Here is a 55,116-nt window from a genome sequence, read left to right as displayed (position 1 = left end):
CAGGCCGGCCAGATCGCGGTCGCCGGCGCGGTGCGCGAGCTGCTGGCGGGCAGCGAGATCGTCGACTCGCACCGCGAGTGCGGCCGCGTGCAGGACCCGTATTCGATCCGCTGCCAGCCGCAGGTGATGGGCGCCTGCCTGGACAACCTGCGCCACGCGGCGCGCGTGCTGCAGATCGAGGCCAATGCCGCGTCGGACAACCCGCTGGTGTTTTCCGAGCAGGGCGACGTGGTGTCCGGCGGCAACTTCCACGCCGAGCCGGTGGCGTTCGCCGCCGACATCATCGCGCTGGCGCTGGCCGAGATCGGCGCGATTTCCGAGCGGCGCCTGGCGCTGCTGCTCGACACCGGCCTGTCGGGCCTGCCGCCGTTCCTGGTGCGCGACGGCGGCCTGCATTCGGGCTTCATGATCGCGCAGGTCACCGCCGCCGCGCTGGCCTCCGAGAACAAGTCGCTGGCCCATCCGTCCAGCGTCGACAGCCTGCCGACCTCGGCCAACCAGGAGGATCACGTGTCGATGGCCACTTACGGCGCGCGCCGGCTCGGCGACATGGCGGAGAACACCGCCGTCGTGGTCGGCATCGAGGCGATGGCAGCCGCGCAAGGCATCGAATTCCACCGGCCGCTGAAGTCCTCGCCGCTGATCGAGACCGAACTGGCCCGCATCCGCGAGCGCGTCGATTTCGTCGAGGTGGACCGCTATCTGGCGCCCGATATCGAGGCGATGAAGCAATGGGTGCTGCAGGGCGACGCGGGCGCGGGCTGGCCGCAGGCGGTGCGTGCCGTGCTGCCGGCGCAGGGCGAAGCGGGCTGACGCGGGCGCCCGCAAACCGAGGCCGCCCGACACCACCGAACGAAACACCACCGAACGAGACACCAGCAAAGCAGGAGAACCGAACATGAACGCCAACGAACAGCAATTCCTCGCACGCGGCCAGCGCGAAATCCGCGCGCCGCGCGGCACCGAGCTGCACTGCAAGAACTGGCTGATCGAAGCCGCCTATCGCATGATCCAGAACAACCTGGACCCGGACGTCGCCGAGCGGCCGCAGGACCTGGTCGTCTACGGCGGCATCGGCAAGGCCGCGCGCAACTGGGAATGCTTCGACGCGATCCTCGACAGCCTGCGCCGCCTGGGCGAGGACGAATCGCTGCTGGTGCAGTCCGGCAAGCCGGTCGGCGTGTTCCGCACGCATGCCGATGCACCGCGCGTGCTGATCGCCAACTCGAACCTGGTGCCGCACTGGGCCAACTGGGACAAGTTCAACGAGCTCGATCGCGCCGGCCTGATGATGTACGGCCAGATGACCGCCGGCTCGTGGATCTACATCGGCACGCAAGGCATCGTGCAGGGCACCTATGAAACCTTCGTCGAGGCGGGCCGCCAGCACTACGGCGGCGACCTGTCCGGCAAGTGGATCCTGACCGCGGGCCTGGGCGGCATGGGCGGCGCGCAGCCGCTGGCCGGCGTGCTGGCCGGCGCTTGCGTGCTGGCGATCGAATGCCAGGAGTCGCGCATCGATTTCCGCATCCGGACGCGCTATCTGGACAAGAAGGCCACCACGCTGGACGAGGCGCTGGCGATGATCGCCGAGGCCACCGCCAGCAAGCAGGCGATCTCGGTGGGCCTGCTCGGCAATGCCGCCGAGATCGTGCCCGAGCTGGTCAAGCGCGCGCAGGCCGGCGGCATGCGGCCCGATATCGTCACCGACCAGACCTCGGCGCACGACCTCGTCAACGGCTATCTGCCGGCCGGCTGGACCGTCGAGCAATGGGAAGCCGCGCGCAAGGCCGATCCGAAGGCGGTGGAAGCCGCGGCGCGCCCGTCGATCGTCGAGCACGTCAAGGCGATGCTCGCCTTCCAGCAGATGGGCGTGCCGACGCTGGACTACGGCAACAACATCCGCCAGGTCGCCTTCGACGAGGGCGTCAAGAACGCCTTCGACTTCCCGGGCTTCGTGCCGGCCTATATCCGTCCGCTGTTCTGCCGCGGCAAGGGCCCGTTCCGCTGGGTCGCGCTGTCCGGCGATCCGGAGGACATTTACAAGACCGACGCCAAGATGAAGGAGCTGTTCCCCGAGGACAAGCACCTGCACCGCTGGCTCGACATGGCGCGCGAGCGCATCGCCTTCCAGGGCCTGCCGGCGCGCATCTGCTGGGTCGGCCTGGACGAGCGCCATCGCGCGGGCCTGGCCTTCAACGAGATGGTCAAGTCCGGCGAGCTGAAGGCGCCGGTGGTGATCGGCCGCGACCATCTGGACTGCGGCTCGGTGGCCTCGCCCAACCGCGAGACCGAGGCGATGAAGGACGGCTCGGATGCCGTCTCCGACTGGCCGCTGCTCAACGCGCTGCTCAATACCGCGGGCGGTGCGACATGGGTCAGCCTGCACCACGGCGGCGGCGTCGGCATGGGCTTCTCGCAGCATAGCGGCGTGGTGATCGTCTGCGACGGCACCGATGCCGCCGCCCGCCGCATCGAGCGCGTGCTGTGGAACGACCCCGCCACCGGCGTGATGCGCCACGCCGACGCGGGCTACGACATCGCGATCGACTGCGCGCGCGAGAAGGGCCTGAACCTGCCGATGGTCAACCGCGGATGAGCGCGACGCCGTCGCAACCACCGCAACCGGGGCGGCCACGGCGCTTTGCGCTGGCCGAGCTGACGCCGATGCCGTGGAAGAACGGCGGCGGTACCACGCGCGAGATCGCCGCGTGGCCGCCCGCCGCCGGGCTCGACGCGTTCGACTGGCGCCTGAGCATCGCCGATATCGCGGCCGATGGCCCGTTCTCGGCGTTCCCCGGCATCGACCGCCAGATCGTGCTGCTCGATGGCGCCGGCGTGCGCCTGCAAGCGCGCGATGGCAGCTTCGATCATCGTCTGGTGGCGGTCGGCGAGCCGTTCGCCTTTGCCGGCGAAGCGACCGTCGATGCCACGCTGCTGGGCGGACCGACGTGCGACTTCAATGTGATGACGCGGCGCGGCCGCTGCCGCGCGCGTGTGCAGTGCACCGGCGCGGCCATCGACAGCGCCGAGGTCCAGGCAGATACGACGGTCGTGCTCTATGTGCTGGCCGGCCGCTGGCGAAGCGATCACGCGCGAAGTGCCGACGCCGATGTGCTGCCGGTGGGCAGCGGCTTGTTGCTGCCACCCGGCAGCGCCTTCCGCTGGCTGCCCGAAGATCAGGGCGCCCGCTGCCTCGTCGTCAGGCTGCAATCGACGCAGCCATCCTCCGATAGGGAAACCCAGTCATGACGCAGTCCGCTGAAGAATTCGCTGTCGATGCCGGCGTATCGCGTGCGCCATCGGCCGACGGCGTCTGGCATCGCTGCCATCTGCTGCCGGATGCCGACCCTGCCAACGCCATCCGCGATGCCGCGCTGGTCGTCGAGCAGGGTCGTATTGCTTGGCTCGGCAAGCAGGCCGAGTTGCCCGAGGCCTACCGCAGCCTGCCGCACCACGATGCCAACGGCGCGTGGATCACGCCCGGCCTGATCGATTGCCACACGCATCTGGTCTATGGCGGCCAGCGCGCCGACGAATTCGCGATGCGGCTCGCCGGCGCCAGCTACGAGGACATCGCCCGCGCCGGCGGCGGCATCGTCTCGACCGTGCGTGCCACGCGCGCCGCCGGCGAAGATGCGCTGTTCGCGCAGGCCGCGACGCGGCTGGCGCCGCTGCTGGCCGAGGGCGTCACCGCGATCGAGATCAAGTCGGGCTATGGACTGGACCTCGCCACCGAGCGCAAGCAGTTGCGCGTCGCGCGGCGGCTCGGCCAGGCGTTCGGCGTGGCGGTGCATACGACCTTCCTCGGCGCGCATGCCCTGCCGCCCGAATACGCCAATCGCGCCGACGACTACATCGCGCTGGTCTGCGACACGATGCTGCCGGCGCTGGCGCAGGAAGGACTGGTCGATGCGGTCGACGCCTTCTGCGAGGGCATCGGCTTCTCGCCGGCGCAGACCGAGCGCGTGTTCGAGGCCGCGCACCGGCATGGGCTGCCGGCCAAGCTGCATGCCGAACAGCTGAGCAATCTCGGCGGCGCCGCGCTGGCGGCCCGCTATCGCGCCTTGTCGGCCGACCATCTGGAACATCTGGACGAGGCCGGCGTCGCGGCGATGGCCGAGGCGGGGACCGTCGCCGTGCTGCTGCCCGGCGCCTACTATTTCCTGCGCGACACGCATCTTCCGCCGATCGCGCTGCTGCGCCAGTACGGCGTGCCGATCGCGCTGTCGACCGACCATAACCCCGGCACGTCGCCGGTGACCTCGCTGCTGCTGATGCTCAATATGGCCTGCACGCTGTTCCGCATGACGGTGCCCGAGGTGCTCGCCGGCGTCACCACGCACGCCGCGCGCGCGCTCGGCGCCAGCGATCGGCATGGCCTGCTGGCACCGGGACGCGGCGCGGATTTTGCGCTGTGGCGCGTCGATTCGCCGGCCGAGCTGGCCTACTGGTTCGGCCGCAATCCGCTGGCCGCCGTGGTGCGCCAGGGGCGCGTGTTTGCCGGACCCGCAGGAGTGTCGAGATGAGTCCAGTCCCCGATCGAACGCTGTTCGCCGCCGAGGCGCTGCTGCCCGATGGCTGGGCCAGCAACGTGCTGCTGAGCTGGGACGCCGACGGCAAGCTGACCGCCGTGACGCCCAACGCCGCGCCCGCCGCCGGCACGCCGCGCGCCGCAGGGCCGGTGCTCCCCGGCATGACCAATCTGCATTCGCACGCCTTCCAGCGCGGCTTCGCCGGCCTGACCGAGTTCCGCTCGGCCGCCGACGATTCGTTCTGGAGCTGGCGCGAGCTGATGTACCGCTTTGCGCTGCGGCTGGCGCCCGAGACGCTGGAGGCGATCGCCACGCAGCTCTATATCGAGATGCTGCGCGCCGGCTATACCAGCGTCTGCGAATTCCACTATGTCCATCACCAGGCCGACGGCACGCCGTACGCCGATCCGGCCGAGATGTCGCTGCGCCTGCTGCGCGCCGCGGAGCGCGCGGGCATCGGCATCACGCTGCTGCCGGTGCTGTACCAGAGCGCGGGCTTCGGCCCCAAGCCTCCGCTGGCCGAACAACGCCGCTTCCTGCACGAGACCGACGCGATGCTGGCGCTGTTGCAGCGGCTGGCACCGGCTTGCACGGGAGCGGCGCGGCTTGGTCTCGCGCCACACTCGCTGCGCGCGGTGCCGCCCGACAGCCTGCGTGCCGCGGTGGCCGGGCTGCATGCGATGGACCCGACCGCGCCGGTGCACATCCATATCGCCGAGCAGCAACGCGAGGTCGACGAATGCCTGGCGTGGTGCGGCACGCGGCCGGTGGACTGGCTGCTGGACCATGCGCCGGTCGACGCGCGCTGGTGCCTGGTGCATGCGACCCATCTGGACTGGGACGAGCGCCGGCGCCTGGCGAACAGCGGCGCGGTGGCCGGCATCTGTCCGACCACCGAAGCCAATCTCGGCGATGGCGTGTTCGATGCCGCGCCCTATCTGGAGCAGGGCGGCGCATGGGGCATCGGCTCGGACAGCCATGCGAGCGTCAGCGTCAGCGAGGAGCTGCGGCTGTTCGAATACGGGCAGCGGCTCGCGCTGCAGAAGCGCAACGTGCTTGCTTCGAGCCGCCATCCGCAGGTGGCCGATCGGCTCTATCTCGATGCGGCGGCCGGCGGTGCGCGGGCGGCGGGACGTGCGGTGGGCGGGCTGGCGGCCGGACAGCAGGCGGACTTCGTCGTGCTGGACGGCAATCATCCGACGCTGGCCGGCCTGCGCGGCGAGCAGGCGCTGGCCGTCCACGTGTTCGCCAATCACGGACATGAGACACTAGCGGAAGTCCGCAGCGCGGGACGCCGCCGCGTGCAGGGCGGCGTCCATGCCTTGCAGGCCGAAGCGGGCGCGGCCTTCGCCAGCGCGCGTGCCAGCCTGCTGGCGCCATGACGGTGACCGTCGACGGCGACTATGCCGCAGCCCCGGACCGCATTCCAGACGAACCCTGATCTTGCCACCGGCAACGCCGCACCGGCTCGCGGCCGGCGGCGATGCCACTCGTAGCAGCAATATGACTTCCTTCTCCACCGATACCCCGGCCTTCACGCTGCAGCGCGGCACGCGCCCGCTGCTGATCTCGATGCCCCATGTGGGTACCTATCTGCCGCCGTCGGTCGCCGACCGGCTGACCGATGAGGCGCGCACCGTGCCGGATACCGACTGGCACATGGACCGGCTCTATGGCTTCGCGCGTGAACTCGGCGCGTCGGTCCTGATGGCGACGCACTCGCGCTATGTGGTCGACCTGAACCGCCCGCCCGACAACGCCAACCTGTATCCGGGCCAGGACACCACCGGGCTCTGTCCGGTCGATACCTTCGACAAGACGCCGCTGTATGCGAACGGCGTGGGTCCCGACGAAACCGAGATCTTCGCGCGCCGTGACGCGGTCTGGCGTCCCTATCACGATGCGCTGGCCGGCGAACTGGCGCGGCTGCGCGCGGAGCACGGCACGATCGCGCTGTGGGACGCGCATTCGATCCGCTCGGTGCTGCCGCGCTTCTTCGACGGCAAGCTGCCCGACTTCAATCTGGGCACCGCCAACGGCGCCAGCTGCGATGCGGCGCTGGCCGACCAGGTCGCGAAGATCGCCGGCGAAGCGCAGGGCTATACGTCGGTGCTGAACGGACGCTTCAAGGGCGGCTATATCACCCGCCAGTACGGGCAGCCCGCGCAGGGCGTGCATGCGATCCAGCTCGAGCTGTCGCAATGCACCTATATGAGTGAGCAATATCCGTTTGACTACGACGAAGCGCTGGCGGGCAAGCTGCAGCCGACGCTGCGGCGGATGCTCGAGGCCGTGCTGGCCTTCGTCGAGGCGCGCTGATGGCGCGTTGATGGCGCGCTGATGGCGTGCCGATGGCGTGCCGATGGCGTGCTGGCATCGGCAAACAGAGACGGCGCATGCCGTCTCTGTTCTCGCGCCAACGTCATTTCCCGCTGCGCAGCCGCTCCTCGATATGCTGGGCGCGCTGCAGCGAACCGGGGTGCGTGCTCAGCATGCTCGATTGCCCGCCGTCGAGCGCCGCCATCTTGCGGAAGGCGGTCACCAGGGCCTCCCGATTGGACTTGTTCTTCGTCAGCAGATCGAAGGAATAGTCGTCCGCCGCGGTTTCCTGCCGCTGCGAGAACTGCGAGTTGACCAGCGTCTCGGCCAGCTCGCCCAACTGCGACGACGACAGCGCGTTTAGCGTCGCGCTGCCCGCGGCGCCCAGCACGCCGCGCGCGGCAGCGGTCGCGTAGGCCACCTGCATCGCCGCCTTGGTATGGCCGAGCGCCACGTGGCCGATCTCGTGCCCGACCACGCCGCGTACTTCGTCATCGGTCATCATGTCCATCAGCCCGCTGTAGATCCGCACGCAGCCGTTGGCCATCGCCCAGGCATTCACTTCCTTGGTCTCGTAGACCTTGGCGTCGAGCGGCAGGCCGGTGTTCTGCAGGCCCGCCATGATCTTGGTCAGGCGCTGCCCATAGGTGCTCGTCGGCGCGGCGATCTTGTTCTTCTTGTCCATCTCGGCGCACGACTGGTCCGACAGCGTCTTGATATTGGCGTCGGACAGCGTCGCGGCGGTGAACAGGCTGCCGCCGGCCTGCGTCAGGCCCTGCATGTCGGCGCCGGCGCATCCGGCGAGCAGGGCGGCCGCGAGGGTCGCGAGCAGGGGGGCCTTGGCGCGCAAGGCGGTGCGGCGTGGCATGGCTGGGGTCATGGCGGATCCTCTTGATGCTGGAGAATCCAGCAGCATACGCAGCCCAGCCGCGACCCGGTAGCGGGCGATGTCCGACGTAGCGAAGATCACTCGTCTCGGCAATGGGGCGTCATGTCGCCGCGTACGGCATTTTGGCGGCATGTCGGCGGCATGACCCCATGGCGTTACAGGTACCGAACCACGGTCTCCGCCGGCAAACGGGACTTCGGCAGCGCCGCATTGAAGTCGCTGTCCGCGCGATAGCCAAGGCCGACCAGCACCACGCTGGTGTACCCGGCCTCGCGCAGGTTCAGTTCGTCGTCGAGCGCGCCTGCGTCGAATCCTTCCATCGGCGTCGCGTCGATGCCCAGCGTGGCGGCGCCCAGCAGCAGCGTGCCGAGCGCCAGATAGACCTGCTTCTCCATCCAGTGCTGCAGGTCCTTTTGCGTATAGCGATGCAGATCGACGAAGCCTTGCCGGGTCTTGCGCTGGTTCCCGCGCGCCTCGGGCGTCTGGAAGCGGCCGTCGCGCTCCTCCTGGTCGAGGATGACGTCCAGCTGCGCGTCCGGCAGGCCGGTGCGCGCGCACAGCACGATCACGTGCGACGCGTTCTCGATCTTCGGCGCGTTGTAGGCGTAAGGCCCTTGCGCGCCGGCCTTGGCGATGCGCGCCTTCGCCGCGGCGCTGCCCGCGACCACGAAGTGCCACGGCTGCGAGTTGACGGACGAGGGGCTGTAGCGCAGCAGCGTGATCAGCTCCTGCAGATCGCTGTCGGATACCTTGCCGGCAGGATCGAATGCCTTGGTGGTATAGCGGGTGCGGGCGAGATCGGAAAGGGACATGGGCATGCTCTTGATATTGGTATGTCGTGTGCGTCTGTTGTCGGGATGAGGAGGCGCCGGTGCTCAGAATCCTTCGAGCACGACCTTGCCGCGCGCGCGGCCGCTTTCGATCAGCGCATGGGCGCGGCGCAGGTTGGCGGCGTTGATCGTGCCGAAGTGTTCGCCGAGCGTGGTGCGGATCGTGCCGGCGTCGATCAGCTGCGCGACGCGGGTCAGCAGTTCGTGCTGGCGGATCATGTCCGGCGTCTCGAACATCGGCCGCGCAAACATGAATTCCCAATGCAGCGACAGCGACTTGCGCTTCATCGGCATCACGTCGAGCGTGGCGGGATCGTCGATCACCGCGAGCTGACCCTGCGGCGCCAGCACGTCGATCAATTGCAGGTAGTGTTGTTCGGTATGGGTCAGACTGGCCACATGCTCGACCTGCGGCACGCCGATGCGCTCCAGTTCTTCACGCAAGGGCCTGGTGTGGTCGATCACGTGATGGGCGCCGAGCGACATCACCCAGTCGCGCGTCTCCGGACGCGATGCCGTGCCGATCACGGTCAGGCCGGTCAGCTGGCGCGCGAGCTGGGTCAGGATCGAGCCGACGCCGCCGCCGGCGCCGACGATCAGCAGGTGCTGGCCCGCGCCGCCGTGCTCGGGAACGCGCAGCCGGTCGAACAGCAGTTCCCACGCGGTGATCGTCGTCAGCGGCAATGCCGCGGCTTCGGCGTCCGACAGCGAGGCCGGCTTGCGCGCGGCGATGCGTTCGTCGACGAGGCAGTACTCCGCATTGCTGCCGGCACGCGTGATCGAGCCGGCGAAGTAGACGTCGTCACCCGGCGCGAACAGCGTGACCGCGCTGCCGACGCGGACGACCTTGCCGACCGCGTCCCAGCCCAGCACGCGCATGGCCGCGACCGCGGACGATGCCCGGACCTTGGTATCGACCGGGTTGACTGCGATGGCGCGCACCTGCACCAGCAGGTCGCGCGGACCGGGTTCGGGCGTCGGCAGATCGATGTCGATCAGCGCGGCCGGGTCGTCGATCGGCAGGCCGTGCTGGAGGTAGGCGATGGCTTTCATGTGGGCTCCGTGACTTGAGGAGAGGGTTTGCCTGGTCGGTGCCGCTATCTTGCGCCGTCGCCGCCTATCCGGTAAGCGGTAAAATCCACCAGCACTTTCTCTCGTGGAGTGAAGATGATCCGCCTCGAAGACCTGACCCTGTTCGTGCGCAGCGCCGCCCTCGGCAGCTTTTCCAGCGCCGCGCGCGAGGCCGATCTGCTGCCGGGACAGGTCAGCGCCGCCGTCAAGCGGCTGGAGCGCGATCTCGATATCCGGCTGTTCGCCCGTTCCACGCGCAGCCTGCGCCTGACCGCCGAGGGCGAGCGCTATCTGCCCTACGCGCAGGAAGTGCTGGCCACGCTGAACGAGGGCCGCGACCGGCTGCGCGGCGATGGCGCCGCACTCAGCGGGCTGCTGCGCGTCACGGCGCCGTCCGACCTCGGCCGCAATGTGCTGCTGCCCTGGATCACCGAATTCCGCCGCGCCCATCCCGACCTGACGCTGCGGCTCTATCTGTCCGACCATGTGACCGACGTCTTCCGCGATCCGATCGATGTCGCGATCCGCTACGGGCGCATCGAGGAGGCCAGCTATGTAGCCTTGCCGCTGGCGCCGGAAAACCGCCGCGTGCTGATCGCCTCGCCGGCCTATCTGGCCCGGCATGGCCGCCCGCAATCGCTTGATGAACTGGCCGCGCATCGCTGCCTGCTGTACCACCTGAGCGGCCGCGTCTACGACAAATGGCCGTTCGAAACCGCGCGGGGCCGACGCCTGGTCGAGGTCAAGGGCAGCCTGTACACCGACGACGCCGACGTGGTCCGCCGCTGGGCGGTGCAGGGCGAGGGCATCGCCTACAAGTCATGGCTCGACGTCTGCGGCGACGTGCAGGCCGGCCGCCTGACCGTGCTGCTGCCGCACGAGCCGGGCGAAAGCACGCCGCTGCAACTGGTCTGCCCGCACCGCAAGCAGTTCTCGCCGGCCGTGCGGCAATTGCAGGCGCTGCTGAAGGAGCGGTGCGCGGCGTTGACTGCGCTGTATGCGGCGGCGGTGGCTTGAGCCGCTTGTCGCTGCCGCGATCGAAAACCGTCGCGTCAGGTCTCTGCCGGCGCGGCTAGCTCGTAGCTCGTGCTGCGGCCACCAGCCGCTGACTTCTGCAGCACGCCGTGTTGCACCACCTCATTGATGTCGCGCAGCGCCGTATCGTTCGAACATTTGCCGATGGCGGCCCATTTCGCGCTCGTCAGCTTGCCCTCGAAGCCGTCCAGCAAGCGGTTCAGCACCTTGATTTGCCGCTCGTTCATCGGCACCGTCGCGGCCCGCTGCCAGAAGCGCGCCTTGAGCAGCACCCGATCCAGTGTCTTGTTGGCCTGCAACACGGCCGCGTGCAACGTCGCGAGAAACCAGGCAAGCCACTGCGTGATATCGAGAGTGCCTTTCTGGGTCCGCTCAAGGATTTCGTAGTAGGCCTTGCGCTCTCGCTGGATTTGCGCGGAGAGGCTATAGAAGCGCGCTGCGGCGTGCCGTCGGCGCGCGCAAGCAGCAGGTCGCCAATCGCGCGCGCGATGTCTTCACGACGTCTTCGGTCAGGACCGCGAGGCACGCTTCGTTTCTGAAGCCCATGCCGAGATCGGCCAGTCGGCCAAGCAGACGGCCCTGAGCGCGGGTGGTCTCCGCCATGGGGGTCGCCAGGGCGGCCAGGTCGTACTGCCACCGCGGCCAGTGCGGAGATTGCCAGACGTATTCCCCGTAATTCATGCGGAGATGATGGGTCGTATTCCCTGCACGGTTAAATTTATGACCTAAAAAAGCACATAAAAAGCGAGCTACGCGGCCTTTCCAATGTTTCCGAGCGACCGTCGCGGCGTCGCCGGTGGGCTCATCACCGCCGACGGCATCAGGTCGGCGATGACCTGCCGCAGCCAGGCATTGGCCGGATCGCGGTGGTAGCGCACGTGCCAATGCTGCTTGACCTCGTAGCGCGGGATCTCGTACGGCAGGGCGAGCAGCCGGATGGGCTCGCGCGACTGCATCACGGCAGCGTAGTGCCGAGGCACCGTGGCGAGCAGTTCGGTCTCGCCGACGATCTGGGCCAGGGCCAGGAAGCTGGGCACGTGCAGGGCGACGCGCGGTGACGCGCCATGACGGGCGAGGGCCTTGTCCAGGATGACGGTGTGGCCAGTGCCCGTGGCGGCCACCGTTGCATGCCGCTCGCGCCGATAGACCGCCTTAGACAGTGTCTTGCCGATGCGAGGATGCGAGCGGCTGGCGATGCAGACAAAGTCCTGCTCGAACAGGGCGCGCTGATAAAAGCCCGCCTCCAGCTGCGGCATGTAGCCGACCGCGACATCGACCGCGCCTTCCTCGAGCCGCCGCGCGCTGTCGGCGGTGATGCGTTCCGCATCGATGTCGATGCCCGGCGCATGGCGCTGCAGGTAATTGAGCAGCCGCGGCAGCAAGGCGATTTCTCCCAGATCCGTCATGCAGATCCGGAACGAACGCTTCGCCTTGGCGGGATCGAAGGCCGACGCGGTGCGGGCCTGTTCGAGCATCGCGCGGACCTCGCGCAGCACCTTGTGCAGGGCGTCGGCCCGGGGCGTCGGCAATACCCCGCGCGCGGTGCGCGTGAACAGCGGATCGCCATAGTAGGCACGCAAGCGGTTCAGCGCCGTGCTCGCCGCGCCTTGCGTCATGCCGAGCTTGTCCGCCGCGCGCGACACGCTGCCGGCCTTGTAGACCTCGTCGAATACCGCAATCCACTCCAGGTCCAGCGACGCCATCGGATGTCTCCGCACAGGGATATCGAAAAATTGGATAGATGGTATCCCGCGGCGCTGTTGCTGGCGAGGCTGGCCGGCACAAGAATGGGTTGCATCGAACCGGGGAGGAGACAGCGATGATTCCCAGCACCAGAGTTCCGCCTACCAGAGGCCCCGCAGTGTGCTCGACCAACACCAAGGCATCCATGCGGCGCGCGTGGAACGTCCTTGTCCTCGAAGGCATCGCGGCGACGCTGCTGGCAGTCGCCTTGCTGACGCCGGCTTTGCCGAGGTTGGCATTCGGCGCCGGCAACGGCGCCTTTCCGACCAAACCGGTGACCATCGTCAGCACGTTCTCGGCGGGCAGCGGACCGGATACGATGATGCGCGCCGTCGCCGAAAAACTGGCGCTCCAATGGAAGACGCCCGTCGTCATCGAGAACCGGCCGGGCGGCGCGGGCTTCATTGCCATCAACGCGGCGCGCGCGGCGGCGCCGGATGGCCATACGCTGCTGCTGCACGATGGCGATGCGTTGAGCGCGCTGCCGCATCTGTTCAAGAGCCGCGATTTCCGCGTGTTCGATGCCTTCGAGCCGGTCGGCGTGCTCTACAGCACGCCGTTCTTCGTGGTGGTGTCGTCGTCCTCCCCGTGGAAGACGGTCGGCGATCTGCTCGCGGCCGCGAAGGCCAGACCGGGCAAGGTCAGCTTTGGGACCTGGGGCGTCGGCAGCACGGCGCATCTGCAGTCCGCGCTGCTGGAGGCGCAGGCCGGCGTCAGGATGCTGCACGTGCCGTACAAGGAGATGGGGCAGCTCTATACCGGCGTCAGCACGGGCGAAACCGACTGGGCGTTGGGGGCGAGGGCGTCGACCGAGTTCGTCTATCAGCCCGGTCGCGTCCGCTATCTCGCGGTGACGAGCCCGCAGCGGCTGCCTGCCATGCCCGATGTGCCGACGCTGGCCGAGTCCGGCGGTCCGGCCCATGCGGTGCCCAGCGGTTTCGTCGCGCTGATGGCGCCGAAGGGCACACCCGCGGCGATTCTCGACAGGATCAACAAGGATCTGCTCGCCGCCGTCGCCAGCACGGACGTGCAGGCGCGCTACAAGACCTTCAGTTTCGAGGCCACTCCGTGGAGCGGCGCGCAGATGCGCCGTGCGATCGAGACGCGCAGCGCGACCTATGAGCAGGTCGTCCGCCAGAACGGCATCAAGCTCGATTGAGGAACGGACGAGCATGCGAAGGAAGCCCAACGACATCGGCCCCGCAGCCCGGGCGGCATCGCTGCCGGCGGCATTGTGGCAATGGGACGCCGCCGACTTGGCGGCGCAGATTCGCGCCGGCACGGTGTCGAGCGTGGAGGCGGTCCACAGCGTGTACGAACGCATCGACGCCATCAATCCGCGTCTCAATGCGATCGTCCATTCGGATCGCGAGCGGGCGCTCGAAGCAGCAAGGCGGGCCGACGCATTGCGTTCGGCTTCGCCGGACCCGCTCGGACCGCTGCATGGCGTACCGGTGACGATCAAGCTCAACGCCGACGTCGAAGGCGAGGCGACGACCAACGGCGTGCCGGCCTACCGCCGCCGCGTGGCGCGCGAGGATGGTCCCGTCGTTGCGAACCTGCGGCGCGCCGGTGCGTTCGTGGTCGGGCGGACCAATGTGCCGCCCTTCTCGTTTCGCTGGTTCACCGAGAACCCGCTGCACGGCAGGACGCTTAATCCCTGGAACGCCGATATCACGTCGGGCGGGTCCAGCGGCGGCGCGGCGGTGGCGGTCGCCGCGGGCATGGGCGGGATCGCGCACGGCACCGACATCGCCGGCTCGATCCGCTATCCGGCCTATGTCAACGGCGTGGTCGGCTTGCGGCCCACCCCTGGACGCGTGCCGGCCTATCAGCCGACGGCCGATCCGCGCCTCGCCGGCCTGCAACTGTTTTCGGCGCAGGGGCCGCTGGCGCGATGCGTCGACGACGTCGAGCTCGGATTCCGTGCCATGGCATCGAGTGGATCGTGCGATCCTACGTGGGTCGGCATGCCGCTGGATGTCCCGGACGACGCGGCGCCTGTCAGCGTGGCCTGCGTGGACGAGATTCCCGGCGCCCAGCTCGCTCCGGAAGTGGTACGCGCCCTTGGGAAGGCAGCCAGCGCGCTCCAGGCGGCCGGCTACCGCGTCGAACGGGCCGTGCCGCCCCGGCTCGACGAAGCGCTGGATATCTGGCTGGCCATCGTGATGACGGAAGTCCGGATGGGAATGATGGCGGCCGTCGAGGCGACGCGCGACCCGACGATCATCGCGTCGGTGAGGAACATGGCCGCGTGTGCGCCACCGCCGGACCTGCGCACCTATGCCGCGGCCTTCGCGCGGCGCGATGCGCTTCGGCGCGAATGGAATGCGTTCCTCGACCGCTATCCGCTGGTGCTGATGCCGACATCCTGCCGTCCGCCGATGCCGTGGGGCGAGGATCTGCACGATCTCGAGCGGATGCAGATGCTGCTGCGGGATCAGTCCCCGTTGATCGGCGTCGCCGCGATGAGCCTGCCGGGTTTGCACCTGCCAACCGGTATCGACAACGGACTGCCGAGCGGCGTGCAGCTGGTGGCCGCAAGCTTCCGCGAACAGCGGCTGCTCGCAGCCGGCAGGGTGATCGAGTGGGATGCGGGGATGCCGAGGGCTTATGACGCGCCGGAACGGTGAGCCATGGACGCGCGCGCTCGTGGACCTGTGGGGAGAGCGGCGGCAGCGCGCTAGTATTGCGGTTCCATCGAAAATCGCCAACGACGCCACTGCACCATGCCGCCGCTTGCCAACGAGCCGGTCCCGATCGAAGTCCGGCGCATTCTCGATGTCGTTGTCGGCGTGCTCGGCGACAACATCGCCGGCGCCTATCTGTTCGGCTCCGCCATCGTGGGCGGGCTGCGGCCGGACAGCGATGTCGACCTGCTGGTGCTGACGCATCGAACGATGGCCGCGCAATGCCGCAGGCAGTTGGTGCAAGCGTTGATGAAGGTCTCCGGCGCGCGCGCGGAGCGGGGGCCGGCCCGCAATGCCGAAGTCACGATTGTGGTGCTCGACGACATCGCCCCGTGGCGGCATCCGGCGCGGAGCGACCTCGTCTATGGCGAATGGCTGCGCGACGAGTTCGAAGCGGGCGCGGTGCCGGCGCCGAGCACCGACCCCGATCTGACGCTGGTGCTGGCCACGGCCCTGCAAGGCCACCGCGCATTGATCGGCCCGGCGCTTGCCGAATTTCTTCCAGCGATTCCCTACACCGATATCCGGCGCGCCATCGGGGACAGCCTGCCGGCGCTGGTGGCGAACGTCTGCGGCGACGAACGCAACGTCATGCTGACGCTGGCCCGCATGTGGGTCACGCTGGCGACGGGCAAGATCGTGCCGAAGGACGAGGCTGCCGACTGGTTGCTGCCGCGCCTGCCGCAGGGCCAGCGCGCGCTACTGGCGACGGCCCGCGATGCCTATCGTGGCGATGGCGGCGATGGCGGCGATGGCGGCGATGGCGGCGATGGCGCCGATGAGGCCTGGCACGAACGCGGGGCCGACGTCCGCGCCTGGGTCAACGATGTCAGCGAGGCGATGGCGCGGATGCTGCACGAGGGAGCCGACGCATGAGCACTCATGCCATCGCGTGCTAGGCGGTGCGTTTCGGCTGGACCGCCATCAGCATCAGCGCAATCACCGCCAGGGCCAATGGCGCGAACGATAGCCACAACACCGTATCCCAGTCGTAGGCGGCCAACAGTCCCCCGGAGGCAAACGAGCCGAGCGCCATCGTGCCGAAGACGATGAAATCGTTGAAGGACTGCACCTTGGTCTTTTCCTCGGGCCGGTGGCATTCGAGCACCAGCGCCGAGGCGCCCACGAAGCCGAAGTTCCAGCCGAGCCCGAGGAGGATCAAGGTCAGCCAGAAGTGGGCCACATCGATGCCGGTCAGGCCGATCGCGGCGGAAACGCCGGTCAGCAGCAGGCCCGCCGTGACGACGCGCTGCGCGCCGAAGCGGGTAATCAGCCGGCCCGTGAAGAAGCTCGGTCCATACATCGCGATCACGTGCCACTGCAGACCGAGGTTGGCGTCTTCCTGCGAATGGCCGCACAGATGCATCGCCAGCGGCGCCGCCGTCATCAGGAAGTTCATCAGCATGTATGACACGGCGCCGCACATGACCGCGGTGACGAACAGCGGCTGGCGCGCGATCGTCGACAGCGGCCGCCCCTTCGCGACTTCCGCCGCCGTCGGCATCGGCAGCCGTACGCCCCACAGCACCAGCGCCGACACCAGCGCGACGACGGCCTGCATGACGAAGGTCGCCGCGAACATGTGCGGCGGCCACAGATGCATGGTGTGCGTGACCAGCTGTGGTCCGACGACACCGGCGACGACGCCGCCTCCCATCACGAAGGACAGCGCACGCGGGCGCAGCGCAGGCGAGACGCCGTCGGCCGCGGCGAAGCGGAACGACAGCACCACCGCCGCATAGGCGCCGCCGAAGAACGTTGCCAGGCAGAACAGCCAGAACGAACTCCACACGACGGCGGCGGCCGCCAGCAAACCGACCAGCACGCCGCAGGCGGTGCCGGCGAGGAACGAGGCGCGTCGGCCGTAGCGGCGCGCGATGGCTCCCGTCGGCAGGATGCACGCCGCCATGCCGACAACGAAGATCGAGATGGGCAGCGTGGCCAGCGTCTTGTCGGGGGCCAGCATGTCGCCGACGATCGCGCCGGTCGCATAGACCACGACGGAATTGGCACCGGCCAGCGCCTGCGCGACGGTCAGGCGCAGGATATTGCCGCGCTGGTCGCGCTCGGAGAGTTCGGCGACGGATTCGCTCAGTGTGGCAGGGGCGGCGTTCGACAAGACAATACCTCGGAGAAATGGGGATTCGCGCTCGGCACCGTGGGTCGATGGCGGAATTCCGGCGGGACGACAGGCGATTGTTGGCGGATTATCCCCGACCTGCAAACAAGATTAAGTATCGATCAGCGAAAGAATAGCTTTATCGATGTGGAAGTCGTCGCGCACGAGTCGATCGGAGCGGCGGCGCCGGTGCAAGGGAAAAACATGCTGCACCGCACGACCGGGCGAGAAACGGTCCTGCGGTAGAGTAACGGTTCTTCTTCCCCCCCGATGCTCGCCATATGGAGACCGAGCCATGGAATTCGTTATCCCCAGTACCGCAAATCTGGTTCTGTTCGTCAGCGCCGCCCTGGTGTTGCTGGTGATTCCAGGCCCGGCCGTGCTGTACATCATCGCGCAGTCGGTGGAGCAGGGCCGCAAGGCCGGGATGGTGTCGGATCTCGGCATCCATACGGCCACGCTCGTCCACGTGCTGGCCGCCGCGCTGGGGTTGTCCGCGTTGCTGGCCTCGTCCGCCGTGGCGTTCAGCATCCTGAAGTACGCCGGTGCCGCCTATCTGATCTGGCTGGGGCTGAAGAAGATCTTCGGCCGTCCGGCGCCGGTCGTCGTCGATGCGGTGCCGCAGCAGCGGCGCTACGCCCGACTGTTCCGCGACGGCTTCATCGTCAACCTGCTCAATCCCAAGACGGCACTGTTCTTCCTGGCCTTCCTGCCGCAGTTCGTCGACGTCAGCCGCGGCCACGTGGCGATGCAGATCGTCTTTCTGGGCCTGTTGTTCACGCTGCTTGGCCTGATCAGCGATGCCTGCTACGCGCTGGCCGCAAGTGCGGCAGGCCGCTGGCTGCGCCAAAGCCGCGGCTATCTGACGTTCGAGCGCTACGTCGGCGGCACGCTGCTGATCGGGCTGGGCATTACTGCAGCGTTTGCCGGGAACGGCAAGAAGTAGCCGGCGCCGCCGAAGGCGTTACCGAATCCGGATGTCGGCCGCGCCGCCGCGGGTATCCTGCCGGACCGCGGTCCAGTCGGCCCGCGTCAACCGGTACACGCAATGCGCTTTCAGCGGATGGCCATCGGGCACGTTCGGGTGGTCGAAGGTCTGCGCGCAGCGCCGCATGCCCAGCCGTTCCATCACCGCCTGCGAGGGCTGGTTCAGCAAGGCGGTGAACGACACGATTTCGTTCAGGCCGAATACCTCGAAGCCGGCCCGCAGGGCGGCGCGCGCAGCCTCGCTGGCGTAGCCCCGTCCCCAGTATTCAGCCGCAAGGCGCCAGCCGATCTCCACGCACGGCGCGAAGGGTAACGGCGCGCCTGGGATGTTCAGGCCCACCATGCCGATAAACGCGCCATCCTGCTTGCGCTCCACCGCCCAGAACCCGAACCCGTGCGCGGCAATATGCGCGCTGCAGCGGTCGATCATCGCGTCGCTGGCGGCGCGGTCAAACGGGGCCGGAAAATAGCGCATGACCCGGACATCGGCATTGAGCGCGGCAAAGGGATCGCTGTCGGAAGTCTGCCATGGGCGCACGATCAGACGGGGTGTTTCGAGCTGGATGGGGCGCGGACCCGGATGCATTTGGCGTTTCCGTTCGCATCAAGAAGGGAGGGAAGTATGACACTGCCCGCGGCGCTGGCCGATCACGGCCGTCTTCGCTGGATGCCGGTCAGCATGGGCGAATCGGGCGATCTTGTCTATCGCCGCGATGACGGCCGGGCCTTCGCCAAGGTCGTGCCGGAGTCCCGCTCGGCAGAGCTCGCCGGCGAGCGCGATCGGCTCGCCTGGCTGGAGGGTCAAGGGATTGCCTGCCCGAAGGTACTGGACTGGCGAGAAGCGGGGAACGAAGTGTGCCTGGTGATGACAGCCGTGCCAGGCGTGCCCGCGGCCGATTTGCCCGGCACGGATCTGCTCGAGGCATGGCCGTCGATGGTGCGCGAGCTTGGCGCGCTGCACGCGTTGTCGTCGGGCCAGTGCCCGTTCGAACGCAGCCTGTCGGCGATGTTCGCGCGTGCCGTGGACGTGGTGAACCGCGATGCAGTCAATCCAGACTTTCTGCCCGACGAGGACAAGCGCACGCCGGCCCCGGAACTGCTGGCGCGGGTCGAACGCGAGCTGCCCGTCCGCCTTGCGCAAGAGGCCACCTCTACGGTGGTCTGTCACGGCGATCCCTGCCTGCCCAACTTCATGGTCGATCCGCGCACGCTGCGATGCACGGGCATCATCGACCTGGGTCGGCTCGGCTGGGCGGACCGCTATGCCGACCTCGCCTTGATGGTGGCCAATGCCGAGGAAAGCTGGCAGACACCGCAGCAGGCGGAACAGGCCTTCGCCATGCTGTTCGACACCCTCGGGGTGACGGCCGATTGCGAACGATTGGCCTTCTACCTGCGGCTCGATCCCTTGACCTGGGGGTGAATGGCGCCCGCCGTCCGCGTTGCCTGGCGCAGCTCGTCCTCGATATAGGCCCGGATCACATCGGCGAAGCTGGCGTCGCCGCGCAACCCCAGCTGCTCGGCGCGCGTGGTGTCCCAGCGGCCCGGCCAGCTGCCGACGATCTGCTGCACGCGGGCGTCGGGCTCGCGGCGAATGCGGTTGGCGGCCTCGTCGCCGGCCACTTCCCGCAGCGCGGCGATCATCTCATCCACGGTCACGGAAACGCCAGGCAGATTGACGATGCGCCGATTGCCCAACCGTTCGCCCGGCAGCTCGCTGCCGGCAATCAGCGCCTCGATGGCCCGGCGCGGCGACAGCAGCCACAGCCGCGTGTCGCCCGGCACCGGGCAGATCGCCTCCTCGCCATTGAGCGGTTCGCGGATGATGCCGCTGGCAAACGACGATGCGGCGGCATTGGGCCGGCCCGGACGCACGCTGATGGTCGGCAGCCGCAACACGACGCCGTCGACAAAGCCGCGCCGGCTGTAATCGGACAGCATCAGTTCGGCAATCGCCTTCTGCGTGCCGTACGACGATTGCGGATTGAGCGCGGTATCGTCGCGCACCACCTCGGGCAGCAAGCCGCCATAGACGGCCACCGAGCTGGTGAACACCACGCGCGGGCGATGGCCGCGGGCCCGGCATACTTCCAGCAGCGCGCGCGAGGCATCGAGGTTGATGCGCATGCCCAGGTCGAAATCGGCCTCGGCCTGGCCGCTGACGATGGCGGCCAGATGGAACACCACCGCGGTATCGCGGTCGATCGCGCGTTCGAGCAGCGCGGGATCGGCGATATCGCCGACCAGCGCGGTCACGCGCTGATCGCCCAGATCGTTGCCTGGCACGACATCGACCAGCACCAGTTCCGTGATGGGAGCCGCCTTGCCGTCGGGACCGGTCAGCTCGCCGCGCGACAGCAGCTGTTTGGCCAGACGCTGGCCGAGAAATCCGGCGCCGCCGGTGATCAGTACTTTCATGATGCGTTGCCTTGTTGAATCGCGAGATCGGCGGGCAGCCGGCCGTGAATGTGCCAGCCGCCGGCAAAGATTACCGCTGCAGCCAGGGGCGCAGCCACCCAAGCCCTTCGCTGGTGCCAGCCCTGGGGCGATATTCGCAGCCGATCCAGCCCTGGTAGCCAAGCGCATCGATCAGCTCGAACAGATAGGGATAGTTCAGTTCGCCGATATTGGGCTCCTGCCGCTCTGGCACCCCGGCGATCTGGATATGTCCGATTCCCGCCATGTCGCGTTTGAGCTTGGTGGCCACATCGCCTTCGACGATCTGGCAGTGGTAGCAGTCGAACTGCACCTTGAGGTTCGGCGCGCCGATCTCGCGGCAGATCGCTTGCGCATCGTCCTGGCGGTTCAGGAAGAAACCCGGGATATCGCGGGTGTTGATCGGCTCGATCACCACCGTGATGCCGTCGGCCTGCGCGGTGCGGGCGGCGTACTCCAGGTTGCGCAGATAGATGGCGCGCTGCTGGTCGCGCGACACGCCCGGCGCCGCAAGGCCCGCCATCACGTGCAGCTTGTCGTTGCCCAGCACGCGCGCGTAGTCGAGCGCCGTATCGATGCTGCGCCGGAATTCGCCTTCCCGTCCGGGCAGCGACGCGATGCCGCGTTCGCCGCCGGCCCAGTCGCCCGGCGGCGCATTGAACAGCGCCTGTTGCAGGCCATTGGCATCGAGCCGCGACTTCAGCTCGGCCGCCGGAAAGTCGTAAGGAAACAGATACTCCACGGCGCGGAAGCCATCGTTCGCGGCCGCGGCAAAACGGTCCAGGAACGCGTGCTCGTTGTACATCATCGAAAGATTGGCGGCAAAGCGTGGCATGGCAGCAAGTCGGGATGGAGTGGAGGAAGGCGGCGCTAGCGCGCCGCGTCCATATTAGCGGTTGACCAGCCTGGCCGGCGTCAGCCAAACAGCGACGGCGCCAAGCACCAGCATGCCGGCCAGCACATACATGCCGGCTGCCGTGCTGTTGGTGGCATCGCGCAGGAAGCCGATCAGATAGGGGCTGGCGAAGCCGGCCAGGTTGCCGATCGAATTGATGATCGCGATACCGGCTGCGGCGGCGCTGCCGGCGAGGAACGCGGTTGGCAGCGACCAGAACAGCGGGGCGCAGGTCAGCACGCCGGCGGCGGCCACCGACAGCGCGACGATGGACAACGTGGTGTTGCCGGTGGCGGAGGCGGCGATGGTGAAGCCGACGGTGCCCATCAGCGCCGGCACGATCAGATGCCAGCGCCGCTCGCGGCGCTTGTCCGCGCTGTGGCCGAACAGGTTCATCGCGACGATGGCGACCACGAAGGGAATCGCGCTCAGCAGCCCGATTTCCAGCGTGCCCGTGATGCCGGTCGATTTGACGAAGGTCGGCATCCAGAACGTCAGACCGTACTGCCCCGATACGAAGGCGAAGTAGATCAGCGACATCCACCACATGCGCGGGTCACGGAACACCGCGCGCAGCGAATGCGCGTGCTGTTGCTGCTCCTGCGGCTGCGCGGCGATCTCGTCGGCCAGCAGCTGCTTCTCGCGCTCGGTCAGCCATTTGGCGCTGCGGATGTTGTTGTCCAGATAGAGGATCGTCGCGATGCCGATCAGCACCGCCGGAATGGCCTCCAGCACGAACATCCATTGCCAGCCGTGGAAGCCCGCGCCGCCGTGGAAACTCTCCATGATCCAGCCGGACAGCGGATTGCCGAAGATGCCCGATACCGGAATCGCCGACATGAACACCGCGATGATCTTGGCGCGGCGGTGCGACGGAAACCAGTAGGTGAGGTAAAGGATCACGCCAGGATAGAAACCCGCTTCCGCCAGGCCCAGCAGGAAGCGCAGCACATAGAACTGCGTCGGCGTCGTGACGAAGGCGAACATCTCCGACAGGATGCCCCAGGTGATCATGATGCGGGCGATCCAGATGCGCGCGCCGATCCGGTGCATCAGCATATTGCTCGGCAGTTCGAACAGGAAGTAGCCGAGGAAGAAGATGCCGGCGCCCAGGCCGAACACCGTCTCGCTGAAGGCCAGGTCCTGCGACATCTGAAGCTTGGCGAAGCCGACGTTGACGCGGTCCAGATAGGCCACCACGTAGCACAGCATCAGGAACGGCACGATGCGCCAGAACACCTTGCGGTAGGTCAGGTCGAGTTCGGCTTTGTCGGGTGCGTCGACGTAGGCGGCCGCGGCCGCGTCGTAGGCTGTCATCGGTTGTCTCCTATGGATTGTGTCGGGCCGGCTGTCGCGCCGGCGCCGGTGTGCGTGATCAAGGCCCGTGCACACCGCGGGCTGGCGCGTCCGCTACCAGCGTGCGCCGAAGGTCTGGCGTAGTTCTTCGAGCGCCGCGGCGTCGAGCGGCGCCGGCTTGGGATCGGTCATCAACCACAGGCGTGCGGTTTCCTCGAGCTCTTCGAGCGCCCACGACGCTTGCGAAACCGACGGGCCCCACACCACGGGGCCGAGCCGGTCCAGCAGCACGCCGCGCACGCGCGCGGCCAGCGCGGCCACTTGCGCCGCGACCTCGGGGTCGCCCGGGCGGCGATAGCGCAGCAGCGGAATATGGCCAACCTTCATCACGTAGTAGGGCGTGATCGGCGGCAGCACGTCGTCGTCGCGCCAGACGCCCGCGAGCGTCAGCGCGACCAGATGGGTCGAATGCGTATGCACCACGCCGTGCGCGTTCGGGTCGTTGGCATAGATGCCGCGATGCAGCGCCAGCGTCTTCGACGGCCTGTCGCCGGACACGTGCTGGCCGCTGGCGTCGACCTTGGCGATGCGCGCCGGGTCCAGCCGGCCGAGGCAGGCATCGGTCGGCGTAATCAACCAGCCGTCGTCGAGCCGCGCGCTGATATTGCCGGCGCTGCCGACCGCATGCCCGCGCGCATACAGGCTCGCGCCGATCGTGCAGATCTCCTCGCGCAGGCGGGCTTCCTCGCTCATTGGATGCCTCCTTCCAGCTGGCGCAGCGCCTTGGCGAAGAAATCGACCGCGCCGAAATTGCCCGACTTCAGCGCCAGACCCAAGGGCTCGGTGTCGATGGTGGCGGTGGCCGGCACGCCGGGATCGATCTGCGCGCCGATCTGCAGCGATTTCACGTCGAGTGCCTGCACCACGGCGCCCGACGTCTCGCCGCCGGCAACCACGAACTTGCGCACGCCCATCTCGCGCAGACCGCGCGCGATGGCGGCCAGCGTGGCCTCCACCAGTTGGCCGGCCTCCGCCACGCCGAGCGCTCGCTGCACGCTGCGCACTTCGTCGGGCGTGGCGGTGGCATAGATCAGTACCGGCTCGGGCAGATGCGATCGGGCAAACGCCAGCGCCTGCTCGACCACCGCTTCGCCGCGCGCCACCGCGAGTGGGTCGATGCGAAAACTCGGCCTGGCGTCAGCTCCGTTCCCGTTCCCGTTGCCGCGCCACGCTGCCACCTGCTGGTTCGTCGCTTGCGATGCGCTGCCTGCCAGCACCGCGGCATGGCCTTCGATGCGGGGCAATTGCGCGGCATCGGCGCGTTCCGCCAACAGACCCGCGCGGCGGAAGTTGGCGGGCAGGCCGAGCGCGATGCCCGAGCCGCCGGTCACCAGCGGCAGATCGGCGCACGCTTCGCCGAGCACGTGCAGATCTCGGTCGGACAGCGCGTCGGCAATCGCCAGCCGTACGCCATCGGCGCGCAACTGCGCGATCGCCTCGCGCACCGCCGCCGCGCCGGCGGCGATCGTGTCATAGCGGATCAGGCCGACCCTGCCGCGGGTTTGCCGTTGCAGCACGCGCACCAGATTGGCATCGCGCATCGGCGTCAGCGGATGGTTCTGCATGCCCGACTCGTTCAGCAGCGCGTCGCCGACGAACAGATGGCCGCGAACGACCGTACGGCCGTTCTCCGGAAAAGCCGGACAGGCGATCGAGAAGCCGGGCTGTTCGTCCAGCGCATCGAGCAGGGCCTCGGCCACCGGGCCGATATTGCCGGCATCGGTCGAGTCGAAGGTCGAGCAGTACTTGAAGAAAAATTGGTGGCAGCCCTGTTCGCGCAGCCAGGCGAGGGCGGCCAGCGATTGTGCAATGGCCTCGGTTGCCGGGATGGTGCGCGATTTGAGCGCCACCACAATGGCGTCCGCTTGCAGCGGCGCCGCGGACGGCGGCACGCCGATGGTCTGCACGGTTCGCATGCCGCTCTTGACCAGCATATTGGCCAGATCGGTCGCGCCGGTGAAATCGTCGGCGATACAGCCCAGAAGCGGGCGAGGCGGGTTGGAGTGGGACATGAATGGGCGGGGCGATAACGGACAGCGGCAACGAACGGCGCTCAGCCTGTTTGGAATCAGCGTGAGGGCGGCAGCGTGATGCCGGGGAAGGTCTTGATCACCGCGGAATCGTCCTCGCCGCCATGGCCGGCGCTGGACGCGCTCATGAACATCTGATGCGCGGTGGCCGACAACGGCAGCGGGAATTTGCTGCGGCGGGCGGTATCGAGCACCAGGCCCAGGTCCTTGACGAAGATGTCGACGGCGGACAGCGGCGTGTAATCGCCATTGAGGATATGCGGCACGCGGTTCTCGAACATCCACGAGTTGCCGGCGCTATGGGTGATCACGTCGTACAGCGCGTCCGGATCGACGCCCTCGCGCAGCCCCAGCGCCATCGCTTCGGCGGCAGCCGCGATATGCACGCCGGCCAGCAATTGGTTGATGATCTTGACCTTGGAGCCGGCACCATGCTGCTCGCCAAGTCGATAGACCTTGCCCGCGATGGCCTCGAGCACATCCTCGCAGGCGGCATAGGCGGCCGCCGGCCCCGACGTCATCATCGTCATTTCGCCCGACGCCGCGCGCGCCGCACCGCCGGACACCGGCGCGTCGAGCATCAGCAGGCCCGCCGCTTCCAGGCGCGCGCCAAGCTGCACGGCAAATTCCGGCGCGACCGTCGCGCTGGCAATGACCACGCCGCCGGGCTTCATGTGGGCCACCGCGCCTTGCTCACCAAACAGCACTGCTTCGGTCTGCTCGGCATTGACCACCAGCGTCACCACCACGTCGCACTGCGCACCCAGTTCGGCCGGCGTGGCGCAGGCGATGCCGCCTTCGTTGGCGAAGGCGCGCAGCACCTCGTCGCGCACGTCGCAGGCGTGAACGCGAAAGCCCGCGCGCAACAGCGAGCGCGCAACGCCCAGGCCCATGGCACCGAGGCCGATGACTCCAATATGTCGTGACATGATCTGTCTCTGGTTGGCGCGAGCCGCCGCGTCGGCCGCTCAGCAGATGCCGGCTTGCGACAGCCGGCGCTCGGCGTTGTACAGGTGGGTCAGGGCGGCATTGCGTGCCGCCATCGGGTCGCGCGCACGGATCGCGTCGACGATGGCCGCGTGTTCGTCGCGCACCTGACGCGAGAAATCGTCGCGCGTCGCCTCGTTGCGACGGGTCACCGCGACGCCGGCCTCGAGGTACTGGTTCAGGAAATTCAGCGTCTTGATGAAATACGGATTGCCGGTCACCGCGGCGATCTTGCGGTGAAAGGCCACATCCTCGGCCACGCCATCGCGTCCAGCAGCCGTCGCCTCGTCGATATTGGCCAGCGCCGCGTCGATCTCGGCAATATCCCGGTCAGTGCAGCGCCGCGCGGCCTCCGCCGCCACCTCCGCCTCGATGGCGCGGCGCACCGCCAGCAAATGCGGCATCGAGCTGGGCTCGATCGCCTCGGCGTAGTCGATCCGCAGCGGCCGGATCGCGCCATGCTCCTTGACGAACACGCCGCTGCCCTGGCGCGGCTCCACCACGCCTTCGTTCTTGAGCCGCGAAATCGCCTCGCGAATCACCGTACGGCTAACGCCGAACTGCTGCGCCAGCACGGCCTCGGTGGGCAGCTTGCCGGTCGCGGCAAAACTGCCGATCTCGATCTGCTTGAGCAGTTGCTGAGCGACGGTGTCGCTCATCGCGGGGGCGGAGACCTTGTCGAACATGGCTTGGGCCGGTGTGATGCCTTATCAGGTAATAAGGTCATCATACAAATTTGAGGACGGCAACCGTTATTGGGGACAACCCTTGCAACGCTAGAGGATTCTTTGCGTCACCTAAGCGAACACCTTTGCCAACGAGCCTTGCTGGCGTAAGCCGCCTGCAGCAGCGCAAGGCGCTTGGTATCAGCCGGTATCACGCGATTTGATACTTCTCGCCGTCGACGATACCGAACCAGGTTTTTCTGGAGTCGTTGCCCCTGTCCCGCTCGGCTCGGCGGCCGCGGCCAGCAGCCGCGCCTCGATGTAGATCCGTTTGACGGAGGGATAGCGCAAACGAATCTGCCGTTCCACCCTTTCCACCGAGCGCGCGATCTCGGTGCCGCGAGCGCCGGCACGGAACTGGACGTCGAGCGCTACCAGTACATCGTCGGGACCGAAATGCATGGTCAGCGGCCGCGCGGCGTAATCGATGCAAGGGTCTTCGTGTGCCAGGCGCTGAATACCTTCGGCCATCTCGCGGTTCACGCTTTCCCCCACCAGCAAGCTACGGCTTTCGCGGACAAGCACTGTAGCGACACCTGCCAGCAGCACGCCAATCACCAGCGATGCCGCGCCGTCCAGCACCGGCATGTTCCAGCGGTGGCTCGCATAGATGCCCGCCGCAGCGATCACCAGTCCAGCGAGCGCCGCGGCGTCTTCGGCAAGCACGGTGACGGTGGTGGGATCCTTGCTGCTGCGCAGCGCCGTCCAGAACGGCGTGGCGCCCTTTTCGCGGTGGAACTCGCGCAGCGCAATCGCAAAGCTGATTCCTTCGAATATCGCGGCGCAGGCCAGCACGATGTAATTCCAGTGGGGATCGCGCAATGGCTCGGGATCCATCATGTGAAGCACACCTTCGTAAGCCGAAATGCCGCCGCCCAGGCCAAAGATCAGCACCGCAACGATCAAGCTCCAGAAGTACAGCTCCTTGCCGTAGCCAAACGGATGCTGCGGATCGGCCGTGCGGCGACTGCGAGACAGACCGACCAGCAGTAGTAGCTCGTTGCCGGTATCGACGGTCGAGTGGATCGCTTCAGAGAGCATCGCGGAGCTGCCCGTGACACTGGCCACAATGAATTTGGTCACGGCGATGGCGAGGTTGGCCGCGATCGCGCCGTAGATGGCGAGGGGAGATTTGCGCGACGCGCTGGCCGGCGAGGGCGGCGCCGGTTCAGATGGCGAGGCATCCTTGAGCGCCGCGCCGGTGACAGGAGGGGACCACGGATGACGTCCTGACATGCAGTCTTCGTGTCGTGACAGCAAGAATACGACGGGTCAAGCAACAGTTGTACCTTGCCGGCATCCGCGCATGACAAGAGCGAACGGACGCCAATGGCGCCCGCGATGATGTCGATCGAACGGTAAATGCTTCATGCCGATGTATTGGTCGCAACCGCAAACCGGCGCGGCGGGCAGAGCCGATAGCAGCATGCCAATGCGCAGTCCGACACCGGACGTATGGGATGTTATGGGAAACAAACCCCCCCGCAAAGCGAGGGTTGACGGCGTCTCTGGACTTCTTGGGATTTGGTGCCCGGGGTCGGACTCGAACCGACACGCCTTGCGGCGGGGGATTTTGAGTCCCCTGCGTCTACCTGTTTCACCACCCGGGCGGGTGCGCGATCGTGCCGGAGGGTTGCCGGAGAAGCGGCGGGGGCACTGCGCTGAGCAGCGGATTATGCCGCAAATCGCCTGATGGGACAACCGAGGGGGGCCTGCCGCGGGGCGGCGCGGTCTAGCGCCGGCGCTTGTCGTTGGTCCAGCGGTTGCGGTCGTAATACTCCGGCGGCTTGCGGGCGATCCAGCGGATGAAGTCGGCCATGGCGGGGTGGCCGCGCAGCTTGTCCCAATCGTGGAATTCGGCGGCGAGCTCCGCTTCGGTGAAGACCGAGTGGATCTTCTGGTGGCAGACCCGGTGCATCGGCACCACCTCGGTTCCGCCGCGGGAGCGGGGCACCGGGTGGTGCAGGTCGGTGCTGGGACCCGCGATCAGTGGCCGCCCGCATAGCGGGCAGGTCTCGAGCAGGGCTGGCGTGTCGGCCGGGGCCGGTGGTCCGTGCTGATCGCCGCGGCCGGCCTTGCCCACGCGAAGATGGCGTTTGACGACCATGCCCGGCCACCTTCATGCCGAATCAGCGCTGATCCTCCAGCACCCGCAGCAGCGACGACGTGTCGTCCTTGCCCCAGCCGTTGCGCATCAGCGTCTGCAGCTGCGCGGCGGTGGCTTGCATCGCGGGCAGCGCCAGGCCGGCTTCGCGGGCGACGTCGGCGGCGAGGCCGAAGTCCTTGTCGTGCAGGCGCGCCTGGATGCCGGCGGCGAAATCGCGGGCGACCATCTTCGGTCCCATCATGTCCAGCATGCGGCTGCCGGCCATGCCGGTCGACATCGCCTGCAGCACGCGCTGCATGTCGACCTGCTGCGACTGCGCGAAGCGCATCGCCTCGGCGATCCCTTCGATATTGACCACCTGCGCGATCTGGTTGCACAGCTTGGCCACCTGACCCGCGCCGTTGTCGCCGATATGGGTGATGGTCTTGCCGTAGCAGGCGAGCAGCGGCTGCACGCGTTCGAGCATTTGCGCCTTGCCGCCGACCATGATGGTCAGCGTGCCGGCTTCGGCGGCGACGGTGCCGCCCGACACCGGACAGTCGAGCGCCTCGATGCCGCGTTCGGCCAGCGCCTGGGCGATCTCGCGTGTGACCACGGGCGAGATCGTGCTGTGGTCGATGCAGATCGTGCCCGGCGCGGCGCCTTCGATCACGCCGCCTTCGCCGAGCAGCACCATGCGGACATCCTCGGACGAGGTCACGTTGGTGAACACCACCTCGGCGCCGCGCGCCGCCTCGGCCGGGCTGAAGAACGGTTCGGCGCCCAGTTCGCGCGCCGCGTCGGCGGCTTCGGGCCGGCGCACGGAGGCGCGCACCGTGTGGCCGGCCGCGAGCAGATGGCGCACCATCTGCGAGCCCATCGCGCCCAGGCCGATAAAGGCAATGGTAGTCATGTCGACAGCTCCTTCCTGATCTTGTTGTTGCGCGGCAGTGCGCGTTCGCCCGTGCCGCGCCCGGCAATGCCGGCCTTATTGTCCCGCGTAACTGAACTTGCCGTTGCGGATCACGCCCATCACGCGCGAGCGCTGATCGAAGCCTTGGTGGTCGCGCGGGCTCAGGTTCAGCACGCCGTTCGGCACGGTCAGATTGGCGGTGGTTTCCAGCGCGTTGCGCATCGCCGCGCGAAACTCTTTGGTGCCCGGTTGCGCGCCGGTCTTCAGCGCGCGTCGTGCGGCGTCATCCAGCAGTTGCCACGCGCCCCAGGCATCGCCGGCAAATTGCGTGATCGAATCCGCGCCGTACTTGGCCTCGTAGCGGGTCACGAAGTCGAGCGCGACCTTCTTGACCGGATGGGTGTCGGGCAACTGGCGAGCGACCACCACCGGGCCGGTCGGAAACAGCGTCCCTTCGACGTCCTTGCCGCCCATGCGCAGAAATTCGCCGGTGGCGATGCCGTGTGTCTGATAGACCTTGCCCTTGTAGCCGCGCTCGCCCAGCGTCTTCTGCGGCAGCACCGACGGCGTGCCGGCGCCGGCGATCAGAATCGCGTCGGGGTTGGCCGCCATCAGCTTCAGTACCTGGCCGGTGACCGAGGTGTCGTTGCGCGAGAAGCGCTCGCTGGCGACCACGCGGATCTTGCGGACCTCGGCCAGCTTGGAGAACTCTCGCCACCAGCTCTCGCCGTAGGCGTCGTTGAAGCCGATGAAGCCGACCGACCGCACGCCGTGATTGCTCATGTGCTCGGTCAGCACGGTCGCCATCTGCGAGTCGTTCTGCGGCATCTTGAAGGCCCAGCGGCGCTTGGGGTCGGTCTGCGGCTCGACGATCGCGGCCGAGGCGGCCAGCGCAACCATCGGGGTCTCGCCTTCCGATACCGCGTCGAGCGCGGCCAGCGCGGTGGGCGTGATGTTCGGGCCGACGATCACGTCGACCTTTTCCTCGGAGATCAGCTTGCGGACGTTGCGCACCGCGGCGGACGGGTCCGAGCCGTCGTCGAGCAGGATGTACTCGGCCTTCTGGCCGCCGAGCGTCGCCGGCCACATCAGGATCGTGTTCTTGGACGGAATGCCGATCGACGCGGCGGGGCCGGTGGTCGACACGTCGATGCCGACGCGGATGTCGGCGTGGGCGGCACCGGAGCACAGCGCGCCGGCGGCGGCAAGCGCCAGCGCGGCAAAGCGCAGCGAACGTCGCAGGCGGGGCAGGGTGGATCGTGGCATTGGGGTCTCCTCCTTCGGCTTGTTGGCTTCTCTCTCGCGTCTGCTTCTATTGAGTACGGAGTCAACCTGGCCGGGCGGCGGCCTTCGGCGCGAGCCGCCACAGCGAGGTCGTCTCCGCCGCGCGGGCCGCGTGCAGCGGATCGTCGGCATCGGCGGCACGGGGATGGCGCGGCTTGATGTCGATGCGGCCCAGCACCTGCAGGCCCGCGGCGTCGATCATGCCGAGCAGCGCCTCGCGCGTGCGCAGGCCCAGATGTTCGGCCAGGTCCGACAGGATCAGCCAGCCTTCGCCGTCGTCGGTCAGATGCGCGGCCAGGCCGGCCAGAAAGCCGCGCAGCATGCGGCTGTCGGGATCGTAGATCGCGTGCTCGATCGGCGCATTGGCGCGTGCCGGCACCCACGGCGGATTGCAGACCACCAGCGGCGCGCGGCCGGACGGAAACAGGTCCGCCTGCACGATCTCGACCTGTCTGGTCAGCCCCAGCCGGGCGATATTGTCGGCGGCGCAGCCCAGCGCGCGCGGGTCCTGGTCGGTGGCGACGACGCGGGCGATGCCGCGCCGGGCCAGCATCGCGGCCAGCACGCCGGTACCGGTGCCGATATCGAAGGCCAGCGATTCGCGCGCCAGCGCCTTGGGCAAGGGCGCCTGGCCGACCAGGTCGACATACTCGCCGCGCACCGGCGAGAACACGCCATACCAGGGATGGATGCGGTGGCCCAGCGCCGGCACCGGCACGCCCTTCTTGCGCCACTCGTGCGCGCCGATCAGGCCGAGCAGTTCACGCATCGAGGCGATATAAGGCTGGTCGGCCGGGCCATAGGCCTCGCTGCAGGCCTCGCGCACGTCCGGCGCGCGGCGCAGCGGCACGGTGTGATCGGCCTCGAACGGCAGCAGCAGCATGCCGAGCGTGCGGGCGCGCTGCGCCTGGGCCTGGCGATGCAGATGGAAGGCTTCGGCCGGGGTGGCCGGCGCGGGTTTGGCCTTGGCCTGGCGCTGCGCCCGGCGCGGCTTGCGCTCGACCCGGCGCGCCATCGCCTGCAGCAGCTGGCGCGCATTCTGGAAGTCGCCGCGCCACAGCAGGGCGGTGCCCTCGCAGGCGAGCCGGTAGGCGGTATCGGCGTCGGTGCGGTCGTCGGCGATCACCACGCGCCGCGGCGGCGGCATGCCGGCCTCGGAGCGCCAGCGCGCGCGATGCGGCACGCCTTCCTCGGTCCACTCGATGGTGGGCTCGGCGTCCGGCCGTTGCTCGGGTTGGTGTGCGCTCACAGTTCGTAGGCCTCGTGGTCGCCCGACATCGCCTGCTCGACCAGCTTGCGGTTCAGCGTCGGCGAAAACAGTTCGATGAAGGTATAGACGAAGCTGCGCAGGTAGGCGCCCTGCTTGACGGCCAGGTGCGTCACATTGGTGCCGAACAGGTGGCCGGCCGGAATGCCGCGCAGATTGCGGTCCCGCTCGGGATCGAAGGCCACGCCGGCGACGATGCCGATGCCGAGCCCGATCTCGACATAGGTCTTGATCACGTCGGCGTCGATCGCCTCCAGCACGATGTCCGGCTGCAGGTGGCGCAGCTCGAACGCCTTGTCGATCTTGGGGCGGCCGGCGAAGTTCGGGTCGTAGGTGACGATCGGATAGCCGATCAGGTCCTCCAGCGACAGATGCGGCTTGTCCAGCAGCGGGTGGTCCGGCGGCGTCACGATCGTGTGCTGCCATTGGTAACCGGGCAGCGACACCAGGTTCTTGTCGCCCGAAATGCCTTCCGTGGCGATGCCCAGGTCGGCCTGGTCGTGCAGCACCATGTCGGCGATCTGAGCCGGGTTGCCCTGCTGGATCGACAGCCGCACCTTCGGGTAGCGCTTGGTGAACTCGCCGATGACCCGCGGCAGCGCGTAGCGGGCCTGGGTGTGGGTGGTGGCGATCGTGAAGTTGCCCTGGTCCTGGGCGGCGTAGTCCTTGCCGACCCGCTTCAGGCTCTCGACCTCCTGCAGGATCTTCTCGACCGAGGTCAGGATGCGGCGGCCCGGCTCGGTCAGGCTGCGAATGCGCTTGCCGTGCCGGGTGAAGATATCGACGCCCAGCTCTTCCTCGAGCTCGATGATCGCCTTGGAGACCCCTGGTTGTGACGTATAAAGCGCTTTAGCGGCTTCTGTCAGATTGAAATTCTGGCGGACGGCCTCACGCACGAAGCGGAATTGGTGCAAGTTCATATATCGTCGTCCGTATAAACAAACAACTTCTTATTAGTTTGAGATATGAGGCGAGTTTATTACGATTTGCGAACTTTGTTAAACGGCTAGTCCCCGTGCGCCCGGCGTTACAAGGCCGGCGCGGCCCGGCGGGGACCCACTTCGGTGCGCCCCCATGTCCCTGGCCTTTACCGTTTCCGGTCTGTTGGTAGGCGTCCTCGTCGGTTTGACCGGCGTGGGTGGGGGCTCGCTGATGACGCCGCTGCTGACCCTGCTGTTCGGCTTTTCGCCGGCCACCGCGGTCGGCACCGACCTGGCCTTCGCCGCCATCACCAAGGGCTTCGGCACGCTGGCGCACCGCGCCCACGGTCATATTCAGTGGCACGTCGTGCGGCGCCTGTGCCTCGGCAGCCTGCCGGCCGCGCTGGCCGCCATTCTCGTGCTCAAGAGCGCCGGCGAACTCGATGCCGGCTGGCTGCACGCGATCCGTCTGTCGATCGGCATCTCGGTGATCCTGACCGTGCTGTCGCTGCTGTTCCGCCGCCAGCTGCTCGAATGGCTGTCCCGCAACCCCCGTTTTCAACTGGAAGGCCGCGCGCAGGCGGTGGCCACGGTCATCGTCGGCGTGGTGATCGGCGTGCTGGTCACGGTGTCGTCGATCGGCGCCGGCGCGGTCGGCGCGACGCTGATCCTGCTGCTGTATCCGCGCATGAAGCCGGCCGAGGTGGCCGGCACCGATATCGCCTACGCGGTGCCGCTGACCGCGCTGGCAGGCCTGGGCCACGTGTGGCTCGGCACCGTCGACTGGAACCTGCTGCTGGCGCTGCTGGTGGGCTCGATCCCGGGCATCTGGCTGGGCGCGCAACTGTCGCGGGCGCTGCCCGAGCGGCTGGTGCGCGGCGCGCTGGCCACCACGCTGACGCTGGTGGCGATCAAGCTGGTTTCCTAGCGCCGGTGCCACTGCCCCGCGCGTCCCTACAAACGAACACGAACGCATACTGAACGGACCCACACCATGTATCAGTACGATCAATACGACCAGCGCATCGTTGCCGAGCGCGTCGCGCAGTTCCGTGACCAGGTGCGTCGCCGCCTGTCGGGCGAGCTGACCGAGGAAGAATTCCTGCCGCTGCGCCTGCAGAACGGCCTCTACATGCAACGCCACGCCTACATGCTGCGCGTGGCGATTCCCTATGGCCTGCTGGCGTCGAAGCAGCTGCGCATGCTGGCGCATCTGGCGCGCCACTACGACCGCGGCTACGGCCACTTCTCGACGCGCCAGAACATCCAGTACAACTGGATGGAGCTCGAGCGCGTGCCCGATGCACTGGCCGACCTGGCCTCGGTCGAGATGCATGCGATCCAGACCTCGGGCAACTGCGTGCGCAACATCACCACCGACCACTTCGCCGGCGTCGCGCCGGACGAGGCGGTGGACCCGCGCCCGCTGGCCGAGCTGCTGCGCCAGTGGAGCACCTTCCAGCCCGAATTCGCCTTCCTGCCGCGCAAGTTCAAGATCGCGATCTCGGCATCGAAGGACGACCGCGCCGTGGTGCAGATGCACGACATCGGCGTCTACGCCTACCGCAACGCCGCGGGCGAGCTGCGCCTGAACATCCTGGCCGGCGGCGGCCTGGGCCGCACGCCGATCCTGGGCGCGATCATCAAGCACGACCTGCCGTGGCAGCACATGCTGACCTATATCGAGTCGGCGATCCGCGTCTACAACCGCTATGGCCGCCGCGACAACAAGTACAAGGCGCGCATCAAGATCCTGGTCAAGTCGCTGGGCGTGGAGAAGTTCGCCGAGGAAGTCGAGGCCGAATGGCAGCACAGCAAGGACGGCCCCGGCACGTTGACGCAGGCCGAGTTCGACCGCGTCGCGCAGCATTTCGCGCCGCCGGCCTATGACAGGCTGCCCGACACCGACACCAGCTTCGAGAAGCATCTGCTCGAGGACAAGGCCTTCGCCCGTTGGGTCCGCCGCAACGTGCACGGCCACAAGGTGCCCGGCTATGCCGCGGTGACGCTGTCGACCAAGCCCGGCGTGGCCGCGCCCCCGGGCGACGTGACCGCCGAGCAGATGGAGCTGGTGGCCGACTGGGCCGACCGCTACGGCTATGGCGAGCTGCGCGTCGCGCACGAACAGAACCTGGTGCTGCCGGACGTCCGCAAGCGCGACCTGTACGAACTGTGGCAGCTGGCCAAGGCCAATGGACTGGCCACGCCGAACATCGGCTTGCTGACCGACATCATCGCGTGCCCCGGCGGCGATTTCTGCTCGCTGGCCAATGCCAAGTCGATCCCGATCGCGCAGGCGATCCAGCAGCGCTTCGACGATCTGGATTTCGTGCACGACCTCGGCGAGGTCTCGCTGAACATCTCGGGCTGCATCAACGCCTGCGGCCACCACCACGTCGGCAACATCGGCGTGCTTGGCGTCGACAAGGACGGCGAGGAGTGGTACCAGGTCACGCTCGGCGGCGCGCAGGGCAACCAGACCGCGCTGGGCAAGGTGATCGGCCCCTCGTTCAAGGCCGACGAAATGCCGGACGTGGTCAGCCGCATCATCGAGACCTTCGTCGAGCACCGCATCGAGGACGAACGCTTCATCGACACCTTCGCCCGCATCGGCGTCGCGCCGTTCAAGGAGCGCGTCTACGCGAACAAGCAGCGCGAACGCGCCGAAGCTTGAGCCGCACGGCAACGACGAACGCAAACGCATCGAGAACGAATATGGCAAAGATCATCCAACTGCAACGCGCCGACGGCGGCCAGGCCGCCGTGCCGGCGATCGTCGGCGACGCGTGGACCGTGCTGCGCGGTGCCGAGGGCCAGGCCCCGACCGACGAACAGATCGCCGCGGCGGCCGCGAGCCAAGACGCGGTGCTGTTTCCGCTGCCGGTCTGGCTGGCGCACAAGGACGGCCTGCTGGCCGGCCGCGACGCGGCCAACACCGGCATCTGGCTGGCGCCGGACGACGAGCCGGGCGATGTCGCCGGCGAACTGCAGCGCGTGTCGCTGCTGGCGGTCGACTTCCCGGTGTTCCGCGACGGCCGCGGCTTTTCCACCGCCTATCTGCTGCGCACGCGCTACGGCTGGAAGGGCCAGCTGCGCGCGATCGGCGACGTGCTGCGCGACCAGCTGAATTTCATGAAGCGCTGCGGCTTCGACGCCTTCGCCGTGCGCGCCGACAAGAACATCGAGGACGCGCTCAAGGGCTTCAGCGAATTCACCGTGACCTACCAGGCCTCGGTGGACGAGCCGCTGCCCCTGTTCCGCCGCGCGCGCGCCGAACAGCGGGAATCGGCATGAGCGCGATTCCGATCGTCGAACTGCCGGCGACCGCGTCGGAGATTGCGTCGGAAATTCCCGCCGCATCGCCGCTGCGCCCGTCGCTGTGGACGGCGCCGGAATACACCGGCACCGCCGCGGCGCTCGAGGCCAAGGAGGCCGCGCTGGCCGAACGGCTCGAAGCGATCGCGAGCCGCTTCTACCGCGCGCGCTTTGCCTCGAGCCTGGCCGCCGAGGACATGGTGATCACCGACGCGATCCTGCGCGGCTCGGCCGCGCTGCGCGCCGGCATCCGCGTGTTCACGCTGGCGACCGGCCGCCTGCACGCCGAGACGCTCGCGATGCTCGACGAGGTCAAGGCGCACTACGGCTACGAGATCGAGCGCTTTACGCCTGACGCCGAGGCGATCGAGAACTATGTGCGCAAGCACGGCCTGAACGCGTTCTACGACAGCGTCGAGCTGCGCAAGGAATGCTGCGGCATCCGCAAGGTCGAGCCGCTGAATCGTGCGCTGTCGCATGCGGATGCGTGGCTGACCGGCCAGCGCCGCGAGCAGGCCGTCACGCGTGCCGACCTGCCGTTCGAGGAAATGGACGAGGCGCGCGGCATTCCGAAGTTCAATCCGCTCGCGGACTGGACCGAGGCCGAAGTGTGGGCCTATCTGAAGCGGCATGCGGTGCCGGTCAACGCGCTGCATGCCAAGGGATATCCCAGCATCGGCTGCGAACCGTGTACGCGTGCCGTGCGCGCCGGCGAGGACGTGCGCGCCGGCCGCTGGTGGTGGGAAAGCCGCGACTCGAAAGAGTGCGGTCTGCACGAACAGAACATCAAGCATTGAGGCCACAGATGGGCATCATGAACGAACTCCAGGCCGGCGCCGCGGCCACGCGCGACGGCAACCCCGACATCGCGCACCTGATCGAGGTGCAGAACGACCACCTGGACCGGCTCGAGGCCGAGTCGATCTACATCATCCGCGAGGTCGCCGCCGAGTGCCGCAGCCCGGCGCTGCTGTTCTCGGGCGGCAAGGACTCGATCGTGATGCTGCACCTGGCGCTGAAGGCGTTCCGGCTGGGCAATCGCAAGATCGAGCTGCCGTTTCCGCTGGTGCATATCGACACGGGCCACAACTATCCCGAGGTGATCGCGTTCCGCGACCAGCGTGTGGCCGAGATCGGCGCGCGGCTGGTGGTCGGCCACGTCGAGGATTCGATCAAGCGCGGCACCGTGCGGCTGCGCAAGGAAACCGATTCGCGCAACGCGGCCCAGGCGGTCACGCTGCTGGAAACGATCGAGCAGCACCAGTTCGACGCGCTGATGGGCGGCGCCCGCCGCGACGAGGAAAAGGCGCGCGCCAAGGAACGGATCTTCTCGTTCCGCGACGAGTTCGGCCAATGGGATCCGAAGGCGCAGCGTCCCGAGCTGTGGAGCCTGTACAACGCCCGCATGGCGCCGGGCGAGCAGATGCGCGTGTTCCCGATCTCGAACTGGACCGAGCTCGACGTGTGGCAATACATCGCGCGCGAGAATCTGGCGCTGCCGCCGATCTACTACGCGCACCAGCGCGAGGTGGTCCGCCGCAACGGCCTGCTGGTGCCGGTGACGCCGATCACGCCGAAGCAGGACGGCGACGTCAGCGAGGTGCTGTCGGTGCGCTTCCGCACGGTCGGCGACATCAGCTGCACCTGCCCGGTGGCCAGCACCGCCGCGACGCCGGTCGAGATCATCGCCGAGACCGCGGTCACCGAGATCACCGAGCGCGGCGCCACGCGCATGGACGACCAGACCAGCGAGGCGTCGATGGAGCGCCGCAAGAAGGAAGGCTACTTCTGAGGCTGGATTTCTGCGCAACGCGCGACGCACCGACACAGGATTTGCATCATGACTACCCAAGCCGCCCATCAGGGCCTTCTGCGATTCATCACCGCCGGTTCGGTCGACGACGGCAAGAGCACGCTGATCGGCCGCCTGCTGTATGACAGCAAGGCGGTGCTGTCGGACCAGCTGACCGCGCTGGCCAATGCCAAGAACAAGCGCACCGCCGGCGAGCAGATCGACTTCTCGCTGCTGACCGACGGCCTCGAGGCCGAGCGCGAGCAGGGCATCACGATCGACGTGGCCTACCGCTATTTCTCGACCGCACGCCGCAAGTTCATCATCGCCGATACGCCGGGCCATGAGCAGTACACGCGCAACATGGTCACCGGCGCATCGACCGCGCACGCCGCGATCGTGCTGATCGATGCCACCCGCGTGACCGTGGCCGATGGCCGCGCGCAGCTGCTGGCGCAGACCAAGCGCCATACCGCGATCGTCAAGCTGCTCGAGCTGCAGCACGTGATCGTCGCCGTCAACAAGATGGACCTGGTCGACTACAGCGAACAGCGCTTCAACGAGATCCGCACCGCCTATGCCGAGCTGGCGAGCCAGCTGGGCCTGAAGGACGTGCGCTATGTGCCGGTGTCGGCGCTGCGCGGCGACAACATCGTGCACGCCAGCGAGGCGATGCCCTGGTATCAGGGCGAGCCGCTGCTGCCGCTGCTCGAGGCGCTGCCGGTCGAGGAGGTCGCGCCGCAGGGCGAGGCCGCGCTGCGCTTCCCGGTGCAGCTGGTGATCCGCCAGGACGGTGCGCAGTCGGACGATTTCCGCGGCTATGCCGGCCGCGTCGAGGCCGGCACGGTGCGCGTGGGCCAGACCGTACGCGTGCTGCCGGCCAACCGCGAGGCGGTGGTCGCCGAGGTGCTGACGCCGAACGGTGCCGCCGAAGAGGCGAGCGCCGGCGAGACCATCACGATCCGGCTGGCCGAAGACGTCGATGTATCGCGCGGTGACATGTTCGTCGCTGCAGCGGCCGCGGAAAGCCAGCAGGCGCTGCCGGCGAAGAAGTTGCAGGCCGACCTGTGCTGGTTCGACGATGCGGCGCTGAACACCGCGCGCAAATACGTGCTGAAGCACACCACCGCCAGCGTGTTCGCGCGCGTGTCCGCGGTGGACCGCGTGCTTGACGTGCATACGCTGTCGCACGAGACCGGCCGTCACGACATCCGCCTGAACGACATCGGCTCGGTGCAGATCACGCTGCAGAAGCCGGTGGTCTGCGACGTCTACAGCGACAACCCCGCCACCGGCGCGTTCGTGCTGATCGACGAGGCGACCAATCACACGGTTGCCGCGGGCATGATCCGTGCATATTCCTGAGATCGAAGCGATCGAAGTCGATCCAGGAATCACGAGGAGCAGCAACATGGGCAAGGTCTACCTGATTGGCGCCGGACCCGGCGCGGCGGACCTCATTACGGTGCGTGGTGCACGACTATTGGGCGAAGCCGACGTGGTGCTGCACGATGCGCTGGTGTCGCCCGAGATGCTGGCCTGGTGCCCGCAGGCCAGGCTGGTCGAAGTGGGCAAGCGCTGCGGCAAGCGCTCCACCGCGCAGCTGTTCATCAACCGGCAGATCGTCGACCTGGCGCGCAAGCACGAGCGCGTGGTGCGCCTGAAGGGGGGCGATCCGATGCTGTTCGGCCGTGCCGACGAGGAATTGCAGGCGCTGGAAGAGGCGGGCATCGATTACGAGATCGTGCCGGGCATCACCGCCGCGCTGGCCGCCGCCTCGGCGATCGCGCGTCCGCTGACCAAGCGCGGCGTGTCGCGCAGCGTCGCGTTTGCCACGCAGGCGAAGGCGCCTGACACCATCGACGTGGAGGCCGACGTCAAGGCCGATACGCTGGTCTACTACATGGGCCGCGACCAGGCCGCGGCCATCGCCGCGCAGCTGATCGCGCATGGCAAGCCCGCCTCGACGCCCGCCTGGGTTGTCGAGGCCGCCTCGACCCCGCACCAGCGCAGCCGCCAGTTCACGCTGCGGCAGATGGCCGCTGGAGAAGCCGCGGCGTGGATCGATCCGCAGCATCCGAGCTTGCTGATGATTGGCGAGGCGTTGGGCGGGCGGGCGAGTGGTGTGGTCGAACACCCTCTGCAGGAATCCGCGCGGCATCCTCGGGCGGCTTGAGTCCGCACGCAGCAGTCGCGCCGCGGCATATAGCTCCCCGCTCTGGTTTGTTCCCCTCTCCCGCACGGCGGGAGAGGGGAGCAAACATTCAGCGTGCTCCCGCTGCTCCTTCCCTCGTAATCTCCACCGTCTCCCGATAAACGATCCGGGCCATCTGGCCTGGCCGCAGCCCGGCCACGTCGATCGAGATGTCGTCGGCGCGTGCCGCGTGCTCCGCGTTGCGCGGGCCGCGGAACGTCACCGTGCGGCCGATCGGGTCGACCGCGACGATTTCGGCGGTGGCCGTGGTCGTGATCTCGCGCACCACGCCGGGCCGGCCGTCGTCGAGACGGCGCGACAGCCGGTCGACCGATTCCGCGGTCGCGACATTGCGGCTCGGCAGCGGCTCCAGCTTCGTGATCCGCGCCGGGCCGCGCGTGACCGCCAGACGGTCGCCCGCATTGACCGTACCGAAATGGCGCGCCTCGTCACCGGTCATCAATTCGGTCAACTGACCCTGCGGCCCTCGCACCAGCACCGCGTTCGTGGCATCGATGCGGACGACCTCCGCCGCGGTGGTGGCAGGCGCCGTCTGCGCGTTCGCGCCGCCGACGGAGCCGGCCGTCAACACCCAGGCCATCGCGCCGGCCAGCGCCAGCGCGCGCGCCCCGCGTCGTATCGTGCTGTCTCGATCGTTTCGCATCGGCGCCTCCACAATGGTTTATCGCGTGATCACTCGTCCGGCAGGATGCTGCCCTGCGCGCCGCCGGGCGCTGCCAGCCCGAAGTGCCGGTAGGCGGCGGGGGTCGCCACGCGTCCGCGCGGCGTGCGTTGCAGATAGCCCTGCTGGATCAGAAACGGTTCGAGCACGTCCTCGATGGTGTCGCGCTCCTCGCCGATCGCCGCGGCCAGATTGTCGACGCCGACCGGCCCGCCGCTGAACTTGTGCAGGATGGCCTCGAGCAGCTTGCGGTCCATCAGGTCGAAGCCGACGCGGTCCACGTCCAGCATCGCCAGCGCGGCATCGGCCATCTCGCGCGTAATGCTGCCGTCGCCCTTGACCTCGGCATAGTCGCGCACGCGCCGCAGCAGGCGGTTGGCGATACGCGGAGTGCCGCGCGAGCGGCGCGCGATCTCGAGCGCGCCGGTCGGATCGATGCGCGCGTGCAGCAGCTGCGCCGAGCGCGTGACGATCCGGGCCAGCTCGTCGGCGGTATAGAACTCGAGCCGCGCGACGATGCCGAAGCGGTCGCGCAGCGGATTGGTCAGCATGCCGGCGCGCGTGGTGGCGCCGACCAGCGTGAACGGCTGCAGATCGAGCTTGACCGAGCGCGCGGCCGGGCCTTCGCCGATCATGATGTCGATCTGGTAGTCCTCGAGCGCCGGGTACAGGATTTCCTCGACGACCGGCGACAGCCGGTGGATCTCGTCGATGAACAGCACGTCGTTGGCTTCGAGGTTGGTCAGCAGCGCCGCAAGATCGCCGGGGCGCTCGAGCACCGGGCCCGAGGTCTGGCGCAGATTGACGCCCATCTCGCGCGCGATGATATGGGCCAGCGTGGTCTTGCCCAGGCCGGGCGGGCCAAACAGCAGCACGTGGTCGAGCGCTTCGCGGCGATTGCGGGCCGCGTGCATGAAGATGTCGAGCTGGTCGCGCACCTTCTGCTGGCCGACATAGTCGTCGAGCAGCTTGGGCCGCAGCGCGCGCTCGAAGGCCTCCTCGCTGCTGGACGCGGGCGTGGCGGCAATCAGGCGGTCGCCGCTGTCGGCAGGGCGGCTCGGGGCGAACTTGTCGGTCTGGATCATGGCGCGGAGGCGGGAAAACTGGCTCGATTGTAGCCCACGGCACCGTCGGCGCCGTCCGCCGTCTCAGCGAGCACGAGCCGCTTACCGGCTCGTACGCAGGCCCGTACACCGGCCTGCACGCACGTGCCCGTGCCCCTCGCGGCCTCAGCCCTTCGACAACGCCTTCAGCGCGAGCTTGATCCCTTCGGAGACGCCGGTGCCGGCCGGCACCTGCCTGGTCGCCGCGGCGGCCTCCTTGTCGGAATAGCCGAGCGCCAACAGCGCGTTCAGGATATCGGCGGCGCTGTCGTGCGAGGCCGCCGCGCCGCCGGCATGGCCCAGTTCGGCGCCGAGCTTGCCCTTCAGTTCGAGCAGCAGCCGTTCGGCGGTCTTCTTGCCGATGCCCGGAATGCGGGTCAGCCGGCCCGCCTCCTGCAGCGTGATGGCCTGCGCCAGTTCGGCCACCGACATGCCCGACAGCACCGCCAGCGCCATGCGCGCGCCGATGCCGCTGATCTTGATCAGCTCGCGGAAGGTATTGCGCTCCTCCGCGCTGCCGAAGCCGTACAGCAGATGCGCGTCCTCGCGGACGATCAGCTGCGTCAGCAGCGTGACCGGCTGGCCGACCGCCGGCAGGTTGTAGAAGGTGCTCATCGGCACGTCGACCTCATAACCGACGCCGTGGCAGTCGACCAGCAGATGCGGGGGATTCTTCTCGATGAGGGTGCCGGCGATGCGTCCGATCATGGTGCTTGCGGGATTGGCTGCCGGGCGCTGCCGCGCGCCGGCATGGGTCGGTCTGAAAGGGCGCCAGTGTAGCGCAGCGAGGCTGGGTGTCCGCGCGTCTAGGGCGTGTCCACCGCGCGGCGTCCGAGCGCGGGATCGTCGGTGAAGAAGCCGTCCACGCCGGCGTCGATCAGCGCGCGCGCCTCGCGGATCATGCCGGCCGGATGCCGTGCCGCATCGCCGCCGGGGCCGCGCAGGCTCTTGGGCAGGAAGGCGTTCTCCGGCCGCAGCGTGTACGGATGCACGACCAGGCCCGCCGCGTGCGCGTCGCGCACCAGCGCGGTCGGCGCGGCAAGCCCGCCGGCGCTGTCGCGCGGCAGCACGTGCGTGCGCTCGGGGCCGATGCCGTCGGCGTACGTGGCCACCTCGCGCAGTCCGAGCGGCTTGACCATGTCCGCATAGCGGCGCGTATCGCCGGACAGCCGCCAGTCGGCCGGCGCCTTCGATCCGCTGCCGATCAGCTGCACCAGTTTGACGTTGGGCATCGACTTGCCGAGCCGCTGGCGCAGCGCGCGCAGATTGGCCGTCTCGAACGATTGCAGATAGACCGGCGCATGGCGCGTATGGGCGTTGGCACGCAGCGCGTCGACCAGCTTCTCTTCGATCGGCAGGCCGATGCCGCGGAAGTAGCTCGGATGCTTGGTCTCGATATAGAGGCCGATGGTCCGGCCGCTGCGGCGCGAGGCATTGGCGGCCAGCGCGATGATCTCGTCCAGCGTCGGGATCTCGAACTTGTCGTCGTACTGCGTATTGGCCGGACGCAGCTTCGGAATGCGCTCGCGCGCGCGCAGCGTCTTGAGCTCGGCCAGCGTGAAGTCCTCGGTGAACCAGCCCTCCAGCCGCTCGCCGTCGATCACCTTGATGCGCTTGCGCTCGGCGAACTGCGGCAGCGTGGCGACGTTGGTGGTGCCGCCGATCTCGTTCTCGTGGCGGGCCACCAGCACGCCGTCGCGCGTGACGACCAGATCGGGTTCGATCAGATCGGCGCCGTCCTCGATCGCCTTGGTGTACGCCGCCAGCGTATGTTCGGGCCGCAGCGCGCTGGCGCCGCGATGGCCGATTACCAGCGGCCTGGGTCGCGGCGGGGCCGGTTCGGCTTGCGGCGGTTCGGCGGCGGGCGCGGCGGGAGGTACGGGTTGGGTGGCACAGCCCGCGAGCAGGGTGGCCAGCATCGCCGCCGACATCGCGGCGTGGAGCCGGGCGGCGGGCTGCCAGGCAAGACGGGGGAACAGGCTGGGACGGGACATGCGGCCTCCTCGAGCGCGAGATCAGGCCGATTGTAAGTGAGGCGGGCGTCGCCCGGGACAGCGTTCGCGATGGGAGGGGCAGCGGGTGCTAGCCGGCCAGTGCCAGCTGAGCAAGGCCAGTCGACCAGTGCTAGCTGACCAGTGCTAGCCGAGGAGTGCTAGCCGACCAGCCGGCCCCGCCGGACCCGCACGCCCTTGCGCGCCAGTTCGGGGGCGAGGCCGCTCAGCGTCGCCAGCGTATCGCCGCCGTTCGCATGGCAGATCGCCACGCCGAGCGCGTCGGCCGCGTCGGAGCTGGGATGGCCCGGCAGCGCCAGCAGCCGCGCCACCATCTCCTGCACCTGCGCCTTGTTGGCGCGGCCATAGCCGACCACCGCCACCTTCAACTGCAGCGCGGTGTATTCGAACACCGGCAGGCCGTAGCCCACCAGCCCGCAGATCGCCGCGCCACGGGCCTGTCCGAGCAGCAGCGTCGATTGCGGATTGACGTTGACGAACACCTTCTCGATCGCCGCGCAATCGGGCGCATAGGTTCGCGTGACCTCGGCAATGCCGTCATACAGCGTCTTCAGACGCTCGGGCAGGCTGCCGTTGCCATCGCTCTTGATGGTGCCCGAGGCGACGTAGGCGAGCTTGTTGCCGTGCTTTTCGACCACGCCGAAGCCGGTGGTACGAAGGCCGGGGTCGATGCCGAGGATGCGCATTGAGCTAGGAGAGGTGGCGATGGGGTAGTGTAGGTGGATTTGGTGGCGGGCGCTGCGCGATTGTCGTCGCGCATGGCGCGGGGGTATCGGAGTATCGACCGATGTTACCCTTTCCCGAGCCCTTTCCGATCCCTTCTTCGGCCATGCAGGACCGGGAGTCGAGGCGGGCCACCGAGCGCGCTACCGAAGCATCGGAGGCCCGGGGCATTCTCCCTCTCCCGCTTGCGGGGGAGGGCAGGGGAGAGGACAGCCGGTGCTCGCCGAACTGCGCGTTCGTACCGCTCATTCGATCTGCTCGCCCGGCTGCGAGCGGCGCGTTGCCGCTCGGTCCCCTTGGTCCGGACTCAATGCCGGAAATGCCGCGTACCGGTCAGCACCATCGCGATATTGCGCTCGTCGGCGGCGGCGATGACTTCGTCGTCGCGCATCGAGCCGCCCGGCTGGATCACGCAGGTCGCGCCCGCGTCGACCACCACGTCCAGGCCGTCGCGGAACGGGAAGAAGGCATCGGAGGCGACCGCCGAGCCGGCCAGCGTCAGGCCGGCGTTCTGCGCCTTGATGCTGGCGATGCGGGCCGAGTCGACGCGGCTCATCTGGCCGGCGCCGACGCCCAGCGTCATGCCGCCGCCGCAGAACACGATGGCGTTCGACTTGACGAACTTGGCGACGCGCCACGCGAACAGCAGATCGCTCATTTCCTTCGGCGTCGGATGACGCTTGGTGACGACGCGCAGCTCCGACGGCTGCACGTTCTTCGCGTCCGGGCTCTGCAGCAGCAGGCCGCCGCCGACGCGCTTCAGGTCATACTGGTTGACGCCCTTGCCGAGCGGAATTTCCAGCAGGCGCACGTTCTGCTTGGCGGCGAACACCTCGCGTGCTTGCGCGCTGAACGACGGCGCGATCAGCACCTCGACGAACTGTCTGGCGACCGCCTGCGCGGCCGTGCCGTCGAGTTCGACGTTGAACGCGATGATGCCGCCGAAGGCCGACGTCGAATCGGTCTTGAACGCCTTCTCGTAGGCCTCCAGCGCATTGGCGCCGATCGCCACGCCGCAGGGGTTGGCGTGCTTGATGATGACGCAGGCGGCGCCGTCGGCGGCCTCGAAGGACTTGACGCATTCCCATGCCGCGTCGGCGTCCGCGATGTTGTTGTACGACAGCTCCTTGCCCTGCAGCTGCACGTAGTTGGCCAGCGCGCCGTCGACCGCCTTCAGGTCGCGGTAGAACGCCGCCGACTGGTGCGGGTTCTCGCCGTAGCGCATTTCCTGCACCTTCTCGAAGGCCAGGTTCAGCGTCTGCGGATAGGCGCTGCGCGCCTGGTGCGACTTGTCCGCGCCGAGGCTGGTCAGGTAGTTGGTGATCGCGCCATCGTATTGCGCGGTATGGGCGAACACCTTGGTGGCCAGCCGGAAGTTGGTGTCGTAGCCGACCTGGTTGCCGTTGGCGCGCATTTCCTCGAGCACCGGCGCGTAGTCGGCCGGGTCGACGATCACCGTCACGTCGCGATGGTTCTTCGCCGCCGAACGCAGCATGGTCGGGCCGCCGATGTCGATGTTCTCGATCGCGTCGGGCAGCGTGCAGTCGTCCTTGGCGACGGTCTGCTGGAACGGGTACAGGTTGACCACCAGCAGGTCGATGGTCGGGATGTCGTGCTGGGCCAGCGCGGCCATGTGCTCCGGCAGGTCGCGGCGCGCCAGGATGCCGCCGTGCACCTTCGGGTGCAGCGTCTTGACGCGGCCGTCCAGCATCTCGGGGAAGCCGGTGTAGTCGGCCACTTCCGTGACAGGCAGGCCGGCATCGGCGAGCAGTTTGGCGGTGCCGCCGGTGGACAGCAGCGTCACGCCGAGCGCATGCAGTTCGCGCGCGAAGTCGACGATGCCGGTCTTGTCGGAAACGGAGAGAAGGGCTTGCTTGATCATGGTGATGGAGGACGCTTCAAAGTAAACCGTGCTGCTGCAGCTTCTTGCGCAGCGTATTGCGATTGATGCCGAGATAGGCCGCGGCCAGCGACTGGTTGCGGTCGGCACGCGCCATCACCGTTTCCAGCAGCGGCCGTTCCACCGCCTCCAGCACCATGTTGTACATGTTCGACGGCTGCTCGCCGTCCAGATCGCGGAAGTAGGCGCTCAGGCTGTCCCGGATGCATTGGTCGATAACGTTGCGGCTCATGCGGCAAGCAACTCCCTGTTGTTGTTGTTCGATGCGCCGGTCTGTGCGTCGCCTTCGTCGACATACACCAGCCGGTCGGACAGCGCGGCCTGCTCGTCGAAGAAAGCGTTGACGGCGGCCAGCTGCGCCTCGGTGCTTTCCAGTGTGTTCATCCGGTGCCGGAACAGATTGGCACCCTTGAGCCCGCGCGTGTACCAGGCAATATGCTTGCGCGCGGTACGCACGCCGGTGAATTCGCCGTAAAAGGCGTAGTGGTCCTGCAGATGCGCGTTCATGATCGCGCGGATCTCGGCCACCTCCGGCGGCGGCAGCTGCTCGCCGGTTTCGAGGAAATGCGCGATCTCGCGGAACAGCCATGGACGTCCCTGCGCGGCGCGGCCGATCATGATCGCGTCGGCGCCGGTGACCGCAAGCACGTGCCGCGCCTTCTGCGGCGTCGTGATGTCGCCGTTGGCGACCACCGGGATGCGGATCGCGTCCTTGACCGCGGCAATAGTCTCGTATTCGGCTTCGCCGTGATACAGGTCGGCGCGCGTGCGGCCGTGTACGGTCAGCATGCTGATGCCGGCGGCCTCGGCCATGCGCGCGACGCGCACCGCGTTGCGGTTGTGCCGGTCCCAGCCGGTGCGGATCTTCAGCGTGACCGGCACGCGGTCGCCGACCGCGCCGACCACCGCCTCGACGATGCGCACCACCAGCGGCTCGTTCTGCAGCAGCGCGGACCCGGCCGCGACATTGCAGACCTTCTTGGCCGGGCAGCCCATGTTGATATCGATGATCTGCGCGCCGCGGTCGACGTTGTAGCGCGCCGCCTCGGCCATCATGCCGGGTTCGGCGCCGGCGATCTGCACCGCGATCGGCTCGACCTCGCCGTCATGGTTGGCACGGCGCATGGTCTTTTCGCTCTTCCACAACTGGGCGTTGGAGGCGACCATCTCCGAGACCGCGTAGCCCGCGCCGAGCTTCTTGCAAAGCTGGCGGAAGGGGCGGTCCGTGACGCCGGCCATCGGCGCGACGAACAGGTTGTTGCGAAGGAGATGAGGTCCGATTTGCACGGCTAGGGTCCGGCGACGTCCAGAAAGGCTGGCCGTGACCGGCCGCCCAGCAGCGGTGTCACGGATCGAATGGCGAAAGGCATGCCCGGCCGAAGCAGCGTCGGCGGTGAAGCGGGGGGCATGTGCGAGGGCGGGATTTTACCGCTAAACCAGCCGGCTGCCCAAGAAATAAGCAGGGCCGATGTGCTGCGGCGCCACATCGACTCGAGCGGCCGCATCGGGCGATCCGGGCCGCAGCCCAGGCCGTCTCGCTGCCGGTCACCGCGCGGCGGCGGCCGGCTCAGCGGCGCATGCCGTAGATCATCTGGTGCGCCAACGCGTGCTTCAGCGGCGACAGGCAGGCCAGCGCGGCCAGCGAGGCACCGCGCGCGTGCGCGGCCAGCGGATAGGGGATGCCGAACACGCGCGGCAGCAGGTCGGTGACGCCGATGGTCATCGCGCGGTCGAGCCGGTGGCGCGAGCCGAAGGCGGCCAGCGCCTGCGGCGTGCAGGCGGTGCGCAGTTCGTCCGCCAGCGCGAAGGCATCGCGCAGGCCCAGGTTCAGCCCCTGCCCGGCGACCGGATGCAGGGTTTGCGCGGCGTTGCCGATCGCCACCAGCCGGCCCTTGACGGTCAGCTGCGCGGCATTGAGGCCCAGCGGGAAGGCGTGGCGCTTGCCCACCCGCGTGAATCGGCCCATGCGCGGGCCGAAGACCTCGCCGAGCTCGGCCAGAAAGCGGGCGTCGTCGAGCGCAAGGCGCCGCGCTGCTTCTTCCGGCGAGCAGCACCAGACCAGCGCATAGCCCGAGCCGCCGTCGCCATGCGGGTCGTCGTTCAGATCGTGGGGCAGCAGCGCGAGCGGACCCTGCTCGGTGAAGCGTTCCCATGCCCAGCCGGGCATCGGATGGCTGCAGGCGACATGCGAGACGATCGCGGTCTGCCCGTAGTCGCGACGGCGCGTGCCGCTGGCCCCGGCCGCGGCCATGCGCGCCACCTGCTGATGGAACAGCCCGCCCTCGGCCTGCACCGCCAGGCGCGCGCCCAGGCGGATCGGCTGGCCGTCGGGCCCGGCGCCGCGCAGTTGCACCGGCGCGGTATCGGGCGAGCCGGCGGCGACGGCCGCGGCCGCGGGACTCGTGGGGCCCGGCCGGGCTTCGCGCGCCGCACCTTCGTCGATCTGGTCGATCGCATCGATGCGCGTGTCGAACTCCCGCACCAGACGCTGCCGGCCGCCGGCGCGCCCCAGCGCGTGTTCGAGCGCCGCGCACAAGTCGCCGTAGCGGACCACATAGCCGAGCGCCGGGATGCCGTAGTCGTCGTGATGCAGCTTGACGTGGCCGAAGCGGCCGCGCTGCGACACATGGATATGCTCGATCGGCGTCGCCGCCGCGGGCCATGCGTCGAGCTGGGCCAGCAGATCGCGGCTGCCATGCGACAGCGCGATCGCGCGCGGATCGCGGGCGGCGCGCGCCGGCGTGGCCGCGTCGATCAGCGCGATGCGCCAGGGGCTGGTCTGCAGCAGCCGGCAGGCCAGCGCGAGGCCCACCGGGCCGCCGCCGACGATGGCGACATCGCAGGCGTCGCCGTGCAGTTCAGGGCTGGGCTGGGTCATCGTTGGCACCTCCGGCATCGGCACCGCTCACTGCGGCGTCGCCGCGCTGCCAGCACACCACGTCCTCGCGCGTCCTGCCGTTGCGCGCATCGCGCAGGGCGTTGTCGAGCAGCGCCTGATCGAAGCCGGGCAGCGCGCGCAGGCGCGACAGCAGCGCCTCGTGATTGACCGCGTCGAGCGGCGTCACGCAGCCTTGCTGGCGGCCGTCGGGGCGTTCCTCGCCAACCAGGATCAGCCAGGCCCTGCCGGTCCACGGTGCGCGCCGCGATACGCGCGCCACCACGCGCTCCAGCGCCTGCCATTCGAGCTCTTCGCGCTGGCCATCGGGACGATGCACCACCACGCGGTCGTCGAACAGATTGACGATGAACGGCTGTTCCGGCTCCGCCTGCGTCCGCGACGCCGCCGCATTGTCATCGGCCCCGCCGAACAGCTTTCTCAACCAGCTGACCATCACTTCTCACTCCGTTCGCGCATCAGTGCCTCGATCTCGTCCGCGTCGACCGGGACGCCGCGCGTCATCAATTCACAGGGGCCGTCGGCCGTGACCACCGCGTCGTCCTCGATGCGGATGCCGATATGCCAGTAGCGTTCCGGCACGTTCTCGGCCGGACGGACGTAGATGCCGGGCTCGATCGTCAGCACCATGCCGGCCTCGAGCGGCCGCCACGGGCGCTCGCCCTCGGCCGGTGCGGGGCCGGGCACGCGGTACTCGCCGACGTCGTGCACGTCCATGCCGAGCCAATGGCCGGTGCGATGCATGTAGAAACGCCGATAGCTGCCGCTGGCGATCACGTCGTCCACGCCGCCTTCCTTGTCGCGGTCCAGCAGGCCGGTGTCGAGCATGCCTTGCGCGAGCACGCGCACCGCGGCGTCATGCGGCACGTTGTACGGCACGCCGGCGCGCGTCTCGTCGATGGCGGCCTGCTGCGCCGCCAGCACCAGATCGTAGAGTTCGCGCTGCGCCGGCGAGAAGCGGCCCGACACCGGAAAGGTCCGCGTGATATCGGACGCGTAGCCGTCCAGTTCGCAGCCGGCGTCGATCAGGCACAGGTCGCCGTCACGCAGTTCGGCGGGGCCCGCGCGATAGTGCAGCACGCAGGCATTGGGACCGGCGGCGACGATCGAGTTGTAGGCCACGCTCTGCGCGCCGTTGCGGCGGAATTCGTACAGCAGCTCGGCTTCCAGATGGTATTCGCGCAGCCCGGCGCGGCTGGCCTGCATCGCGCGCACATGCGCCTGCGCGGAGATCTGCGCGGCGCGGCGCATGATGCCGAGCTCGCCGGCATCCTTGAACAGCCGCATCTCGTCGAGCAGCGTGCGGATATCGAGCGCGCTGGATGGCGCCACCACGCCGGCGCGGCCTTGCGTGCGTACGGCATCGAGCCAGCGGCGTACCTGCATGTCGATGCGGGTCGACGCGGCCAGCGGATAGGCGAGCAGATTCTGGTTGGCGAGCAGCTGCGGCAACTGCGCATCGATCTCCTCGATCGCATGGGCCTCGTCGAAGCCGAACACCTCCCGCGCGGCTTCGGGGCCGTAGCGGAAGCCGTCCCAGATCTCGCGCTCTTCGTGCTTGGGGCGGCAGAACAGGATGCTGCGGTCGGCGCCGCCGGCCGGCGCGGCGATCAGCACCAGCACCGCCTCGGGCTCGGTGAAGCCGCTCAGGTAATAGAAGTAGCTGTCGTGCCGGTACGGGAAGTCGCTGTCGCGGTTGCGCATCGCTTCCGGTGCCGTGGGCAGGATCGCGACGCCGCCGCCGGCGGCGCGCAGGTGATCGAGCACACGGGCGCGGCGTGCGCGACAGGCCTGGAGAAGGGCGGAATCTGGTGCGGACATGAGGGGACCGACTCGCATCGGGCAGGCAGTGAGCAATGGCCCGATTCTAACGCCGGTCGCAGCGAAAGCCTGCAGTCCCCGCCTGCGGTCGCCCCGCGCTGGCGGCACGACCGCATTGCAGCGCGCGGCGCCGCTACCGCGACAGCGCGGCGTCGAGCGCGGCCAGTTGCGCCGGCGTGCCGACGTTCTCCCAGCGGCCGGCGAAGCGCTCGCCCGTGGCCAGGCCCGCCGCGATGGCGGCGCGGTAGAACGGCGTCATCGCGACCTTCTGCCCAGGCGCGATGCCGGCGAAGGTGCGGGTGTCGTACAGGCCGATATTGCCGAAGGTCAGCCGGGCGGCGCCGTCGGCCAGCGGCGCCTCGCCGGGCAGCGACAGCGTGCCGTCGGCGCCGAGCGCGAAATCGCCCTCCGGGTGGAACGGCGGATTGGGCACCATCACCAGATGCATGCGGGGCTCCGGCGCGCCGGCCATCGCCGCGGCGCGCGGCAACAGCGCGCGGAAGTCGTAGTCGCAATAGATATCGCCCGACACCGCGACGAAGATCTGGCCCTTGTCACCGCGGCCACTGCAGCCACCGTCGCCGACGTCATCTCGCAGCAGCGGCAGAGCCTTGGCGATGCCGCCCGCGGTCTCGAGCGCCTCGCCCTCGGCCGAGTACGCCAGACGCACGCCGAAGCGGCTGCCGTCGCCGAGCGCCGCCTCGATCTGTTGGCCCCGCCAGGCGTGGTTGATCACGATCTCGGTCAGGCCCGCGCGGGCCAGCGCCTCGATGGTCCAGACGATCAGCGGCTTGCCCCCGACCTGCAGCAGCGGCTTCGGGCAGCCATCGGTCAGCGGGCGCATGCGCTCGCCGCGTCCGGCGGCGAAGATCATCGCTTTCAAATCAGGGTCTCCAGGACGAGCAGGGTGGCCATGCCGCCGGCGATGGTCCAGCCGATGCTGCGCGTGCGCGCGGCGATCGCGATGGCCACCACGCCGGCGATCAGGCGGGCATTGTCGAGGCCGATGGCCAGCTGGCCATCGCGCATCAGCAGGTCGGGCGCGATCAGCGCCGACAGCATCGCCGCCGGCACGAACTGCAGCGCGGTGCGGAACCAGGCGGGCAGGCGCACCTTGCCTTCGACGGCAATAAAGGACAGGCGAATCAGATAGGTCGCCAGGCCCGCGGCCGCCATCACGCCGAGCAGCATCCACGGGCTCATGCGGTGCGCTCCTTGCCGGCGGGGCCGCTGCGGCGCGGCAACAGCAGCATGCCGACCGCGATGCCGCCCAGCGCCGCGGCCATCAGGCCGAGCTTGTGCGGCACGCCGAAGCACAGCACCGCCAGAGCGCTGGCGGTCACCGCCGCGGCGACCTGCGAGCGATGCTTCAGGCCAGGCACGATGATGGCGATGAAGGTCAGCGGCAGAAAGAAGTCCAGCGGCCAGTGGCGCGGCACCTGGGCGCCGACCAGCACGCCGGCCAGCGTCGACAGCTGCCAGCTGCTCCACAGCGCGACGCCCGCGCCGAAGAAGTACCAGTGGCGGTAGCGCCGTTGCACCGGGTCGTCGCCGAGCCGCCGCGTCATCGCGGCAAAGGCCTCGTCGGTCAGCAGATAGGCGATCAGCGCTTTCCAGCGGCGCGGCAGATGCGCCAGCGCTGGCGCGATCGTGGCGGAGTAGAGCGCGTGGCGCAGATTGACCATCGCGACCGTGGTGGCGACGATCGCCGCCGGCGTGCCCGCCGCCCACAGCTGGGTCAGGATCATCTGCGAAGCGCCGCCGAAGACGATCGCGCTCATCGCGCAGGCCAGCCACGCGGGCATGCCGGCGCCGACCGCCAGCACGCCGTAGATCAGGCCGAACGGCACCACGCCCAGCAGCATCGGCGACAGCGCGCGCACACCGGCCCACCATTCGCCGCGCCGGGTGGGGCTGCTGGCAGCATCCATCAGAAGGTGTAGCCGGCCGGGCGCTCGACGCCTTCGAGCGTATCGAACAGGCGCACCAGCTTGCGCAGCTCGCCGTAGCGGCCGGCCACCGCGCGTGCGTACTTCAGCACCAGCGGCATGTTGGCCAGATAGCCGTCCTTGCCGTCGCGATGGTAGAGCCGGGCGAAGATGCCGAGCACCTTCAGATGCCGCTGCAGGCCCATCCATTCGAAGTCGCGGTAGAACTCGCCGAAGTCGGCCGCCACCGGCAGGCTCGCCTTGCGGGCGCGCTCCCAATAGCGGATCAGCCAGTCCAGCTGCAGCTCCTCGTCCCATTCGATATAGGCGTCGCGCCACAGCGAGACCGCATCGTAGGTAATCGGGCCGATCACCGCGTCCTGGAAGTCGAGGATGCCGGGGTTGCCGCGTTTGTCCCCCTCGTCGAGCACCATCAGGTTGCGCGAATGGTAGTCGCGGTGCACGTAGACCTGCGGCTGGGCCAGGTTGTTGGCCAGCAGCGTTTCCATGACCTCGGTCAGGTCCGCCTGCTGGCCCGCATCGAGCTCCACGCCGAGATGGCGCGCCACGTACCACTGCGGGAACAGGTCCAGTTCGCGCTGCAGCAACTCGCGGTCGTAGGCGGGCAGCGTGCCGGGCCGGGTCGCGGCCTGGATCCTGACCAGCGCCGCGGCGGCGTCGCCGTACAGCGTGCGCGAGGTGGTGATGTCCAGCTTCGACAGATAGGTGGTGCTGCCCAGGTCGGTCAGCAGCAGGAAGCCCTGCGACAGATCCTGCGCCAGCACGGTCGGCACGGTGACGCCGGCCTCGCCGAACAGCGCGGCGACATGGATGAAGGGGCGGCAGTCCTCGCGGGCCGGCGGGGCATCCATCGCAATCACGGTCGGATGCGCCGGGTTGTCGGTGCGCAGGCGGAAGTAGCGGCGGAAGCTGGCGTCGGCCGATGCCGGTACGCACGATTCGGGATCGATGGACCAATCCGGAGCGAGTCCGGACACCCACGCTTTGAGCTGGTCCTGGCGCGGGTCGAGGGGAAGTGCTGCCATGCCGGAAAGGGTCGATAAGTTGCCCCGTATAATACCCGACCAGACCCGGGCGCCGGGCGGCTCCCGGGTGGGCCCGTCCTGTGCCTGGCAGCCTGTTTGGACGGTGGCTGCGGCGGTTCTGCGCAACCGTCCCGCCGTCCGACCGACGACCCGACGCATGACCGAACAACAACGATCACGGAATCACACCGCAATCCAGGCGCCGGGCCGCCAGCCCGCGCGCCGGCCAGTCCGGGCCCTGCGCCCGCTGGTGCTGGCCATGGCCGGCTGGTCGCTGGGCGCCCATGCGCAAGGCCAGGCGGTCGGCTCGGCGATTCCCGCGCTGCCGGCTGCGGAGCCCACGGCCGAGGCGGCCGACCCGCGCCAGCCGCCGCGCCCCGGCGAACTGATCCCCTATCTGTCGGAGCCGGCCACCTGGCGCAGCGCGCCGAGCGACCCGAGCGCACCGACCTATGTCTCCGGCGACAGCATGACCGGATACAACGAGCGCGGCCTGGAACTGCAGGGCAATGCCGAGCTGCGCAGCGACGGTGCCGTGATCAAGGCCGACAAGCTGACCTACGACCAGGACAGCGACGAGGCGCTGG

General features: G+C 68.5%; 54 protein-coding genes, 1 tRNA gene and 2 pseudogenes (2 of these 57 cut by a window edge). 20 read left to right on the top strand and 37 right to left on the bottom strand.

Annotated elements, in window-relative coordinates; all coding sequences use genetic code 11:
- The 6 genes from hutH to hutG all read left to right on the top strand — a co-directional run.
- Positions 1 to 813: the 3' portion of a histidine ammonia-lyase gene (hutH, locus tag FOB47_RS21785; protein ID WP_064576496.1), read on the top strand. It extends 777 nt beyond the left edge of the window; the window shows 813 of its 1,590 coding nt (coding positions 778-1,590); its start codon lies off the left edge, out of view; the stop codon is at positions 811 to 813.
- Positions 814 to 898: 85 nt separating this feature from the next.
- Positions 899 to 2,599, top strand: a complete 1,701-nt coding sequence (hutU, locus tag FOB47_RS21780; RefSeq protein WP_006579074.1) for a urocanate hydratase — start codon at positions 899 to 901, stop codon at positions 2,597 to 2,599.
- Positions 2,596 to 3,252 carry a HutD/Ves family protein gene (locus tag FOB47_RS21775; protein WP_174782112.1) on the top strand — a complete coding sequence of 219 codons (657 nt, stop codon included), beginning with the start codon at positions 2,596 to 2,598 and terminating at the stop codon, positions 3,250 to 3,252. The genes hutU and FOB47_RS21775 overlap by 4 nt, the downstream gene beginning before the upstream one ends.
- Complete coding sequence (gene hutI / locus FOB47_RS21770; RefSeq protein WP_174782111.1) at positions 3,249 to 4,529, top strand: imidazolonepropionase; 1,281 nt, start codon at positions 3,249 to 3,251, stop codon at positions 4,527 to 4,529. The genes FOB47_RS21775 and hutI overlap by 4 nt, the downstream gene beginning before the upstream one ends.
- Positions 4,526 to 5,917: a formimidoylglutamate deiminase gene (locus FOB47_RS21765; protein ID WP_174782110.1), complete on the top strand. Its 1,392-nt coding sequence runs from the start codon at positions 4,526 to 4,528 to the stop codon at positions 5,915 to 5,917. Before hutI ends, FOB47_RS21765 begins: the two co-directional genes overlap by 4 nt.
- A gap of 121 nt (positions 5,918 to 6,038) precedes the next feature.
- Entirely contained in the window at positions 6,039 to 6,854 is an 816-nt protein-coding gene (gene hutG, locus FOB47_RS21760) for an N-formylglutamate deformylase (RefSeq protein ID WP_064576491.1), read from the top strand.
- Between the two features lie 103 nt (positions 6,855 to 6,957).
- Here the strand turns inward: hutG and loiP are convergent, their stop codons facing one another.
- From loiP to FOB47_RS21745, 3 genes are all read right to left on the bottom strand, one after another.
- Entirely contained in the window at positions 6,958 to 7,722 is a 765-nt protein-coding gene (gene loiP, locus FOB47_RS21755; protein WP_006576427.1) for a metalloprotease LoiP, read from the bottom strand.
- Between the two features lie 176 nt (positions 7,723 to 7,898).
- Positions 7,899 to 8,555, bottom strand: coding sequence for an oxygen-insensitive NAD(P)H nitroreductase (gene nfsB, locus FOB47_RS21750; protein WP_006576428.1), 657 nt, complete (start codon positions 8,553 to 8,555; stop codon positions 7,899 to 7,901).
- 63 nt (positions 8,556 to 8,618) lie between these two features.
- On the bottom strand, positions 8,619 to 9,626 hold the full coding sequence (locus tag FOB47_RS21745) for a zinc-binding alcohol dehydrogenase family protein (protein WP_174782109.1): 1,008 nt from the start codon (positions 9,624 to 9,626) through the stop codon (positions 8,619 to 8,621).
- 114 nt (positions 9,627 to 9,740) lie between these two features.
- On the opposite strand from FOB47_RS21745, the gene FOB47_RS21740 reads away from it, so the two are divergent.
- The gene (locus FOB47_RS21740; RefSeq protein ID WP_043437170.1) at positions 9,741 to 10,661 is read left to right on the top strand and encodes a LysR family transcriptional regulator; all 921 of its coding nucleotides are present in this window, start codon (positions 9,741 to 9,743) and stop codon (positions 10,659 to 10,661) included.
- 35 nt (positions 10,662 to 10,696) lie between these two features.
- Here FOB47_RS21740 and FOB47_RS21735 read toward each other — a convergent pair.
- The 3 genes and pseudogenes from FOB47_RS21735 to FOB47_RS21730 form a co-directional block, all read right to left on the bottom strand.
- Positions 10,697 to 11,169 (bottom strand): annotated as a pseudogene (locus tag FOB47_RS21735) (Fic family protein); the annotation flags it as partial.
- 56 nt (positions 11,170 to 11,225) lie between these two features.
- Positions 11,226 to 11,360 (bottom strand): annotated as a pseudogene (locus tag FOB47_RS26405) (DUF4172 domain-containing protein); the annotation flags it as partial.
- Positions 11,361 to 11,428: 68 nt separating this feature from the next.
- A complete protein-coding gene (locus tag FOB47_RS21730; protein ID WP_174782108.1) occupies positions 11,429 to 12,382 on the bottom strand; it encodes a LysR family transcriptional regulator in 954 nt (317 codons plus the stop codon).
- A 116-nt stretch (positions 12,383 to 12,498) separates the two neighbouring features.
- On the opposite strand from FOB47_RS21730, the gene FOB47_RS21725 reads away from it, so the two are divergent.
- The 3 genes from FOB47_RS21725 to FOB47_RS21715 all read left to right on the top strand — a co-directional run bounded on the left by FOB47_RS21725 (position 12,499) and on the right by FOB47_RS21715 (position 15,988).
- Entirely contained in the window at positions 12,499 to 13,581 is a 1,083-nt protein-coding gene (locus tag FOB47_RS21725; protein ID WP_244959359.1) for a Bug family tripartite tricarboxylate transporter substrate binding protein, read from the top strand.
- Positions 13,541 to 15,055 carry an amidase gene (locus tag FOB47_RS21720; protein ID WP_338031305.1) on the top strand — a complete coding sequence of 505 codons (1,515 nt, stop codon included), beginning with the start codon at positions 13,541 to 13,543 and terminating at the stop codon, positions 15,053 to 15,055. Before FOB47_RS21725 ends, FOB47_RS21720 begins: the two co-directional genes overlap by 41 nt.
- A 96-nt stretch (positions 15,056 to 15,151) precedes the next feature.
- Positions 15,152 to 15,988, top strand: a complete 837-nt coding sequence (locus tag FOB47_RS21715; protein WP_174782107.1) for an aminoglycoside adenylyltransferase family protein — start codon at positions 15,152 to 15,154, stop codon at positions 15,986 to 15,988.
- A 19-nt stretch (positions 15,989 to 16,007) separates the two neighbouring features.
- Here FOB47_RS21715 and FOB47_RS21710 read toward each other — a convergent pair whose 3' ends face one another.
- The gene (locus FOB47_RS21710; protein WP_174782106.1) at positions 16,008 to 17,231 is read right to left on the bottom strand and encodes an MFS transporter; all 1,224 of its coding nucleotides are present in this window, start codon (positions 17,229 to 17,231) and stop codon (positions 16,008 to 16,010) included.
- Positions 17,232 to 17,526: 295 nt separating this feature from the next.
- Between FOB47_RS21710 and FOB47_RS21705 the strand changes: the two genes are divergently transcribed.
- Positions 17,527 to 18,177, top strand: a complete 651-nt coding sequence (locus tag FOB47_RS21705) for a LysE family translocator (RefSeq protein WP_006576437.1) — start codon at positions 17,527 to 17,529, stop codon at positions 18,175 to 18,177.
- 18 nt (positions 18,178 to 18,195) lie between these two features.
- On the opposite strand, the gene FOB47_RS21700 is transcribed toward FOB47_RS21705, so the two are convergent.
- Positions 18,196 to 18,804, bottom strand: coding sequence for a GNAT family N-acetyltransferase (locus FOB47_RS21700; RefSeq protein WP_006576438.1), 609 nt, complete (start codon positions 18,802 to 18,804; stop codon positions 18,196 to 18,198).
- A gap of 36 nt (positions 18,805 to 18,840) precedes the next feature.
- Here FOB47_RS21700 and FOB47_RS21695 point away from each other — a divergent pair, with 36 nt between their 5' ends.
- On the top strand, positions 18,841 to 19,641 hold the full coding sequence (locus FOB47_RS21695) for an APH(3'') family aminoglycoside O-phosphotransferase (RefSeq protein WP_174782105.1): 801 nt from the start codon (positions 18,841 to 18,843) through the stop codon (positions 19,639 to 19,641).
- Here the strand turns inward: FOB47_RS21695 and denD are convergent.
- The 14 genes from denD to FOB47_RS21625 form a co-directional block, all read right to left on the bottom strand.
- Positions 19,608 to 20,636, bottom strand: a complete 1,029-nt coding sequence (denD, locus tag FOB47_RS21690) for a D-erythronate dehydrogenase (RefSeq protein WP_174782104.1) — start codon at positions 20,634 to 20,636, stop codon at positions 19,608 to 19,610. The genes FOB47_RS21695 and denD overlap by 34 nt on opposite strands.
- A 70-nt stretch (positions 20,637 to 20,706) precedes the next feature.
- On the bottom strand, positions 20,707 to 21,489 hold the full coding sequence (gene otnI, locus FOB47_RS21685) for a 2-oxo-tetronate isomerase (protein WP_174782103.1): 783 nt from the start codon (positions 21,487 to 21,489) through the stop codon (positions 20,707 to 20,709).
- Between the two features lie 54 nt (positions 21,490 to 21,543).
- Complete coding sequence (locus FOB47_RS21680; RefSeq protein ID WP_174782102.1) at positions 21,544 to 22,866, bottom strand: MFS transporter; 1,323 nt, start codon at positions 22,864 to 22,866, stop codon at positions 21,544 to 21,546.
- A gap of 93 nt (positions 22,867 to 22,959) precedes the next feature.
- Complete coding sequence (gene otnC, locus FOB47_RS21675) at positions 22,960 to 23,598, bottom strand: 3-oxo-tetronate 4-phosphate decarboxylase (RefSeq protein ID WP_174782101.1); 639 nt, start codon at positions 23,596 to 23,598, stop codon at positions 22,960 to 22,962.
- A complete protein-coding gene (gene otnK, locus FOB47_RS21670) occupies positions 23,595 to 24,917 on the bottom strand; it encodes a 3-oxo-tetronate kinase (RefSeq protein ID WP_174782100.1) in 1,323 nt (440 codons plus the stop codon). Before otnK ends, otnC begins: the two co-directional genes overlap by 4 nt.
- A 56-nt stretch (positions 24,918 to 24,973) precedes the next feature.
- Positions 24,974 to 25,864 carry an L-threonate dehydrogenase gene (ltnD, locus tag FOB47_RS21665; protein ID WP_174782099.1) on the bottom strand — a complete coding sequence of 297 codons (891 nt, stop codon included), beginning with the start codon at positions 25,862 to 25,864 and terminating at the stop codon, positions 24,974 to 24,976.
- 39 nt (positions 25,865 to 25,903) lie between these two features.
- Entirely contained in the window at positions 25,904 to 26,608 is a 705-nt protein-coding gene (locus FOB47_RS21660) for a FadR/GntR family transcriptional regulator (protein ID WP_174782098.1), read from the bottom strand.
- 180 nt (positions 26,609 to 26,788) lie between these two features.
- A complete protein-coding gene (locus FOB47_RS21655) occupies positions 26,789 to 27,883 on the bottom strand; it encodes a cation diffusion facilitator family transporter (protein WP_064576474.1) in 1,095 nt (364 codons plus the stop codon).
- Positions 27,884 to 28,172: 289 nt separating this feature from the next.
- Positions 28,173 to 28,257: transfer RNA gene (locus FOB47_RS21650), tRNA-Leu, on the bottom strand.
- A 122-nt stretch (positions 28,258 to 28,379) separates the two neighbouring features.
- A complete protein-coding gene (locus FOB47_RS21645; RefSeq protein WP_174782097.1) occupies positions 28,380 to 28,754 on the bottom strand; it encodes an HNH endonuclease in 375 nt (124 codons plus the stop codon).
- A gap of 22 nt (positions 28,755 to 28,776) precedes the next feature.
- Positions 28,777 to 29,646: an NAD(P)-dependent oxidoreductase gene (locus FOB47_RS21640; protein WP_174782096.1), complete on the bottom strand. Its 870-nt coding sequence runs from the start codon at positions 29,644 to 29,646 to the stop codon at positions 28,777 to 28,779.
- Between the two features lie 75 nt (positions 29,647 to 29,721).
- Positions 29,722 to 30,912, bottom strand: coding sequence for an ABC transporter substrate-binding protein (locus tag FOB47_RS21635; protein WP_244959358.1), 1,191 nt, complete (start codon positions 30,910 to 30,912; stop codon positions 29,722 to 29,724).
- 61 nt (positions 30,913 to 30,973) lie between these two features.
- Entirely contained in the window at positions 30,974 to 32,179 is a 1,206-nt protein-coding gene (locus FOB47_RS21630; protein ID WP_244959357.1) for a methyltransferase, read from the bottom strand.
- Entirely contained in the window at positions 32,176 to 33,117 is a 942-nt protein-coding gene (locus FOB47_RS21625; RefSeq protein ID WP_006577802.1) for a CysB family HTH-type transcriptional regulator, read from the bottom strand. The genes FOB47_RS21630 and FOB47_RS21625 overlap by 4 nt, the downstream gene beginning before the upstream one ends.
- A 154-nt stretch (positions 33,118 to 33,271) precedes the next feature.
- On the opposite strand from FOB47_RS21625, the gene FOB47_RS21620 reads away from it, so the two are divergent.
- The 7 genes from FOB47_RS21620 (at position 33,272) to cobA (ending at position 40,400) form a co-directional block, all read left to right on the top strand.
- Positions 33,272 to 34,045, top strand: coding sequence for a sulfite exporter TauE/SafE family protein (locus tag FOB47_RS21620; protein ID WP_174782095.1), 774 nt, complete (start codon positions 33,272 to 33,274; stop codon positions 34,043 to 34,045).
- Between the two features lie 66 nt (positions 34,046 to 34,111).
- On the top strand, positions 34,112 to 35,791 hold the full coding sequence (locus FOB47_RS21615) for a nitrite/sulfite reductase (RefSeq protein WP_174782094.1): 1,680 nt from the start codon (positions 34,112 to 34,114) through the stop codon (positions 35,789 to 35,791).
- A 41-nt stretch (positions 35,792 to 35,832) separates the two neighbouring features.
- Positions 35,833 to 36,411 carry a DUF934 domain-containing protein gene (locus tag FOB47_RS21610; protein WP_174782093.1) on the top strand — a complete coding sequence of 193 codons (579 nt, stop codon included), beginning with the start codon at positions 35,833 to 35,835 and terminating at the stop codon, positions 36,409 to 36,411.
- On the top strand, positions 36,408 to 37,229 hold the full coding sequence (locus tag FOB47_RS21605) for a phosphoadenylyl-sulfate reductase (protein WP_174782092.1): 822 nt from the start codon (positions 36,408 to 36,410) through the stop codon (positions 37,227 to 37,229). The genes FOB47_RS21610 and FOB47_RS21605 overlap by 4 nt, the downstream gene beginning before the upstream one ends.
- Positions 37,230 to 37,237: 8 nt before the next feature.
- Positions 37,238 to 38,224 (top strand): sulfate adenylyltransferase subunit CysD, encoded by a 987-nt coding sequence (cysD, locus tag FOB47_RS21600; RefSeq protein ID WP_174782091.1) that lies wholly within the window; start codon positions 37,238 to 37,240, stop codon positions 38,222 to 38,224.
- A 48-nt stretch (positions 38,225 to 38,272) separates the two neighbouring features.
- A complete protein-coding gene (locus FOB47_RS21595) occupies positions 38,273 to 39,589 on the top strand; it encodes a sulfate adenylyltransferase subunit 1 (RefSeq protein ID WP_053822394.1) in 1,317 nt (438 codons plus the stop codon).
- Between the two features lie 46 nt (positions 39,590 to 39,635).
- Positions 39,636 to 40,400 (top strand): uroporphyrinogen-III C-methyltransferase, encoded by a 765-nt coding sequence (gene cobA / locus FOB47_RS21590; protein WP_174782090.1) that lies wholly within the window; start codon positions 39,636 to 39,638, stop codon positions 40,398 to 40,400.
- An 88-nt stretch (positions 40,401 to 40,488) separates the two neighbouring features.
- On the opposite strand, the gene FOB47_RS21585 is transcribed toward cobA, so the two are convergent.
- From FOB47_RS21585 to FOB47_RS21515, 15 genes are all read right to left on the bottom strand, one after another.
- Positions 40,489 to 41,082: a hypothetical protein gene (locus tag FOB47_RS21585; RefSeq protein ID WP_174782089.1), complete on the bottom strand. Its 594-nt coding sequence runs from the start codon at positions 41,080 to 41,082 to the stop codon at positions 40,489 to 40,491.
- Between the two features lie 29 nt (positions 41,083 to 41,111).
- The gene (gene ruvB / locus FOB47_RS21580) at positions 41,112 to 42,185 is read right to left on the bottom strand and encodes a Holliday junction branch migration DNA helicase RuvB (protein ID WP_174782088.1); all 1,074 of its coding nucleotides are present in this window, start codon (positions 42,183 to 42,185) and stop codon (positions 41,112 to 41,114) included.
- Positions 42,186 to 42,329: 144 nt separating this feature from the next.
- Positions 42,330 to 42,911 (bottom strand): Holliday junction branch migration protein RuvA, encoded by a 582-nt coding sequence (gene ruvA / locus FOB47_RS21575; RefSeq protein WP_174782087.1) that lies wholly within the window; start codon positions 42,909 to 42,911, stop codon positions 42,330 to 42,332.
- A 98-nt stretch (positions 42,912 to 43,009) separates the two neighbouring features.
- Entirely contained in the window at positions 43,010 to 44,134 is a 1,125-nt protein-coding gene (locus FOB47_RS21570) for a glycerophosphodiester phosphodiesterase (RefSeq protein ID WP_390884847.1), read from the bottom strand.
- Positions 44,135 to 44,355: 221 nt separating this feature from the next.
- A complete protein-coding gene (gene ruvC / locus FOB47_RS21565) occupies positions 44,356 to 44,901 on the bottom strand; it encodes a crossover junction endodeoxyribonuclease RuvC (protein WP_006578757.1) in 546 nt (181 codons plus the stop codon).
- A 344-nt stretch (positions 44,902 to 45,245) separates the two neighbouring features.
- Positions 45,246 to 46,820 (bottom strand): bifunctional phosphoribosylaminoimidazolecarboxamide formyltransferase/IMP cyclohydrolase, encoded by a 1,575-nt coding sequence (gene purH / locus FOB47_RS21560; protein ID WP_053822388.1) that lies wholly within the window; start codon positions 46,818 to 46,820, stop codon positions 45,246 to 45,248.
- 16 nt (positions 46,821 to 46,836) lie between these two features.
- The gene (locus tag FOB47_RS21555) at positions 46,837 to 47,070 is read right to left on the bottom strand and encodes a Fis family transcriptional regulator (RefSeq protein WP_006578759.1); all 234 of its coding nucleotides are present in this window, start codon (positions 47,068 to 47,070) and stop codon (positions 46,837 to 46,839) included.
- Positions 47,067 to 48,125, bottom strand: a complete 1,059-nt coding sequence (gene dusB / locus FOB47_RS21550) for a tRNA dihydrouridine synthase DusB (RefSeq protein ID WP_174782085.1) — start codon at positions 48,123 to 48,125, stop codon at positions 47,067 to 47,069. The genes FOB47_RS21555 and dusB overlap by 4 nt, the downstream gene beginning before the upstream one ends.
- 280 nt (positions 48,126 to 48,405) lie before the next feature.
- Entirely contained in the window at positions 48,406 to 49,716 is a 1,311-nt protein-coding gene (locus tag FOB47_RS21545; protein ID WP_174782084.1) for a UbiH/UbiF/VisC/COQ6 family ubiquinone biosynthesis hydroxylase, read from the bottom strand.
- Entirely contained in the window at positions 49,697 to 50,170 is a 474-nt protein-coding gene (locus FOB47_RS21540) for a hypothetical protein (RefSeq protein ID WP_053822385.1), read from the bottom strand. Before FOB47_RS21540 ends, FOB47_RS21545 begins: the two co-directional genes overlap by 20 nt.
- Positions 50,170 to 51,555, bottom strand: coding sequence for an aminopeptidase P N-terminal domain-containing protein (locus FOB47_RS21535; protein ID WP_174782083.1), 1,386 nt, complete (start codon positions 51,553 to 51,555; stop codon positions 50,170 to 50,172). Before FOB47_RS21535 ends, FOB47_RS21540 begins: the two co-directional genes overlap by 1 nt.
- Before the next feature lie 133 nt (positions 51,556 to 51,688).
- Entirely contained in the window at positions 51,689 to 52,438 is a 750-nt protein-coding gene (murU, locus tag FOB47_RS21530; protein WP_174782082.1) for an N-acetylmuramate alpha-1-phosphate uridylyltransferase MurU, read from the bottom strand.
- Positions 52,435 to 52,758 (bottom strand): AzlD domain-containing protein, encoded by a 324-nt coding sequence (locus FOB47_RS21525; protein WP_053822382.1) that lies wholly within the window; start codon positions 52,756 to 52,758, stop codon positions 52,435 to 52,437. The genes murU and FOB47_RS21525 overlap by 4 nt, the downstream gene beginning before the upstream one ends.
- Entirely contained in the window at positions 52,755 to 53,486 is a 732-nt protein-coding gene (locus tag FOB47_RS21520; protein WP_174782081.1) for an AzlC family ABC transporter permease, read from the bottom strand. The genes FOB47_RS21525 and FOB47_RS21520 overlap by 4 nt, the downstream gene beginning before the upstream one ends.
- Positions 53,486 to 54,529 carry an aminoglycoside phosphotransferase family protein gene (locus FOB47_RS21515; RefSeq protein WP_174782080.1) on the bottom strand — a complete coding sequence of 348 codons (1,044 nt, stop codon included), beginning with the start codon at positions 54,527 to 54,529 and terminating at the stop codon, positions 53,486 to 53,488. Before FOB47_RS21515 ends, FOB47_RS21520 begins: the two co-directional genes overlap by 1 nt.
- A 157-nt stretch (positions 54,530 to 54,686) precedes the next feature.
- On the opposite strand from FOB47_RS21515, the gene FOB47_RS21510 reads away from it, so the two are divergent.
- A protein-coding gene (locus FOB47_RS21510) for an LPS-assembly protein LptD (protein ID WP_174782079.1) crosses the window boundary here: on the top strand, positions 54,687 to 55,116 show its 5' portion. 1,994 nt of this gene lie beyond the right edge of the window; only the first 430 of its 2,424 coding nucleotides appear in the window; its start codon is at positions 54,687 to 54,689; its stop codon lies beyond the right edge, outside the window.

Source organism: Cupriavidus gilardii (assembly GCF_013347325.1).
GTDB classification, from domain to species: Bacteria; Pseudomonadota; Gammaproteobacteria; order Burkholderiales; family Burkholderiaceae; genus Cupriavidus; species Cupriavidus gilardii.
The sequence above is the reverse complement of the archived record's forward strand: the minus strand, read 5'-3'. Positions and strand labels throughout refer to the sequence as shown.

Bases quoted from the DNA above. Each gene is read 5' to 3' on its own strand.
- hutU (WP_006579074.1), top strand. From the start codon at position 899: ATGAACGCCAACGAACAGCAATTCCTCGCACGCGGCCAGCGCGAAATC.
- FOB47_RS21775 (WP_174782112.1), top strand. From the start codon at position 2,596: ATGAGCGCGACGCCGTCGCAACCACCGCAACCGGGGCGGCCACGGCGC.
- hutI (WP_174782111.1), top strand. From the start codon at position 3,249: ATGACGCAGTCCGCTGAAGAATTCGCTGTCGATGCCGGCGTATCGCGT.
- FOB47_RS21765 (WP_174782110.1), top strand. From the start codon at position 4,526: ATGAGTCCAGTCCCCGATCGAACGCTGTTCGCCGCCGAGGCGCTGCTG.
- hutG (WP_064576491.1), top strand. From the start codon at position 6,039: ATGACTTCCTTCTCCACCGATACCCCGGCCTTCACGCTGCAGCGCGGC.
- loiP (WP_006576427.1), bottom strand. From the start codon at position 7,722: ATGCCACGCCGCACCGCCTTGCGCGCCAAGGCCCCCCTGCTCGCGACC.
- nfsB (WP_006576428.1), bottom strand. From the start codon at position 8,555: ATGTCCCTTTCCGATCTCGCCCGCACCCGCTATACCACCAAGGCATTC.
- FOB47_RS21745 (WP_174782109.1), bottom strand. From the start codon at position 9,626: ATGAAAGCCATCGCCTACCTCCAGCACGGCCTGCCGATCGACGACCCG.
- FOB47_RS21740 (WP_043437170.1), top strand. From the start codon at position 9,741: ATGATCCGCCTCGAAGACCTGACCCTGTTCGTGCGCAGCGCCGCCCTC.
- FOB47_RS21730 (WP_174782108.1), bottom strand. From the start codon at position 12,382: ATGGCGTCGCTGGACCTGGAGTGGATTGCGGTATTCGACGAGGTCTAC.
- FOB47_RS21725 (WP_244959359.1), top strand. From the start codon at position 12,499: ATGATTCCCAGCACCAGAGTTCCGCCTACCAGAGGCCCCGCAGTGTGC.
- FOB47_RS21720 (WP_338031305.1), top strand. From the start codon at position 13,541: ATGAGCAGGTCGTCCGCCAGAACGGCATCAAGCTCGATTGAGGAACGG.
- FOB47_RS21715 (WP_174782107.1), top strand. From the start codon at position 15,152: ATGCCGCCGCTTGCCAACGAGCCGGTCCCGATCGAAGTCCGGCGCATT.
- FOB47_RS21705 (WP_006576437.1), top strand. From the start codon at position 17,527: ATGGAATTCGTTATCCCCAGTACCGCAAATCTGGTTCTGTTCGTCAGC.
- FOB47_RS21700 (WP_006576438.1), bottom strand. From the start codon at position 18,804: ATGCATCCGGGTCCGCGCCCCATCCAGCTCGAAACACCCCGTCTGATC.
- FOB47_RS21695 (WP_174782105.1), top strand. From the start codon at position 18,841: ATGACACTGCCCGCGGCGCTGGCCGATCACGGCCGTCTTCGCTGGATG.
- denD (WP_174782104.1), bottom strand. From the start codon at position 20,636: ATGAAAGTACTGATCACCGGCGGCGCCGGATTTCTCGGCCAGCGTCTG.
- otnI (WP_174782103.1), bottom strand. From the start codon at position 21,489: ATGCCACGCTTTGCCGCCAATCTTTCGATGATGTACAACGAGCACGCG.
- FOB47_RS21680 (WP_174782102.1), bottom strand. From the start codon at position 22,866: ATGACAGCCTACGACGCGGCCGCGGCCGCCTACGTCGACGCACCCGAC.
- otnC (WP_174782101.1), bottom strand. From the start codon at position 23,598: ATGAGCGAGGAAGCCCGCCTGCGCGAGGAGATCTGCACGATCGGCGCG.
- otnK (WP_174782100.1), bottom strand. From the start codon at position 24,917: ATGTCCCACTCCAACCCGCCTCGCCCGCTTCTGGGCTGTATCGCCGAC.
- ltnD (WP_174782099.1), bottom strand. From the start codon at position 25,864: ATGTCACGACATATTGGAGTCATCGGCCTCGGTGCCATGGGCCTGGGC.
- FOB47_RS21660 (WP_174782098.1), bottom strand. From the start codon at position 26,608: ATGTTCGACAAGGTCTCCGCCCCCGCGATGAGCGACACCGTCGCTCAG.
- FOB47_RS21655 (WP_064576474.1), bottom strand. From the start codon at position 27,883: ATGTCAGGACGTCATCCGTGGTCCCCTCCTGTCACCGGCGCGGCGCTC.
- FOB47_RS21645 (WP_174782097.1), bottom strand. From the start codon at position 28,754: ATGGTCGTCAAACGCCATCTTCGCGTGGGCAAGGCCGGCCGCGGCGAT.
- FOB47_RS21640 (WP_174782096.1), bottom strand. From the start codon at position 29,646: ATGACTACCATTGCCTTTATCGGCCTGGGCGCGATGGGCTCGCAGATG.
- FOB47_RS21635 (WP_244959358.1), bottom strand. From the start codon at position 30,912: ATGCCACGATCCACCCTGCCCCGCCTGCGACGTTCGCTGCGCTTTGCC.
- FOB47_RS21625 (WP_006577802.1), bottom strand. From the start codon at position 33,117: ATGAACTTGCACCAATTCCGCTTCGTGCGTGAGGCCGTCCGCCAGAAT.
- FOB47_RS21620 (WP_174782095.1), top strand. From the start codon at position 33,272: ATGTCCCTGGCCTTTACCGTTTCCGGTCTGTTGGTAGGCGTCCTCGTC.
- FOB47_RS21615 (WP_174782094.1), top strand. From the start codon at position 34,112: ATGTATCAGTACGATCAATACGACCAGCGCATCGTTGCCGAGCGCGTC.
- FOB47_RS21610 (WP_174782093.1), top strand. From the start codon at position 35,833: ATGGCAAAGATCATCCAACTGCAACGCGCCGACGGCGGCCAGGCCGCC.
- FOB47_RS21605 (WP_174782092.1), top strand. From the start codon at position 36,408: ATGAGCGCGATTCCGATCGTCGAACTGCCGGCGACCGCGTCGGAGATT.
- cysD (WP_174782091.1), top strand. From the start codon at position 37,238: ATGGGCATCATGAACGAACTCCAGGCCGGCGCCGCGGCCACGCGCGAC.
- FOB47_RS21595 (WP_053822394.1), top strand. From the start codon at position 38,273: ATGACTACCCAAGCCGCCCATCAGGGCCTTCTGCGATTCATCACCGCC.
- cobA (WP_174782090.1), top strand. From the start codon at position 39,636: ATGGGCAAGGTCTACCTGATTGGCGCCGGACCCGGCGCGGCGGACCTC.
- FOB47_RS21585 (WP_174782089.1), bottom strand. From the start codon at position 41,082: ATGCGAAACGATCGAGACAGCACGATACGACGCGGGGCGCGCGCGCTG.
- ruvB (WP_174782088.1), bottom strand. From the start codon at position 42,185: ATGATCCAGACCGACAAGTTCGCCCCGAGCCGCCCTGCCGACAGCGGC.
- ruvA (WP_174782087.1), bottom strand. From the start codon at position 42,911: ATGATCGGACGCATCGCCGGCACCCTCATCGAGAAGAATCCCCCGCAT.
- FOB47_RS21570 (WP_390884847.1), bottom strand. From the start codon at position 44,134: ATGTCGGCGGCGATGCTGGCCACCCTGCTCGCGGGCTGTGCCACCCAA.
- ruvC (WP_006578757.1), bottom strand. From the start codon at position 44,901: ATGCGCATCCTCGGCATCGACCCCGGCCTTCGTACCACCGGCTTCGGC.
- purH (WP_053822388.1), bottom strand. From the start codon at position 46,820: ATGATCAAGCAAGCCCTTCTCTCCGTTTCCGACAAGACCGGCATCGTC.
- FOB47_RS21555 (WP_006578759.1), bottom strand. From the start codon at position 47,070: ATGAGCCGCAACGTTATCGACCAATGCATCCGGGACAGCCTGAGCGCC.
- FOB47_RS21545 (WP_174782084.1), bottom strand. From the start codon at position 49,716: ATGACCCAGCCCAGCCCTGAACTGCACGGCGACGCCTGCGATGTCGCC.
- FOB47_RS21540 (WP_053822385.1), bottom strand. From the start codon at position 50,170: ATGGTCAGCTGGTTGAGAAAGCTGTTCGGCGGGGCCGATGACAATGCG.
- FOB47_RS21535 (WP_174782083.1), bottom strand. From the start codon at position 51,555: ATGTCCGCACCAGATTCCGCCCTTCTCCAGGCCTGTCGCGCACGCCGC.
- FOB47_RS21525 (WP_053822382.1), bottom strand. From the start codon at position 52,758: ATGAGCCCGTGGATGCTGCTCGGCGTGATGGCGGCCGCGGGCCTGGCG.
- FOB47_RS21520 (WP_174782081.1), bottom strand. From the start codon at position 53,486: ATGGATGCTGCCAGCAGCCCCACCCGGCGCGGCGAATGGTGGGCCGGT.
- FOB47_RS21515 (WP_174782080.1), bottom strand. From the start codon at position 54,529: ATGGCAGCACTTCCCCTCGACCCGCGCCAGGACCAGCTCAAAGCGTGG.